43 protein-coding genes, 1 tRNA gene and 2 pseudogenes are annotated in these 43,903 nt (G+C 58.2%); 31 read left to right on the top strand and 15 right to left on the bottom strand.

The window, feature by feature from the left end; translation table 11 throughout:
• Positions 1 to 78 precede the first annotated feature (78 nt).
• A complete protein-coding gene (gene vapC, locus AC1RPZ_RS26590) occupies positions 79 to 486 on the top strand; it encodes a type II toxin-antitoxin system tRNA(fMet)-specific endonuclease VapC (protein WP_493140784.1) in 408 nt (135 codons plus the stop codon).
• A gap of 71 nt (positions 487 to 557) precedes the next feature.
• On the opposite strand, the gene gabP is transcribed toward vapC, so the two are convergent.
• Positions 558 to 1,949, bottom strand: a complete 1,392-nt coding sequence (gene gabP, locus AC1RPZ_RS26585; protein WP_493140782.1) for a GABA permease — start codon at positions 1,947 to 1,949, stop codon at positions 558 to 560.
• A gap of 555 nt (positions 1,950 to 2,504) precedes the next feature.
• Here gabP and AC1RPZ_RS26580 point away from each other — a divergent pair.
• From AC1RPZ_RS26580 to AC1RPZ_RS26535, 10 genes are all read left to right on the top strand, one after another.
• Positions 2,505 to 3,278, top strand: a complete 774-nt coding sequence (locus tag AC1RPZ_RS26580) for an ABC transporter ATP-binding protein (RefSeq protein WP_493140780.1) — start codon at positions 2,505 to 2,507, stop codon at positions 3,276 to 3,278.
• 13 nt (positions 3,279 to 3,291) lie between these two features.
• Positions 3,292 to 4,047: an ABC transporter substrate-binding protein gene (locus AC1RPZ_RS26575; RefSeq protein WP_493140778.1), complete on the top strand. Its 756-nt coding sequence runs from the start codon at positions 3,292 to 3,294 to the stop codon at positions 4,045 to 4,047.
• Positions 4,048 to 4,125: 78 nt separating this feature from the next.
• Positions 4,126 to 4,821 (top strand): ABC transporter permease, encoded by a 696-nt coding sequence (locus tag AC1RPZ_RS26570; RefSeq protein ID WP_493140776.1) that lies wholly within the window; start codon positions 4,126 to 4,128, stop codon positions 4,819 to 4,821.
• Positions 4,818 to 5,507, top strand: coding sequence for an ABC transporter permease (locus tag AC1RPZ_RS26565; protein WP_493140774.1), 690 nt, complete (start codon positions 4,818 to 4,820; stop codon positions 5,505 to 5,507). The genes AC1RPZ_RS26570 and AC1RPZ_RS26565 overlap by 4 nt, the downstream gene beginning before the upstream one ends.
• Positions 5,488 to 6,717 carry a methyltransferase gene (locus AC1RPZ_RS26560; RefSeq protein WP_493140772.1) on the top strand — a complete coding sequence of 410 codons (1,230 nt, stop codon included), beginning with the start codon at positions 5,488 to 5,490 and terminating at the stop codon, positions 6,715 to 6,717. Before AC1RPZ_RS26565 ends, AC1RPZ_RS26560 begins: the two co-directional genes overlap by 20 nt.
• Before the next feature lie 310 nt (positions 6,718 to 7,027).
• The gene (locus AC1RPZ_RS26555) at positions 7,028 to 8,269 is read left to right on the top strand and encodes a nucleoside deaminase (protein WP_493140770.1); all 1,242 of its coding nucleotides are present in this window, start codon (positions 7,028 to 7,030) and stop codon (positions 8,267 to 8,269) included.
• Between the two features lie 269 nt (positions 8,270 to 8,538).
• Positions 8,539 to 8,614, top strand: a tRNA-Thr gene (locus AC1RPZ_RS26550).
• A 164-nt stretch (positions 8,615 to 8,778) separates the two neighbouring features.
• Positions 8,779 to 10,107 carry a tyrosine-type recombinase/integrase gene (locus AC1RPZ_RS26545; protein WP_493140768.1) on the top strand — a complete coding sequence of 443 codons (1,329 nt, stop codon included), beginning with the start codon at positions 8,779 to 8,781 and terminating at the stop codon, positions 10,105 to 10,107.
• Positions 10,108 to 11,008: 901 nt separating this feature from the next.
• Positions 11,009 to 11,989, top strand: a complete 981-nt coding sequence (locus tag AC1RPZ_RS26540; protein ID WP_493140767.1) for an integrase domain-containing protein — start codon at positions 11,009 to 11,011, stop codon at positions 11,987 to 11,989.
• Positions 11,986 to 12,261 (top strand): hypothetical protein, encoded by a 276-nt coding sequence (locus AC1RPZ_RS26535; protein WP_493140765.1) that lies wholly within the window; start codon positions 11,986 to 11,988, stop codon positions 12,259 to 12,261. Before AC1RPZ_RS26540 ends, AC1RPZ_RS26535 begins: the two co-directional genes overlap by 4 nt.
• A gap of 154 nt (positions 12,262 to 12,415) precedes the next feature.
• On the opposite strand, the gene AC1RPZ_RS26530 is transcribed toward AC1RPZ_RS26535, so the two are convergent.
• Complete coding sequence (locus tag AC1RPZ_RS26530; protein ID WP_493140763.1) at positions 12,416 to 13,234, bottom strand: hypothetical protein; 819 nt, start codon at positions 13,232 to 13,234, stop codon at positions 12,416 to 12,418.
• 435 nt (positions 13,235 to 13,669) lie between these two features.
• On the opposite strand from AC1RPZ_RS26530, the gene AC1RPZ_RS26525 reads away from it, so the two are divergent.
• Positions 13,670 to 14,326, top strand: coding sequence for a hypothetical protein (locus tag AC1RPZ_RS26525; RefSeq protein WP_493140761.1), 657 nt, complete (start codon positions 13,670 to 13,672; stop codon positions 14,324 to 14,326).
• A 289-nt stretch (positions 14,327 to 14,615) separates the two neighbouring features.
• Here the strand turns inward: AC1RPZ_RS26525 and AC1RPZ_RS26520 are convergent, their stop codons facing one another.
• Together AC1RPZ_RS26520 and AC1RPZ_RS26515 are read right to left on the bottom strand one after the other, a co-directional pair.
• Positions 14,616 to 14,981 carry a hypothetical protein gene (locus AC1RPZ_RS26520; protein ID WP_493140759.1) on the bottom strand — a complete coding sequence of 122 codons (366 nt, stop codon included), beginning with the start codon at positions 14,979 to 14,981 and terminating at the stop codon, positions 14,616 to 14,618.
• Positions 14,982 to 15,046: 65 nt separating this feature from the next.
• On the bottom strand, positions 15,047 to 15,904 hold the full coding sequence (locus AC1RPZ_RS26515) for a hypothetical protein (RefSeq protein WP_493140757.1): 858 nt from the start codon (positions 15,902 to 15,904) through the stop codon (positions 15,047 to 15,049).
• 98 nt (positions 15,905 to 16,002) lie between these two features.
• Between AC1RPZ_RS26515 and AC1RPZ_RS26510 the strand changes: the two genes are divergently transcribed.
• Complete coding sequence (locus AC1RPZ_RS26510; RefSeq protein ID WP_493140755.1) at positions 16,003 to 17,124, top strand: helix-turn-helix transcriptional regulator; 1,122 nt, start codon at positions 16,003 to 16,005, stop codon at positions 17,122 to 17,124.
• A gap of 233 nt (positions 17,125 to 17,357) precedes the next feature.
• On the opposite strand, the gene AC1RPZ_RS26505 is transcribed toward AC1RPZ_RS26510, so the two are convergent.
• On the bottom strand, positions 17,358 to 17,603 hold the full coding sequence (locus AC1RPZ_RS26505; protein WP_493140754.1) for a hypothetical protein: 246 nt from the start codon (positions 17,601 to 17,603) through the stop codon (positions 17,358 to 17,360).
• Positions 17,604 to 17,646: 43 nt separating this feature from the next.
• Positions 17,647 to 18,045 (bottom strand): carboxymuconolactone decarboxylase family protein, encoded by a 399-nt coding sequence (locus AC1RPZ_RS26500; protein ID WP_123424036.1) that lies wholly within the window; start codon positions 18,043 to 18,045, stop codon positions 17,647 to 17,649.
• Between the two features lie 211 nt (positions 18,046 to 18,256).
• Between AC1RPZ_RS26500 and AC1RPZ_RS26495 the strand changes: the two are divergent.
• Positions 18,257 to 18,391 (top strand): annotated as a pseudogene (locus tag AC1RPZ_RS26495) (DUF3077 domain-containing protein); the annotation flags it as partial.
• A gap of 158 nt (positions 18,392 to 18,549) precedes the next feature.
• Here AC1RPZ_RS26495 and AC1RPZ_RS26490 read toward each other — a convergent pair.
• The 5 genes from AC1RPZ_RS26490 to AC1RPZ_RS26470 all read right to left on the bottom strand — a co-directional run bounded on the left by AC1RPZ_RS26490 (position 18,550) and on the right by AC1RPZ_RS26470 (position 25,139).
• The gene (locus AC1RPZ_RS26490) at positions 18,550 to 19,245 is read right to left on the bottom strand and encodes a DsbA family protein (protein ID WP_493140753.1); all 696 of its coding nucleotides are present in this window, start codon (positions 19,243 to 19,245) and stop codon (positions 18,550 to 18,552) included.
• Positions 19,246 to 19,460: 215 nt separating this feature from the next.
• Positions 19,461 to 19,673, bottom strand: a complete 213-nt coding sequence (locus tag AC1RPZ_RS26485) for a hypothetical protein (RefSeq protein WP_493140751.1) — start codon at positions 19,671 to 19,673, stop codon at positions 19,461 to 19,463.
• Between the two features lie 244 nt (positions 19,674 to 19,917).
• Positions 19,918 to 21,024, bottom strand: a complete 1,107-nt coding sequence (gene aguA / locus AC1RPZ_RS26480; protein ID WP_493140749.1) for an agmatine deiminase — start codon at positions 21,022 to 21,024, stop codon at positions 19,918 to 19,920.
• 5 nt (positions 21,025 to 21,029) lie between these two features.
• Positions 21,030 to 21,908 (bottom strand): N-carbamoylputrescine amidase, encoded by an 879-nt coding sequence (gene aguB, locus AC1RPZ_RS26475; RefSeq protein ID WP_493140747.1) that lies wholly within the window; start codon positions 21,906 to 21,908, stop codon positions 21,030 to 21,032.
• A gap of 318 nt (positions 21,909 to 22,226) precedes the next feature.
• Positions 22,227 to 25,139, bottom strand: coding sequence for an aminotransferase (locus AC1RPZ_RS26470; protein WP_493140746.1), 2,913 nt, complete (start codon positions 25,137 to 25,139; stop codon positions 22,227 to 22,229).
• Between the two features lie 217 nt (positions 25,140 to 25,356).
• Between AC1RPZ_RS26470 and AC1RPZ_RS26465 the strand changes: the two genes are divergently transcribed.
• The 7 genes from AC1RPZ_RS26465 to AC1RPZ_RS26435 all read left to right on the top strand — a co-directional run bounded on the left by AC1RPZ_RS26465 (position 25,357) and on the right by AC1RPZ_RS26435 (position 31,916).
• Positions 25,357 to 26,493, top strand: coding sequence for a colicin E3/pyocin S6 family cytotoxin (locus AC1RPZ_RS26465; RefSeq protein ID WP_493140744.1), 1,137 nt, complete (start codon positions 25,357 to 25,359; stop codon positions 26,491 to 26,493).
• Positions 26,490 to 26,714 (top strand): DUF7683 domain-containing protein, encoded by a 225-nt coding sequence (locus AC1RPZ_RS26460; protein WP_493140742.1) that lies wholly within the window; start codon positions 26,490 to 26,492, stop codon positions 26,712 to 26,714. The genes AC1RPZ_RS26465 and AC1RPZ_RS26460 overlap by 4 nt, the downstream gene beginning before the upstream one ends.
• Positions 26,715 to 26,783: 69 nt before the next feature.
• Positions 26,784 to 27,398 carry a DUF3916 domain-containing protein gene (locus AC1RPZ_RS26455; RefSeq protein ID WP_493140740.1) on the top strand — a complete coding sequence of 205 codons (615 nt, stop codon included), beginning with the start codon at positions 26,784 to 26,786 and terminating at the stop codon, positions 27,396 to 27,398.
• 171 nt (positions 27,399 to 27,569) lie between these two features.
• A complete protein-coding gene (gene rfbC, locus AC1RPZ_RS26450; RefSeq protein WP_493140738.1) occupies positions 27,570 to 28,115 on the top strand; it encodes a dTDP-4-dehydrorhamnose 3,5-epimerase in 546 nt (181 codons plus the stop codon).
• A gap of 92 nt (positions 28,116 to 28,207) precedes the next feature.
• A complete protein-coding gene (locus tag AC1RPZ_RS26445) occupies positions 28,208 to 30,016 on the top strand; it encodes a sensor histidine kinase (protein ID WP_493140737.1) in 1,809 nt (602 codons plus the stop codon).
• Entirely contained in the window at positions 30,013 to 31,410 is a 1,398-nt protein-coding gene (locus tag AC1RPZ_RS26440; protein ID WP_493140735.1) for a sigma-54-dependent transcriptional regulator, read from the top strand. Before AC1RPZ_RS26445 ends, AC1RPZ_RS26440 begins: the two co-directional genes overlap by 4 nt.
• Before the next feature lie 50 nt (positions 31,411 to 31,460).
• Positions 31,461 to 31,916 (top strand): YiiD C-terminal domain-containing protein, encoded by a 456-nt coding sequence (locus tag AC1RPZ_RS26435; protein ID WP_493140733.1) that lies wholly within the window; start codon positions 31,461 to 31,463, stop codon positions 31,914 to 31,916.
• 27 nt (positions 31,917 to 31,943) lie between these two features.
• Here the strand turns inward: AC1RPZ_RS26435 and cysQ are convergent, their stop codons facing one another.
• A complete protein-coding gene (gene cysQ, locus AC1RPZ_RS26430) occupies positions 31,944 to 32,780 on the bottom strand; it encodes a 3'(2'),5'-bisphosphate nucleotidase CysQ (RefSeq protein WP_493140731.1) in 837 nt (278 codons plus the stop codon).
• Positions 32,777 to 33,343: an ADP compounds hydrolase NudE gene (nudE, locus tag AC1RPZ_RS26425; protein WP_493140729.1), complete on the bottom strand. Its 567-nt coding sequence runs from the start codon at positions 33,341 to 33,343 to the stop codon at positions 32,777 to 32,779. The genes cysQ and nudE overlap by 4 nt, the downstream gene beginning before the upstream one ends.
• A gap of 88 nt (positions 33,344 to 33,431) precedes the next feature.
• On the opposite strand from nudE, the gene yrfG reads away from it, so the two are divergent.
• The 5 genes from yrfG to AC1RPZ_RS26400 all read left to right on the top strand — a co-directional run bounded on the left by yrfG (position 33,432) and on the right by AC1RPZ_RS26400 (position 39,120).
• Positions 33,432 to 34,100, top strand: a complete 669-nt coding sequence (gene yrfG, locus AC1RPZ_RS26420) for a GMP/IMP nucleotidase (protein WP_493140727.1) — start codon at positions 33,432 to 33,434, stop codon at positions 34,098 to 34,100.
• 2 nt (positions 34,101 to 34,102) lie between these two features.
• Positions 34,103 to 34,990, top strand: coding sequence for a LysR family transcriptional regulator (locus tag AC1RPZ_RS26415; protein ID WP_493140725.1), 888 nt, complete (start codon positions 34,103 to 34,105; stop codon positions 34,988 to 34,990).
• 95 nt (positions 34,991 to 35,085) lie between these two features.
• Positions 35,086 to 35,925 carry a formate dehydrogenase accessory sulfurtransferase FdhD gene (gene fdhD / locus AC1RPZ_RS26410; protein WP_493140724.1) on the top strand — a complete coding sequence of 280 codons (840 nt, stop codon included), beginning with the start codon at positions 35,086 to 35,088 and terminating at the stop codon, positions 35,923 to 35,925.
• Positions 35,922 to 38,270, top strand: coding sequence for an FdhF/YdeP family oxidoreductase (locus AC1RPZ_RS26405; RefSeq protein WP_493140723.1), 2,349 nt, complete (start codon positions 35,922 to 35,924; stop codon positions 38,268 to 38,270). The genes fdhD and AC1RPZ_RS26405 overlap by 4 nt, the downstream gene beginning before the upstream one ends.
• A 361-nt stretch (positions 38,271 to 38,631) precedes the next feature.
• Positions 38,632 to 39,120 (top strand): glycine zipper domain-containing protein, encoded by a 489-nt coding sequence (locus AC1RPZ_RS26400; RefSeq protein WP_493140721.1) that lies wholly within the window; start codon positions 38,632 to 38,634, stop codon positions 39,118 to 39,120.
• A gap of 64 nt (positions 39,121 to 39,184) precedes the next feature.
• Here the strand turns inward: AC1RPZ_RS26400 and AC1RPZ_RS26395 are convergent, their stop codons facing one another.
• Entirely contained in the window at positions 39,185 to 39,616 is a 432-nt protein-coding gene (locus tag AC1RPZ_RS26395) for an acyl-CoA thioesterase (RefSeq protein ID WP_493140720.1), read from the bottom strand.
• A gap of 92 nt (positions 39,617 to 39,708) precedes the next feature.
• Positions 39,709 to 41,643 (bottom strand): RecQ family ATP-dependent DNA helicase, encoded by a 1,935-nt coding sequence (locus AC1RPZ_RS26390; protein WP_493140719.1) that lies wholly within the window; start codon positions 41,641 to 41,643, stop codon positions 39,709 to 39,711.
• 433 nt (positions 41,644 to 42,076) lie between these two features.
• Here AC1RPZ_RS26390 and AC1RPZ_RS26385 point away from each other — a divergent pair, with 433 nt between their 5' ends.
• The 5 genes and pseudogenes from AC1RPZ_RS26385 to AC1RPZ_RS26365 all read left to right on the top strand — a co-directional run bounded on the left by AC1RPZ_RS26385 (position 42,077) and on the right by AC1RPZ_RS26365 (position 43,720).
• Complete coding sequence (locus tag AC1RPZ_RS26385) at positions 42,077 to 42,358, top strand: hypothetical protein (RefSeq protein WP_493140717.1); 282 nt, start codon at positions 42,077 to 42,079, stop codon at positions 42,356 to 42,358.
• Positions 42,359 to 42,363: 5 nt separating this feature from the next.
• The gene (locus tag AC1RPZ_RS26380) at positions 42,364 to 42,546 is read left to right on the top strand and encodes an antitoxin PaaA2 family protein (protein WP_493140716.1); all 183 of its coding nucleotides are present in this window, start codon (positions 42,364 to 42,366) and stop codon (positions 42,544 to 42,546) included.
• Positions 42,547 to 42,715: 169 nt separating this feature from the next.
• The gene (locus AC1RPZ_RS26375) at positions 42,716 to 43,012 is read left to right on the top strand and encodes a hypothetical protein (protein ID WP_493140715.1); all 297 of its coding nucleotides are present in this window, start codon (positions 42,716 to 42,718) and stop codon (positions 43,010 to 43,012) included.
• Positions 43,013 to 43,122: 110 nt separating this feature from the next.
• Positions 43,123 to 43,278 (top strand): annotated as a pseudogene (locus tag AC1RPZ_RS26370) (YhfG family protein); the annotation flags it as partial.
• An 88-nt stretch (positions 43,279 to 43,366) separates the two neighbouring features.
• Positions 43,367 to 43,720: a DUF1493 family protein gene (locus tag AC1RPZ_RS26365; protein WP_493140713.1), complete on the top strand. Its 354-nt coding sequence runs from the start codon at positions 43,367 to 43,369 to the stop codon at positions 43,718 to 43,720.
• Positions 43,721 to 43,903: the final 183 nt, after the last annotated feature.

Genomic DNA, 43,903 nt, shown 5'->3' with positions numbered 1-43,903 from the left:
GGCTGCGCATGCTCATGTGTCGACGGATCGGGTGCTTAAGGTCCATAAAGGGAAAAGACCTTGAAAGGGCTGGTTCTGATGATCAAATACATGCTCGATACCAACATCTGCATTTTTACCATCAAGAACAAACCGCAGGTCGTGCGCGACGCTTTCAATCGCCATCACGGCCAGCTGTGTATCAGCGCAGTCACGTTGATGGAATTGATTTACGGCGCTGAAAAATCGGCGGCACCGGAAAAGAACCTGGCCGTCATAGAGGGTTTTGCAGCTCGCCTTGAAGTCCTGCCCTTCGACTACGAAGCCGCTGCCCACACCGGGATGATTCGCTCGGAACTTGCAAAATCGGGCACACCGATAGGGCCTTACGACCACATGATTGCGGGTCATGCGCGCTCACAAGGGTTCATTGTGGTGACGAATAATCTACGAGAATTTGAGCGCGTTCCCGGACTGCGCGTAGAGGACTGGGTACACCTCGATTGAACCCGGCAGCGGAAACAAAAACGGCCGCTTGTCATCCCTGACAGCGGCCGTTTTGCATTACGCGGGGCGAATCAGCTCAACACTACCGCGCCACGCTGTTCCAGTTTGCGACGGCGAGCCACAAACAAACCGGCAGCCACCACCAAAAGGCTCAACAGCCCTGTGGCAAGGATTTCCACACGATGGGCCTCCTGAAACAGCATGATGGTCAGGGCCGCCACGATGAATACGATCACCGCGTAGGTCAGGCCCGGAAACAGCCACATGCTGAAGGCGATTTTTTCGCCACGTGCCATGCGCTGTTTGCGCATGCGCAGTTGCGAAATCGCGATCACCAGGTACACCAACAGCGCAATAGCGCCGGAGCTGGCCAGCAGGAAATCGAACACCGCAGCCGGGGCCACGTAGTTGGCGAACACCGCGAGGAACGCCGCGCAGGTAGACAACATGACGGCCCAGTACGGCGTGCCGCTCTTGTTGGTGCGCTGGGAAACGGCCGGTGCATCACCACGCTTGCCCAGGGAGAACATCATGCGGGATGCGGTGTACAGCGCCGAGTTCAGGCAACTGGTCACAGCAACCAATACCACGATGTCAACGATCAGCTTGGCATTCGGGATACCCATGCGCTCAAGCACCGTCTGGTAAGAACCAACGCTGGCCAGGATCGGGTCGTTCCATGGCACCAGGGCCACAACGATGAAGATCGACACGAGGTAGAACAAGCCAATCCGCCAGATCACCGAATTGGTGGCCTTGGAGATTTGCTGGCCCGGGTTCTTCGACTCCGCGGCCGCGATGGTCACGATCTCGGTGCCCATGAAGGAAAACATGGTGGTCAGGATGGCGCCCAGTACCGCGCCCATGCCGTTTGGCAGAAAGCCCTGGGTGTCGAACAGGTGCGAAACGCCGCTGACCTGGCTGCCTGGCAGGAAGCCGAAGATCGCCATAACACCGAGGACAATGAAACCAATGATCGCCACGACCTTGATCAGGGCGAACCAGAACTCGAACTCACCGTAGTTCTTCACGCTGAACAGGTTGGTCACCGTCAGCAGCAAAGTGATGATCAGGGTAAATGCCCAGATGGCCACGTTAGGGAACCAGGCATGCAGGATAGTCGCGGCGGCGTTGGCCTCCAGCGGGATTACCAGAACCCAGAACCACCAGTAGAGCCAGCCGATGGTGAAACCGGCCCAGTGACCGATGGCGCGATCGGCGTAGGTCGAGAAAGAGCCTGTGTCTGGAGAAGCAACGGCCATTTCGCCAAGCATGCGCATGACCAGCACTACCAGCATACCGGCGGCAGCGTAGGCCAACAGCACGGCCGGGCCTGCGGCAGCGATGGCGTGACCCGAACCAACGAACAGGCCGGCGCCGATAACACCGGCAATCGACAACATGGTCACATGGCGCGGTTTGAGCCCCTGTTCGAGGCCATTAGAGCTTTGGGTACTGCTCATTGAAACTACCTTTGTAAGGAAAAGCGATTGCGTCCATCCCGCTTGGCGTCTTTCTCGTAAAAAGAATCCAACGGGGCGTTCCTTATTCTGCACGCAATAAGTGCGCCAAAATGTTTCACGTCGCCGGTTTACGGGGCCTGTACGACGACTGAGCCGTCATCGCAAGCCATTGAAGTTAATGGCACTTAGCCAGAACGTTACCCTGCCACACACTTCATTAACGAATTGACGCACCAGAAACACACAGAAAAAATGGCTCACGCACAATAAAAGGGCAGATCAGAAACGTTTGTCCGGTTAGCGCTTCCAACACCCGGCCAAAGCTGGCACCATCGCGCCTTTTTTTACGCGACACCCGCGCATAAATGGCTTCAAACGGGGATCGGTGGTTGATGGCGCGACAGTCTGTTGCGCTGATGCGGCAACCCGTCACGCACTGCCCGTCTACGCCCCGTGGGGCTGTTGGTCGCCATTCGACCGCCATGCCAGCTTGGCGCCTCGCCAGGAAGGCCCGCCCAACAGCAGGAGCACAACAGAACACAATGAGGACCGCACATGGCTGAGGCCACGCCCGCGCTTGAAATCCGCAACTTGCACAAACGCTACGGCCAGTTGGAGGTGCTCAAAGGCGTCTCGCTGACCGCCCGCGACGGCGATGTGATCTCGATCCTGGGCTCCTCCGGTTCCGGCAAGTCCACCTTTCTTCGTTGCATCAATCTGTTGGAAAACCCGAATCAGGGCCAAATCCTGGTGGCCGGCGAAGAACTCAAGCTCAAACCGGCAAAAAACGGCGAACTGGTCGCCGCCGACGGCAAACAGATCAATCGTCTGCGCAGCGAAATCGGTTTTGTGTTTCAAAACTTTAACCTGTGGCCGCACATGAGCGTGCTCGACAACATCATCGAAGCACCGCGCCGCGTGCTCGGGCAAAGCAAGCGCGATGCCATCGAAGTGGCAGAAGCCTTGCTGGCCAAGGTCGGCATCGCCGACAAACGTCACGCCTACCCTGCAGAACTTTCCGGCGGCCAGCAACAACGCGCCGCGATCGCCCGCACCCTGGCGATGCAACCCAAAGTGATTCTGTTCGATGAGCCAACTTCCGCGCTTGACCCGGAAATGGTTCAGGAAGTACTTAATGTGATCCGCGCCCTGGCCGAAGAAGGCCGCACCATGCTGCTGGTCACCCACGAAATGGGCTTTGCCCGTCAGGTGTCCAGTGAGGTGGTGTTCCTTCACCAGGGGCTCATAGAAGAGCAAGGATCACCCCAGCAGGTGTTCGAAAACCCGCTTTCGGCGCGCTGCAAACAATTCATGTCCAGCAACCGCTAACGGAGCTACCCACATGCAGACTTACACAAAATTCCTCCTCGCCGTGGCCACCACACTGGTGTTTTCGGCCAACGCGATGGCCGACGAAAAACTGAAAATGGGCATCGAAGCGGCTTACCCACCGTTCAACAATAAAGATGCCAGCGGTCAGGTGGTCGGCTTCGACAAAGACATTGGCGACGCCCTGTGCGCCAAGATGAAAGTCGAGTGCGAAGTCGTCACCTCTGACTGGGACGGCATCATCCCGGCATTGAACGCCAAAAAGTTCGACTTCCTGGTCTCCTCGCTGTCGATCACTGACGAGCGCAAGCAGGCCGTTGATTTCACCGACCCGTACTACTCAAACAAGCTGCAGTTCATCGCGCCGAAAAATGTCGACTTCAAAACCGACAAGGCCTCGCTCAAAGGCAAGATCATCGGCACCCAGCGCGCTACCTTGGCCGGCACCTGGCTTGAGGATAACTTTGGCGACGACGTCACCATCAAACTGTACGACACTCAGGAAAACGCCTACCTGGACCTGACCTCCGGTCGCGTCGATGCGATCCTCGCCGACAAGTACGCCAACTACGATTGGCTGAAAAGCGACGCCGGCAAAAACTACGAGTTCAAAGGCGACGCCGTTGTAGAAAGCGACAAAATCGGCATTGCCGTGCGCAAGGGTCAGGACGAACTGCGTAACAAGCTCAATGCCGCGTTGAAAGAAATCGTCTCTGACGGCACCTACAAAAAGATCAACGACAAGTACTTCCCGTTCAGCATCTATTGATACTGACTGGCCTGACCGGCACCGCTCTCTGACGGTGCCGGTCCCTGGCAAAGCCTGCCGCGATTTGAAAAGAAATCCATGACTATCGATCTCTACGGATTCGGCCCGGCGCTCGCCGCTGGCGCGCTGATGACCGTCAAACTGGCTCTCACAGCGCTGTGCCTGGGGCTGGTACTTGGTCTGCTCGGCGCCCTGGCCAAGACTTCCCCGTACAAGCCGCTGCAATGGCTTGGCGGCACCTACTCGACACTGGTTCGTGGTATCCCGGAATTGCTCTGGGTGCTGTTGATCTACTTCGGCACGGTCAACCTGATGCGTGCCTTGGGCGAGTTTTTCGGCAATCCCGACCTCGCGCTCAATGCCTTCGCCGCCGGCGTGATCGCTCTGGGCCTGTGCTTCGGCGCCTATGCCACGGAAGTTTTCCGTGGCGCGATCCTGGCGATCCCCAAAGGCCACCGCGAAGCCGGCGTAGCCTTGGGCATGTCGAAATTACGGATTTTCACCCGGCTGATCCTGCCGCAGATGTGGCGCATCGCCCTGCCGGGGCTGGGCAACCTGTTCATGATTCTGATGAAGGACACTGCGCTGGTGTCGGTGATCGGCCTGGAAGAAATCATGCGTCACGCGCAAAACGGCGTGACCATGACCAAGCAGCCGTTCACTTTCTACATGGTCGCAGCCTTCATGTACCTGGGCCTGACGATTCTGGCCATGACCGGCATGCACCTGCTGGAAAAACGCGCCGCTCGCGGCTTTGCGAGGAGCACGCAATGAACTGGGAAGTCATCATCAAGTGGCTGCCGAAACTGGCGCAGGGCGCAACCCTGACCCTGGAACTGGTGGCCATCGCCGTCGTCCTCGGTTTGCTGCTGGCCATTCCGCTGGGCATCGCTCGCTCGTCGCGTCTGTGGTACGTGCGCGCACTGCCTTACGCGTACATTTTCTTCTTCCGTGGCACGCCGTTGCTGGTGCAACTGTTCCTGGTTTACTACGGCCTGGCGCAATTCGATGCCGTCCGCGCGAGCGCGATGTGGCCATACCTGCGCGATCCGTTCTGGTGCGCCACCGCCACCATGACCCTGCACACCGCCGCCTACATCGCCGAGATCCTGCGCGGGGCGATCCAGGCCATCCCGAAGGGCGAGATCGAAGCCGCTCGGGCGTTGGGCATGTCGCGCCCCACCGCGCTGTTCTACATCATCCTGCCGCGTGCCACGCGCATCGGCCTGCCGGCCTACAGCAACGAAGTGATCCTGATGCTCAAGGCCAGCGCCCTGGCCAGCACCGTGACCTTGCTGGAACTGACCGGCATGGCCCGCACCATCATTGCCCGGACCTACCTGCCGGTGGAGATATTCTTCGCGGCGGGTATGTTCTACCTGTTGATGGCCTACCTCCTGGTGCGTGGCTTCAAGCTGCTGGAGCGCTGGTTGCGCGTCGATGCCTGCCAGGGACGTTGACCGGCCAGTGCTGACGGGCGAGCAACTGCTCGCCCGCTTTCAGGCGCTGGATGAGTTTCTTACAGAGCATCAAGCACTCTGGCGACCGCGTCCATTTACCCATCGGCAACTACCATGGGAAGCGGCCTATCCCGAACTGGCGAATTGGCTACGCCAGCGTTCGCTGGAAGACGCGGTAAACAGCCACAACCATCCTGAACGTCTTCTGGCGCCCGCGCCCTTTTCAGAACTGGCAGCGCAGGCCGTTGCCCTCAGCGCTGTAGGCAACCTTCCCGTTCATCCGACCGAGCCTTCGACCCGACGGCTGAACGTCGACGTGCCCGGCCGAAAATGGCAGCAGATCGAAGCCTTCGCCGGCTGCCTGCAATTTTTTGCAAAGCCCCTGCATTGGCTCGACTGGTGTTCGGGTAAAGGTCATTTGGGACGACGCCTGCTGCAAGCCGGCCAACAACTGACGTGTCTTGAGTACGACCCCACTCTGATCGCCAGTGGTCAGGCGCTGAGTCAGCACCATCAGCTCGCAGTCAATCATCTCCAACAGGACGTGATGGCAGCCGATGCAGCTGCGCGCCTGAGCGCCGATCAGACACCCGTCGCCCTGCACGCCTGCGGCGATTTGCATGTACGGCTGATGCAACTGGCCAGCGCCGCCGGTTGCAAACAACTGGCCGTTGCGCCCTGCTGTTACAACCGCATCAGCGCCCGCCAGTACCAACCGCTGTCCGGCGCGGCTAAAGGCTCCGGCCTACAGCTTTCCCTCGACGATCTGGCCCTGCCGCTGAGCGAAACCGTCACCGCCGGCGCCCGCGTCCGACGCCAGCGCGATACGTCGATGGCCCGCCGCCTGGCCTTCGACCTGCTGCAACGGCAACTGCGCGGCTGTGACGACTACCTGCCAACACCCTCGCTGCCCAGCGCCTGGCTGGATAAACCCTTCGCCGATTACTGCCGCGACCTGGCGGCGCTGAAAGACTTATCCACAGTCGGCGAGCAGGACTGGCCAGCACTGGAAGCCGCCGGTTGGGAACGCCTGGCGCAGGTGCGCAATCTGGAGCTGCTGCGTGGCCTGTTCCGGCGCCCGCTGGAGCTGTGGCTGGTACTCGACCAAGCGCTGTTTCTCGAAGAGCAGGGTTATTCGGTTCACTTGGGATTATTCTGCGAAGCCCCACTGACACCGCGCAATCTGATGCTGCTTGCGGAACGTCGATAACCCCCCCATCGCGCTCAACAGCCTGTGGATAAGTCTGTTGATGAAACTTTCCGGAAGCCTTTGGATCCATGGCTTTTAGGCCATGAAAGCGCTTGGTCATTTTTTGTTCATGTTGAAAAACGAGCGAAAAAACAGCCAGTTGCGATTTATTGAGAACTGATCCACAAAATCAGCCGTAAACGCGGCGGAACAGCTTCCCGTTGTGCATAAGCGTTAAGCCGAATGGTCATAACCAACTTCCGTGGCCTGAACTATCGTTGCCATGCGTCAGAAATCTCTGGCATTTAGGACAGCAAGGAGCTGGGCAACAATGACCACACTGAAAAGTGCACAGGAAGCAGTCGATACCGTCGCCAACCAGGCCATTCTCGCGGCCATGCAAAAAACTTTCGCCGTCGGCGGGGCCATCATCAACAACGCCACGGGCGAAGTCATCGCAGCCCTTCATAACAATGTGTTAATGCCTTTTCCGGGGAAAGGCACCACCTACTTCCTCCCCCATGACCCAACCGCCCATGGCGAGCGACAACTGGTGGACTGGTACTACGAAAAAGCAGCAGAGCTGAAGCTTCCGCCGCCCAACCAATTGACCATCGTGACCACGCTGGACCCGTGCGCCATGTGCGCCGGCGCGCTGCTCACGGCCGGATTCAACGTCGCCGTGAGTGCGATCGATGATTACGCGGGGATCAACTACAACAGCCAGTTCACCTTCCCGTCGTTACCGCCGCACATTCGTCAGCAAGCACAAAAAACCTGGGCGTATTACGCGGTCGCAGCTCCTGTCAGCCGTGCTTATCAAGGCTCGATGACCCCGGTGTTTGGCGGCCAGACCATCGACTCGGCGGCGTATTACCTCACCAGCTCGATCTTCTCCGCCAGCGTCAACACGGTGCGCGAAGCGAGCAACAACAGCGGTCTCGAACCGTCGAAGCTGAAAAACCCGGCCACGCTGCCGGCGAACAGTCCGGTACGCCAGGCATTGACCAGATTGAGTCCGTACGCCTTGACCGTAACCTCCAGCAACCCGCGTGACCCCGGCGCGGAACTGGCGCCGCCCCTGCTGAAAACAGCCCAGCAAGCCAATGTCTTCAACTCTGTAGCCTTGCTTGATCCCTTCGGCAACCTGCTGGTGTGCCTGGGCGGCGTGGAAAACCAGTCGCCGATTCGCACGGCGTTCATGGAAACCACCCGCAGCTATGCGGTCATGCGCTGGACCCTGATGAACGACCCGGACCCGGCGGTACGTGCCCAGGCCGAGCAGTACCTGACGCATCCGAAATACGGCACCTTCGTCTTCCTCTACGCACCGGACCCCATCACCCCCCAAGCGGTGATGACCTTCGGCGCGTACGGCTCGACCATGGAAGGCCCGGTGCCGCAAAGCTACCCGTCGAACCTGCAATACGTATTGTTGCCGGGAAACACCACGGCCCAAGCGCTGTCACAATTGGCCCAAAACCTGCCGCCGTTCTATACCCAGAGCGTGCAAGTGGCGCCCGCCCAAGTCCTGAGCCAGGCCTTGATCAACGCCGTCAAAAGCGGCGTGTAACCGGCTGACACCACCCGCAAGACCAGGTCCGCCGAACCATGGCGGGCCTGCCGTGAAAACGTCACGATTGGAACCCTGTCATTCGTCAACAAAAGCCTCCCTGCGAGCGACACGTTTTACACCACGCGACAACCGTGAACTGATCAAGAACAGCCCTGGAACGCTCAAGCACACACAAGGACGAGAACCTTGCCAAAGGCATACTGAAAAATAGTCAGTAATCAGGGGTTTACAGAACCCAGCCAATCGCTATAATCGTCGCCCAACACGCCGGTATAGCTCAGTTGGTAGAGCAACTGACTTGTAATCAGTAGGTCCCGGGTTCGACTCCTGGTGCCGGCACCACATTAGGCTCCATTGCATTCCACCGAATGCTCTGGAAGCCCCGAAAACCCGCCCTTTGGCGGGTTTTTTCGTTCCAGGACCCTCTGTCGGGATCCAACAAAATCCCCCTTCCCCGAGGGTATGTTAGGGGTACTGCGATTTCCCGGTCAGGAGCGCGTACCCCTATGCCACGTCTAGCGATCCCCCTCAGCGACCTGCAATGCCGCACGGCAAAAACCCGCGAACGCGCCTACAAACTGTTCGACGGCGGCGGTATGTACCTTTTCGTCAAACCCAATGGCGTGAAGACCTGGCGCTTGAAGTACACCAAGCCCAGCGGCAAGGAAGGTACGCTCATCATCGGCAATTACCCCATCGTTACCCTTTCCGTCGCACGACGTAAGCGAGACGAAGCCAAGGCGTTGCTGCTCGACAACCTCGACCCAATGGAAGAAAAGAAGAAGGCCAAGATCGTAGCCCAGCGGGCGGCACTGCTTTTCGAAACCGTTGCTCTGGAGTGGCACGCCGACATGTCCCGTCGCTGGACCGAAGGACACGCAAAAACCGTGATGAGCCGACTGCGTACCCACGTCTTCCCGCTGATCGGCCAACGACCCATCGCTGAACTCGATACCCATGACCTGCTAGAGATCACCCAGCGCATCAAGGAACGCGGCACCATGGATGTGGCGTTACGGGTACAGAACTACTTATCCACCATCATGCGCGGGGCCAAAAGGGCTCGGCAGATCACCATGAATCCTGCACTGGATCTGGCAGGCTCGATTTACGCGCCGCGCACAGTCCATCGCCCGGCCCTCTCCCTCAACCGCCTACCCGAACTGCTACACCGGATCGACAACTACAACGGCCGCGAGCTGACGCGCCTCGCCGTCCTGTTGACGTTGCATGTATTCGTCCGCTCCAGCGAACTGCGCTTCGCTCGATGGAGTGAGTTCGACCTCCAACGCGCCATGTGGGAAATCCCCGATACGCGCGCACCGATTGAAGGGGTACGCAACTCCACACGAGGGACCAAGATGAATGGCGACATTCAAATGGTTCCTCTATCGCCGCAGGTCATCGAAATACTGGAGCGCCTGCGCAGCCTCAGTCGCTTTTCAGAGTTGGTGCTGCCGGGCGACCATAAGTACTGGAAGCCCATGTCCGAGAACACGGTGAACACCATGCTCCGCAACGTCGGCTATGACACCAGCAAGGACGTGTGCGGCCACGGCTTCAGAACCATGGCCTGTAGCGCTCTGCTGGAGTCCGGGTTATGGACCGACGCAGCCATCGAAAGACAAATGAGCCACAAGGAGCGCAACCGTGTGCGCGCGGCGTATATCCACAAAGCTGAATTTCTGGAGCAGCGCCGGCTGATCATGGCGTGGTGGAGCAACTACATTGATGCCAATCGCAGCGGCCATGTAACGCCTCACGAATTCGCTCACCCAGTCGGCAACAACATCACCGCCCTACAAAATAGCCGTGGCGCATCCAAACGTGGGTAAGCCAATGAGATCACCGCAGTCCGCCCTTCCACGCGGGTCCATCCAAGCGGGGCTGCAAAGCCGCCCTGCTTGGATGGACCTCACTTAAAAAATCTAAAGCCCACGCAACTGTCTGTGGAAAAACACTGATTTCCACCGGTGGATAATTTCATCCACAGCCGCAGAGTCCCCGAAAATTCGAGCCTTGACCCAAATTATCCACAGGCGTAGAAAAGATCGGGCAAGTGCTGTCGTTGGCAGCAACCCAGGTAGCCAGAACCTTTAAGGCTACGCCACACCGTGGTGGTTCTCCCAAAGTGCGATTAGCGTCCGGCGGCTCGCACGCTCACAGCGATGTGATGGATGCCTACTTTTACCAGTGTGCCCACTGCGGCAACTTTCCCCTTTCATAGCTGCCTTGCAGCAACCTATCCGCTTGGCCATTTCCTTGCGCCAACCTGCGCCCGTCTCTTTCTCCCGGATAGAGACGGGCGCTCCTACCGCTGCTGCAGCCCAACTCGTACAGGGCTTTGCGGTATTCCCCCTCGTGACAATCGGCGTGACAAACACCGAAGTCACCAGCAACAGCGATGCCGATGATGGTGCCGCAGCCCAAGGAATGGACTGCACCTGACTGACAGTCAGGCACGACCCGGTCATCGCATCACTGCCTTCACCCGACTCAGGATCTCGCGGCATTGGTCTCGTCAGCCAGTGCAGCCTCCACCCGCCCACCGGTAACGGTGTTCAGGAGGCCAGATCATGAGATGCCCAAGCTCCCGGTCGTAAAGAGCCGCCAGTCCCGCGTTAGTGGACAACCCTCACAGGTCGCAGGGGCCTTGATCCCTGATAACACTCAACATTCGTGGCGGGATGACGTGGGGAAAGTTTTAAAAGTTTTGGCTTCGAGAGGAGTTTGATCATGGCATTGGTAGGTAGGCGGGATGGGCGCAATTTTGGCTATGGCCGGCAACTGAGCTATGCCGGGCCGCAGGCATTGCGCGATCTATTTGGCGGCGGGCATTACGGCACCGTCAAGGCACACAGTGATCGCTGGCAGGCGTTTGTACGCTGGTGTCGGTCGGAGGAAGGACCGGGGTTTAACGATGCGCGGCAGATTAATTGGCAGACCTTGCTGGACTACGCCGGACATCTGCGCCAACAAGTTGAACAAGGTGAGCTGGCCATCGCCACTGCGCAAAACCGGTTGTCCAGTGTGAATCGGACCATGGCCGCGCTTCGCGGTGATCAGTATGTGAAAGTGCCGAGCCCGAGTAAGGCGCTGGGAATGCGGCGCACCAGTGTGCGTCGTTCAGCGCCGCAAGGCCAAGATCGCGAACAGGTGAAGCGGATCGTCGACGTACTTTACGAAAACCAGCAGCCGCGCGCCGCGGCCATCGCTCAGTTAGCGCGAGCCACCGGTATGCGCTTACGTGAGGCCGTTTTGGCCGACCTTCCGCGCTTAAAACGTGAGGCCGAACTATATGGCAAGATCAACATCCAGGATGGCACCAAGGGGGGCCGCTCAGGTGCCTCGGCACCTCGCTGGATCAGGGCGGATGATCATATTCGCGAGGCGCTGAGATTCGCCGAACAGGTCTCACCCGACGGTAGCCGCAACCTACTTGCACCGAACGAAACCTACCTCGATTTCCAACGGGGAATCGTCCGTCCTGCACGGGACATCCTCCATCAGTACAACCTCAAAGGCTTCCACGAGTTGCGGGCGGCCTATGCGTGCGAACGCTATGAGCAAATCACACACCATCCCGCCCCCATCAACGGTGGCCATTGCTATCAACTCGACCGTCGCCTAGATCAGGATGCCCGAGTACAAATCAGCTATGAGCTGGGGCACGACCGTATCGTCGTGGTGGCCGCTTACATTGGTGGTCGAGCATGAGCACGGTATTCGATATGGAGCTGTTCCTGGCGGGCGTCCTGACCGGGTCGCATACCACGCGCCAACGCCACCTGCGTCAGGCGAAGGCTATCCAAACAGCGATCGCTGAGCGCTGGCAACGCGACAATCCATGGACTTGGCGGAGAAAACACCTTGCGTGGTTTTTGAATCACCACCTAAACCAGCACACTGAATCGACGCGTTATTACTATTTGCTGACCATGCAATTACTCACTTATCGCTTAGGAAAACCCTGGCAGTTCAACCGCTAAACGAAGGTCAGAAAACGGCCAGAAGCGGCCTGTCAGATCAACCATTGGGGACTAGCAACCGCAAACGCTAGACCAGTGTTGGTTAGCGAAGCAGTCACTGAACACCCTGGTCTCGTGAGGGGTGGTATAGGTAACTTTGTTTCTTTCTCTTGGCTTACGGATTTTTCACATCGGTAGTGGCAGGTGCTATCTTTTTAGCGTCCTGGTACCACTCTTCAGATATTGGAACTATTACGCCTAGCCTCATTTTAGTCGGCTTGCCTCTTGAGTTTCGCTCTAGCACTTCTGTCGAGCTTGTAAAAAACACCATGGAATAGAATCCGTCTCTTGCAAAAACTGCATATGTAACGAATATCTCAGAAAAGGTAAATAAGGAAAGATTTAAAAAAGTTGGCTTTACTGTCCAGTACGATGATATTGGCGCCCAAGTTACCGCTGCAACTATTCCAGCAAGGTATAAGAATAACGTGGTCACGGTAGCCCACCCGAGAGCTTCCCCGGCCATAGCTGCGACCGATCTACGCTTTTTAAACTTGCCCACCAGCAAGGTTGCAGGGAAAATAAAGACATAGGAGATTATAGTCGTCGGGATGATGGCTACAAGCAGCAGAGCCCACGCCGCCAAGGTGTATGGGATTGTCTCAAAAGACCTATGCATCGCACTAGCGCCCAAAACTGCTAAAGATGCTAAAGTTGACCAAAATAAAATTTTGAAATCCATTTGTGCATACCGCCAGCGTCGGATCTCCACAGACTGCATCATGAACTCAACCGTGGTACGGAAGCAGTTATAAGTGATAATTGAAATCAAAATTAGAGGTATTGATGCGGTGGTTAGATCTAGGCTGCCAAAGATATCCGTCTGAATATTTTTGAATTCAAACTGCAGAGCAGACCAGCCAAGAGCCGCCGCACAAGTGGCTGTGGACAAATTTCGAGCAGACCTGTATCCGTCACTGATCTTGAAATCCAAAGATGTCTCCTGAAAATTGCCTCTGTTCCTACCAGTCCTCCACCGACGACGAATTCCTTTAGAGAACTCAGACTTTTCGCAAGTGATGGCTTTAGGAGCTAATCGCCAAAAAAGCTAGCAGATGGCCGCCTGGAAGTCTATGCCACCTTTTGCTCGATCCTGCCGGGCCTCACCGGCCCCGTTCGGCCATAAGCTGCTTTTGGTATATCGAAGTTGCGCATTCATGACTGGCAGCACCAGGCGTTCGTCATCACGCCGGAGCCACGACATCCTTGCCGTGATATCGGCTGTAACTGCATGCCTGTTGAGACATTAGTCCTGAGTCATCAAAACGATTTTTCTCATTGGAGCATTCACCAGGCCTAGAATGACCTCAAGGCGTGACCTTTTTGACAGGTTTGCCACCCTCGCAAAATGAGTATCAGGGAGAAGACCATGCCGCATTGCTTCGTTATGCAGCCTTTTGACGGAGGTGACTTTGACCATCGGTATGAAGATGTTTTTGCTCCGGCAATCAGGGCTGGAGGTCTAGAACCGTACCGTGTTGATCAAGATCCAAAGGTTAGTATCCCTATCCAAGATATCGAGAAGGGAATCCGAGATGCACGTATATGCCTCGCGGATATTAGCTTGGATAATCCAAACGTTTGGTTTGAGCTGGGATATGCAATCGCGTCAGGAAAAGAAGTGGTACTTGTATGTTCCGAGCAGCGCACAACTCGATTCCCATTTGATGTTCAACATCGAACAATAATTAAATACCAGACTGGTGCTCCGCGAAATTTCGAAACCTTGAAACAAAGTATCACATCTAAAATACAAGCTCTTATTCAAAAGACCGAAGCTCTCGAAACCGCTGCGGCCCCTTCTATGCTAAAACAGATCGAAGGCCTAGATCAGAATGAAATTGTTGCCCTCGCTGCAATTGGTGAAAACATTATGGCTCCTAGCGATAATGTATCCGTCTATCAGCTAAGACGTGACATGGAAAAAGCAGGCTTTACAAATTTAGCAGCCAGTATTGCGCTTCATACCTTGACTAAACGAGGTCTGGTGACTTCCGAACCCTGCACTGACTATCAGGGGGGATGAGTACACCGGCTGCTCGTTCACGACCGCCGGTTGGGAATGGTTATTAGAGAATAAACAGTTTTTTGAACTTAGAAAACAACCTAAGCCTCCGGTAAATTTTGACGACAATATTCCCTTCTGACGGATAATTTTTTCGTTAGTTCAAGTAAGGCTCTTAAGTTTTAAGGGCCTTTTCATTTGCTGCGTTTTTTCAGGCCGCTGCCATGTTTCTATCGAATAACTGGCCGTTTTTCGCTCTTCACGACGGACTATCTATATTGGGTCGATTTCTGCCGATACGGCATGAGACTCAAGACTGAGATTTTTTGACCCGGGCGTTTTTAATCATCACCTCGAGTTGGGCGATCATTTCATCAGGGTCAATTTCAGTCATTTCACCGCACGACGCAGCAATGATCATTTCAGCAAATTCAGGACTGTATTCCGACTGGTAAGCGGGAGCTGCATGATCGACGGTCGATACCACCCACTGGTCATTCACCTCCTGACCGATAATGTGATTTCTTTCCTGTAGAGCGAAGAGGGCAGTCTGGAACTGTTCGTCCGTCATTTCTGGGAGCCGTTGCGCCACCTCAGCCTGAAGGGCTCCAACGCAAACCCCATGACTTGCGAGACTCATGATCAAGACTTGCACATTACTCAATGATTCCATCATTCGATTTCCTAATCCGAAGGTGGTCCCCGGCGTTCCCGAGGACCAGTCAGGCGACAGCCATTAGGTCACTGCCCCAAATCGTAGCCAATCATGAACAACGCAGCTTCCAGTGCACGGAGAGAATCTTTAGGTTCGACGATCCCGTGGAAACCGCAGCCTGAGGCCTTGGGATGCGCCAGGACCGCGGCAAGCGTCCAGCTGGCGCGCATGTTCCAAAGGGCATGGTGTGAACCCGAGCGCAAGCGTTTGAACTTGTAAGGACCTGCACCTGGGTCCCGACGCTTTGGCGACACAGCTGATTGAGCCTCCTTCGCGGCCGCCCATGGGAAACAGAGAGAACTTGGAACGCTAGCCAGACTTTTCGCATCGCAGTATTTGACGATGAGCCATCCCAAGCTTGCCGCCACGCGGCTGTCATAGATCACGAAGTCATCGCACAGCAGAGAGTAAACCTTGGTCATTCCGGAGTTAAAACGCAGCTGGTCGCAGCGCAGCGCAGGGGCTTCAGGATCGCCGGCATTGATGGCGGCCTGAACATCTTGTAGCGATCGCGCCAACCCGGCCTGGTTCAGCTTTAACCATTCATTGTTTCGAGCAGTCACTCCGCCCCATGCCATGACACCCGACGCTGCTTCCACCACTTTCGAATCGTCGGTGCCGGCGGCGACCAAGTCCGCCTTCAATGCAGCCAATGCCTTTGCGTTACTTAAGAATGTCGATCCTGGGTTGAAGGCCAAACGTTGGTTGCCCGGGTGGTTCCACTGATACTTTTCGAAAGCGTTGAACAAGCTTGTGCAGTTCCATTCTTTCCCGCTACGGCGATCAATATAGGCATGCTGGAAAAGGGAAGTATCCAGCTCCGTGGCCATCCAATGGACGAAACCAGCGACATGGAAATCGGCAAGATAGGTTGAACGCTTCATGGACATGCTCCTGTGGGCTGACGGTTAAGTTCGTGTTTTCCTTGCCAGCCCGAGCATCATTCCACACACTTAGGACACTTTTTGTCCTGGGCGTAACCATGGTCTCTTTTTACGAGCGTCGAGATTATCTGCGTGACATCTTGCAGCGGCATGGCACCGCTTTACCGACGTCTCAAGTTCATGAAGCGATGTGTGCCTGCTTAGGTAACGTTGATCATCCATTCAAAACAACACAGCGCGACCTTCTAAAGCTCGAGGCCGATGGCTACATAAAATGCCAACGCCGAGGTGCTGCCAAGCACTTACTCTATTGGTCGTCGACCGGAGCCAATTTTAATTTGACGCTCTCACCAACGGAGGCGATGACACTGTCGACCATTTTCGATCATGCGGATCGGTTTGGTCTCAAGACACACACCGAAAAGCTTTCGCCACTGCGACGTCATGCACTTCGTGTCATGAACGACTACTCAAAACGACAGCTGGATTGGGAAAAGCGAATAACCACCGGGACTCGGTTTACGGTCCTCATCCCCGGGGAGTACGACTTAACCCATCTGACCAAAATCCAGGAGGCCATATTCGGAAACCAGCCGCTGGAAGTGACGTATCAGCCCCGGGATGTGGGTGACATCCAGTGTGTCTATCAACTCAAACCGTTGGGCCTATCTCACCAAGATTCAAACACCTATTTGTCTGCGCTAGTGCAGGAAGAGGAGTGGCCTCTTGGTCAAACTCCAGAGCCCGACGCCCCCCGTGGGAAGTACAGCAGCAATGGCCCCAACAAGCTGTGTGCGCTGATGCTTCATCGAATCTTAAAAGTGGAACCTGGTAAACGCGAAATCGCCGACCCTGATGGCTACGACATCAATTCGATCGATGCGCAACAGCACCTGATGACTATCCACTCACCGGTACCCGTAAATGTCAGCTTGCGCCTTAGTGACAACCTGCATAACCGGCTTTCTGAAAATCCGCTCTCACAGGACCAGATCCTGGTCGCCGAGGCCGGGAGCTGGATATTGAACTGCCGGATACTCGACACTCAGGGGCTGCGCCTTTTTTTGCTCAGCAATGCCGCCGACATCGAAGTCCTATCGCCCATCGAATTAAGAAATCACGTTCAGGGCGTCCTAGAGCGGGCAGTTGGTATGTACAAGGCCGGCCCGATTGAACCCGGCTCTGAATTACTTGCAGACCGACAACGTGCTGACATCTAAAAAATCCCGAGTTCGATTCCACAGAACGCCATAACTAGCTGATTTATTTATAGTTACTAGTTGGGGTACGCCGAATTTTCCAGCGAACTCCAGACACCCGAAAAACCTAGTCTCCCCGAAACATACCGTTCGTCTGGTGCCGGCACCATACAAAATAAAGCCCTCGCAGCAATGCGAGGGCTTTGTTGTTTCCGGGGATTGGAAAAGCAGGTCTTAGTGACCCGCGCTCCCGCCTAGGACCCTTTGCCAAGAAAAGGCGCGGTTTCCACCTCCAGCATCAGCAACACCATTTCCGTCAATTCGGCGTCGGACTTCTGTCCCCCATAGAGGTCGTGGAGTGCTTTGGCGAAGGGAATGCGCAGGTCCTGGTTTTCTTCGCGGGCGGTATCGCTGTAGTGCATGAGTTCGCTGATGGCTCGCAGCACAGCCGCTTGCCACCGAGCGGTGGTCCTAGGACCATCGCCGGTGATTGCAATCAACTTATCCTTCGTCAGCTGGCGAAGGGCAGGTTCGCGCAACGGCTTAAGCGGCTTTGGGTTGCGAGTGATCTTTGACATACCGGATGATACTCAGCGTTTCCTGCCGGAACTGCTCGTAGTCGATCTGCTGGGCGTTAATAAAGGTGCTGCCCATCATGGTCAGCGACCCCATAAAGCTGGCTTCGGAAATTTCCTCGTCGCTCGCGCCAAACAAGCGCGCGGCTTCTGTATGGAACAGGGCGCAATACTTACAACGGGTCGCCCCAGACACTGCCAGACCTATTAACTCCTTGTACTTATTAGGAATCTTGGTATCCGCCAGCCAGAAGTCCCGGGCCACGGCCCAGAATCCGCTCGCTCCGCCTTCCGGCATCTGCTTAATCCACTCCGGTACCTGACCCAGGGTCTGTTCAATTTCCCGATAGGTATCACGAATGGCCATTTGGCACCTCCTTACCTCTCTGGAGACATCTGCTTCAGAGGTACAACTAGTTTAGTTCGCTGGCAGCCATGCCAGAGCCAGCAGCAGGTCGACTCCAGCAATGAATTCTTAAACATCGTAGAAACAATAGGATGGGTTTAGATTTTTTTGGCGCAATGACGTGCCACTAAGTACCTGGAGTTATCAAACTTGGCGGGGGGGCTCATCACCCATTTCCAATGCCTCCTTCACCTGCTCCGACCAAGCCCTCTTCCGCGTCAACAGCGGCGTCCCGATCCGCGAAGCCTTGTCTCACGTTTCCGATTTGCTTCACCTCTTACCCCGGAATGGGAGAGCGGCATTTTTCTTGGATTTCGCCGTAGAACCGAAGTCAAAAGAATCCGGTCAATGGCTTGAGTAAACAGCATTGCGAACCAGTCGGTTTTTTTTCAGTGATTTAACCACTCAACCGATCATCAGAAAATGTTGATCGGGTAATCCACAAACACACGGACTTCGATGAGATTAGTGAGCGCAACCGTCCAGGCCACACGCCTGAACCGGGGAAGTGGATTCGCCCGGCTGGGTGACGACCGATTGGCTCAACCAGGCCGCAAACGCTTTGGGTTTGCCAAGCCATGGACCCATGTCGACCAGGGTGAATTGACCGTCCTGTTCCAGCGCCAGTGTCGGGAAGCCCTGGCCACCCACCTGCGCCAACAAGGCGCGACTTTTCTTGATGTGACCTTGGGTTGCGTTCGCCAATGCGTCCTTGAACTCGCGTTTGAAAGATTCTGCTTCCATGCCAATCGACACGGCGAGTTCCAGCAACACCGCTTCATCGGCAATCCGCCGACCTTCCACGTAGTGCGCGCTCTGCAAACACCCCAGCAGTTCCAACCCACGTCCGGCGAGTTGCTCAGCAGCCAGCACGGCAGCAATCGGCGGCGCCGAATCGAACACCGCAGTGTAATCGCGCAGCAAGCCTTCAAAATACGCCTCGCCAAACGGCTGCCCGGTGTACTCGGCGATGCGGCGGTCATGGGGTATCACGTAGTCGCGCAGTTGAGGCGAAACCGTCTGTCGGTTAGCACCGGCCATCATGCCGCCGCCATGGGCGATCACCGGTAAAACGGCCTGTGCCGCTTGCACCAAAGGCTTGGCACCGTAGCACCAGCCGCACAGTGGATCGTAGATGTAATGAAGGGTCGCGGTAGACATGGAAAGCTCCAGCAAAGTCGTAGGAATTCGATGCCGGCAGACTACTGCTCTGACGAAGAGGGAAAAACGCCGTTATGGTTTTTAGTCTGTTTCGCAGATCGGTCGAATGGGGGGCTGGGGTCACTGCTGGCTGGACGAAACCGGGATTTACCGTTTCTAAAGGCAAAAAAAAAGCGCTGCCATCCGGGCAGCGCTTTTACCAATCCTTTGTTTTCTTATCCTTCCATCACATCCCACAACGCTTCCAGTTCCGCCTCGCTGAATAAACCAGCGGGGTAGCGCTCGATCATCATCCGGCGCGGATCAGGTTCTCTGATCTGACGCGTTCCATTGGACTTCAACCAGTGCGCCAGAACCTGGAGCGATTCGCTATTCATTGCCAAGGGATGGGATGCCCGCTCGCTGACCACGTTCATTTCGGCGTTCATTTCAGCGCTCTCTCCCGGTACGTGAGCGGCTAACTTATCCAACGTTTATGACAGAACATCGCAGTTCTACACGTCCGTGAATGACCCCCGGACAGATACAAGAGCTGTGCCAATGTGTCGAATTGTTTGAACGTTAGTACAAAAAAGCCCGCAGTCCTGACGGGCTGCGGGCTTGATGCGGGTCTAGCGATTGGATCTATCGCCTCTGCCGACCTTCAGGTGACAACAGCTGTTACAACCTCACTCAACCTTTGTGCGGCGCCGGCTGTTGTTGGGTAAGGCAATGGATATTGCCACCCCCCAGTAACAGTTCACGCCCTGGCACCATCACCACTTCGTGCTGTGGAAACAGGTTCTGGAGGATTTCCCTGGCCTGAGCGTCCAGTGGATCGTCAAAGCTCGGCGCAATGATGCCGCCGTTGACGATCAGGAAGTTCACGTAGGAGCCGGCCAGGCGCACCGAAGGGTTACGCTCCTGCGTACCGTCCACAGGGTCGACACCGGCGCATTCTTCCTCGGTCGCGTAAAGCGGCCCCGGAATCGGCATTTTGTGCACCGTGAATGGGCGGCCCTTGGCGTCTTTGCTGCTTTGCAGCACGTTCATCGCCGCCTGGCAACGCGGGAAGTTCGGATCCTGCGGGTCGTCGGTCCAGGCCAACAACACTTCACCGGGACGGACATAGCAGCAGAAGTTATCCACATGGCCGTCTGTTTCGTCGTTGAACAAACCGTCCGGCAGCCAGATGATTTTATCCACAGCCAGCTGTGCGCTGAGCACCGCTTCGATATCGGCACGGTTCATGTGCGGATTGCGATTGCGGTTCAACAGGCACTCTTCGGTAGTGATCAGCGTGCCTTCGCCATCGACGTGAATCGAACCGCCTTCGAGCACGAAGCCCTCGGTGCGGTAACGCGGACTGCGCTCGATCTCGAGGATCTTGCCGGCCACCTGCGAGTCACGATTCCACGGCGAATACAGACCGCCATCGAAGCCGCCCCAGGCGTTGAAGTCCCAGTCGACACCACGGACGTCGCCGCTGTTGTCGATGACGAACGTCGGGCCGGTATCACGGACCCAGGCGTCGTCGCTGGACATCTCGACGAGGCGAATATTCGGCACGTCCAGACGTGCCCGGGCGTTTTCGTACTGGGCCGCCGATACGGCAACGGTCACCGGTTCAAAACGCGCGATGGCCTTGGCCACCGCAACGTGAGCGGCCTGCGCCGGCTTGCCACCCAGGCGCCAGTTGTCCGGGCGCTCCGGCCAGACCATCCAGGTCTGGGTCTGAGTCGCCCACTCGGCGGGCATGTAAAAACTATCGGCGCGAGGGGTGCTGTGCAAAGTGGTCATGGCGATCAGGACTCCAGGGAACCGTCGAGGGTTTTGATTGCGCCGTACAGGTTCGGGCGACGGTCACGGAACGAACCCCAGGCACTGCGGATGTGCTCCAGTTCGTCGAGGTCGAAGCTCTGAACCAGTACGCCTTCTTCGGTTTCGTTGAGTTCCTGAACCTTTTCGCCAAACTGGTTGGCGATGAACGACGAGCCGTAGAAGGTGATGTCGTAGCCGTCCTGTTCTTCATTGCCAATGCGGTTGCTGGCGATCAGCGGCATCAGGTTGGCGCCGGCATGGCCTTGTTGAACGCGCTGCCAGTGGTCGCGGGACGAAATGGTCTTGTCGTGCGGTTCGCTGCCGATGGCGGTTGGGTAGAACAGGATTTCCGCGCCTTGCAACGCCATGCTGCGGGCGCACTCCGGGAACCACTGATCCCAGCAGATGCCTACGCCGATTTTCGCGTAACGGGTGTTCCAGACTTTGAAGCCGGTATCGCCTGGGTTGAAGTAGTACTTTTCGTGGTAGCCAGGACCGTCCGGGATGTGGCTTTTACGATAAATTCCGAGGTTGCTGCCATCGGCATCGATGATTGCGATGCTGTTGAAACGTGCGCGGCCTGCCAGTTCAAAGAAGCTGATTGGCAGAACGACTTGCAATTCTTTGGCGACTTTCTGGAAGTGCTTGATGGCCACGTTTTCGGAAGCGGTGGTGGCCAGTTGCAGGTAGTCCGGGTTCGGTTTCTGGCAGAAGTACGGGGTCTCGAACAGCTCCTGAATCAGGATGATCTGTGCGCCTTTGGCTGCCGCCTCACGGACCAGCTTCTCAGCGGTCTCGATGTTGGCTTCAAGGTCCCAGGAACAGGCCATCTGGGTAGCGGCGACAGTAACGATACGGCTCATGAATCATCTCCCGGGCGGGTGCAGTGGGTCGATTGTGGCATCGACCGATGACAGAAATGGGAACGGCCAGGCGTGGCGATTCGCACCGTGGCGTTAGACGACTTTATAACCGATAAAAATCGACTTTAAAAGCTATAAAACATCAACCAATCGAAAATACTTCATCCAAACCCGATATCAATCGAATTTAAACGCAATCCCTGTGGGAGCGAGCTTGCTCCGGGCGGCGTTCCGACGATGGCGGTCTGACGGTCAACATTAATGTTGGATGTACCAGCCTCATCGCGAGCGAGCTCGCTCCCACAAGGGGGGATGTGTTTAGAGCCCCTCGTCCAGCACCTTCGACAGGGTATCGACAAAGAAATCCACGCTGTGTCGCGAGGTCACCATTGGCGGTTTGATCTTGAGGATGTTCAGGTAATCGCCGGTCGGCTGCATGAAAATCCCCAACTCGCGCAAGCGGTCGCACAACGCCGTGGTTTCTTCCGTGGCCGGCTCCAGGGTTTCGCGGTTGCGAATCAGCTCTACCCCCAGATAGAAACCTGAGCCATGCACCGCGCCCACCAATGGATGGCGGTCGATCAACGCCTCAAGCCGCTCCTTGAAATACCCGCCAACAACCTGGGCGTTTTCCCAGAGTTTCTCTTCCTTCATCACATCCAGCACCGCCATGCCGATGCGGCAACTGACCGGGCTACCACCCGCCGAGGAGAAGAAATAACCTTCGGCTTCCAGCGCTTCGGCGATTTCACGCCGGGTAATGACCGCGCCCAATGGCTGGCCGTTGCCCATGCCTTTGGCCATGGTGATGATGTCCGGCACCACGCCTTGCTCTTCGAAGCCCCAGAAGAACTTGCCCATGCGGCCGTAACCCACCTGCACTTCGTCGGCGATGCACACGCCACCCTGGGCGCGGACCCGCGCGTAAACCTGTTTCAGATATCCCGGTGGCAACGAGATCCCACCGGCGTTGCCATACACCGGCTCGCAGATAAAACCCGCCAATTGCCGCTTCTGCCCGGCAATTTTCGCCAGATTATGTTCGACGCTGCGCACGTAGTCCGCTGTACTGTCGAGACCACGGAACTCACCGCGATAGGTATTCGGCGCAGTCACCGGATGCACCCAGTCCGGGCGGCTACTGAGGGCTTTGGGGTTATCGGCGATCGAGGTCGACACCGCGTCGGCAGCCACCGACCAGCCGTGATAGGCCTCAAGCACGCTGAGCATGTCACGACCGCCGCTGTAGGCCCACGCCAGGCGAATCGCCAGGTCATTGGCCTCGGTGCCGCTGTTGACCAGGAACACCCGATCCATCGAGTCCGGTGCCAGCGCCAGCAAACGCTCGGAAAACTCGGCGATGGCCGCGTAGTGGAAACGCGAGTTGGTGTTGAGCAACGACCACTGACGGCTGGCCTCGGCCGCCATGCGCGGGTGACCGTGACCGAGCACCGCAACGTTGTTGAGCATGTCCAGGTAGGAGCGGCCCTGCATGTCGATCAAGTGATTGCGCCAGCCACGCTCAATGCGTGGCGGGTCGACGTAATAGTGTTTTTGCGAACGGGCAAAACTCGCTTCACGCCGAGCCAGCAACGTTTGCGGATCGAGTTCAGCCTCCGCGTCGCAGGCCAGCCCCAACAGCGCCGCTGGCGATGGGCACAATGCCTGCCAGGCCGGTGCGCGGGACGGCGTGCAAAACAGCGGCGGATTCAATTCGGCACCACGGCTGAGTTGAACCCGCAACGCGCCGCTGACTTCACCCAGCACCTGCCCTTTGAGCACGGCCGCACCGGCGTGAAGCGATGGGGTAACGCCCCACAGACGCACGCTCAATTGTGCACTGTCGAGTTGCAAACGACCGTCCGTGGCGAGGTGCACGACACCGGCAAAGGGCGCCTCCACTGTCGTTCCGTGTGGCACCCGCAAGTCGACGTGCAGCGGACAAGTGTCCGGCTCGACGGCGCTGTCTGGACGTGTCCGCGATAAACGGTATTGCCCATAACGACTGGCCGCCAAACCATGGGTTGCCGCTGCTTCAACCAACAGACGTTGGTCAATGCCGTCCTGCTCCCAATTACCCGCTTCGAAATGCGGACTCAGGGTACCCAGGTCGATCAAGGCAAACTCGCGGCCCACCAGGCTCGGCAACAATGGCGCAAAACCCTGACTGGCAATCGCCGGCAGTGACTGGCCGACGGCCACAAGAATGGCCGCTTCCATCAGCTCAAACGGCACCGAGGTCGCGACGCGGAAGATCTCCCACTCGTGGTTCAGATTGTCGCGGCTGTACTGATTCTGCGGATCGATGCTGACCTGCTGCTCACCGCTGAGCACCAGCACCGCCGCACGCGCGACGATCATCGGCCACAGCGCCTGCAACTCTTCGTGCTTCAGCGGATTGACCGCGTGGTAAGCCTGCACCGCTGGCAGAATGCACAGCGGATCGCCATCGGCATGGTGCAACAGCGCGGCGCAGGTGACCGACAAATCAGTAATGCGCCAGGTACGAATCAGATCGCCAAAATCGATGACGCCCTGCAACTGCCAGTGACGTTGCTGATCCCGTTGCCAAACCACGTTGTCGTCAGTGATGTCCATGTGAATGGCTTGCACCGGCAACTTCGCCGCCAGTGGCTGCAAACGTCGTTCGGCCTGTTGCGCAACCTCGGCGATCAACGCTCGCTGCCGCTCGTCGGCAATCACTGGCAGCAGGTGGTTGATCAATGCATTGGCGTGCCGGGCGTTCCACTGCAACGTGCGCTCAAGCCCCGGATGCTCGAACCCGGCCAGCGCCAGGTCCATTTCGCCACAGAGCTGGCCGAGGCCGGCGACCAGTTCATGGCCAAGGTGTTTGAGGTGGGTCAGCGATTGACCTTCGATGTAGTCGAGCAAGCGCACGTGAAGTGATTGACCGGCAAGTTCCAGGGTCAGCAGGTCTTCACCGTTTTTCGCCGGGATCACCCGTGGCACATGCAGCCCTGGCTGGGCGCCCAGGTGCTTGAGTGCCGCGTGTTGGGCTTGCAGTTCCAGCGCGGCATAGTCACCACGGCAGATCTTCAGAACGAAACGACCCTGATCGCTGTCGAGCCGATAGTTGAGATCCTGCTGGCTGCCCAACGACTGCAGCGTCCCGCCCAGGCCGTAATGCTCGCGCAGCAGCTCCAGCGCCTGCTGCGCGGTGACTTGCGGGCCGGACAGACTGGCGCGGTGAATCAACGTGGCGAGCAACATACAACGACCCCTGGAATTTTTATAAGGCGTCTATATCGCCACTGCTGACTGCGATACGCAACCCCCCTTAGACCGGTCAGTGATCGATAGGGGTGGGTGCTTTCAAGCTACGCCACACGGCGGCGAACTTTCCCACGCAGCGTGGCGAACTCGAGGAATGTTAAGCGCTTTCTCACGCCACTAGGCTGCCCTCCTTGGACAGGGAAGCCCGCCGCACATGCCAGAACGCTCATACCCACTGACGTACAAAGAACAGCTGCGCCGCCGTATTTTGCAGCCGCCGCCATCGCCAAACCTGTATCCGCCCATCGTTGATCTGCCCGATATCCCGTCGCCCAAAACTACGCCGGGCACGCCGCTCGGTTGCGTCTTCGCCAAGTCCTGCAAATTGCCGGACGGCATCATCAACTACGCCAACCCGTCCGGTTTCGTGCCGCTGGATTCGTTGAAGGATTACGGTCACTACGCGCTATTGGGTGGCCGAGAGGCCAACAGCTCCGGCGCCGTACCGTTGAAGAAAATCAGCGGCAGCGCATTGCCGGCGGGTATGGGTGCCATGGCGCTGGCAGGTTCTTCCATCAGCGCAACTACGGCGGTGGTCGGTGGGACGGTAACGGCCGGTCTGCTGACCGGCATCGTGGCGCTCATCTGGCCGTCCGAACTCGGCGACAGCGCGCTCTATACCGACGAACAACTGCGTTCACTCGAACACGCCAACTCACGGGTTCGCCTGAACATCGAGCAACAGGCTGACGGCACCCTCAAGGGCTACGGCTTCTACACCGGCAAAAACGCCGACTGGCAACGAATCCCGGTTATCCAGTTCCAGGCACGCGGAACCCAACAGGTCGCCGTATTCGGCGAAGGTCTGGAACTGATCTGGACCCCGGCCATCGACCCCGCCGACACCCTCGGCATCCCCGCCCTGGAAGCCGCCCCGCAAGCACCGACCCTCTGGGTCCACCCGCCCACCGAGGCGAGCAACAGCATTCTGGTAAACCCGATTTACCCACCGGAGTATCAGGATTTCATCCTGGTGTTCCCGGCGGACTCGGGGGTGCGGCCGCTTTATGTGGTGGTTAGTGTTCGGCCTGGTGATCACCAATACCATCCAAAACCTACATTTCTACCTGCATTCCCTGACGCAGTTCGTGCCCCACCTAAAACATCGATTCGAGGGGGCGGCGGGCTTCGACCACGCTGGAAGGAGCCTCATAGCTATATCTACGAGTGGGACTTCGAACGGGGCAAAGTAGAGAAATACACCAAACGTGGAAAACATCTTGGCGAGTTCGACCCGATTACCGGGGAACGTACCAAAGACGCTGACCCAAAAAGATGGATAGAGCCATGAAACATTTAATTCTAGTGGTGCCGTACGGTAGCGACTCAATTTCGGCAGAGATCGAACTCAACGTGACCGCAGCTGAACTCCAGTCTGTTATGGATTGGGAAAATGAGAGCGACTGCATCTATGACTACAAACTCACTGCTCAACAAATAAGCAGCATTGAGAGGCTGATTTCACAATCCCTGCCAAAGAATGTTGAGCTCTATCTATCTTGTGACGCGTAAAGACCGCTTACCGGACCTTGGTTGAAACGCTTCGCACCTAATAAACACTACGTTTGGTAATAACTACTCATGCGCCGAATTGCATTCTCAGACAAAAAAGTCCGCAACATCCCACGCCGCCTTCGCGCCCTTGCTGCCTGGGCGGCCAGCTACGAAGGTTACTTCCCGGACGAACTTCCCGTGGAACAAGGCTACACAAACCGGAAAATTCCGGTCCTGGAAACCTTGGTTGAAGGTAAACAAACCACTTTCGCCATTCAAAGGGAATGCGCTCAACAACTCATCAATGCAGCCCATCACCTGCTCCAGGCCAGACCCGAAGACACCATCAACTGCCGAATAGTCGCGTCAATCATCACACCTGACATGTTTTCCAGCGAAATCTGCATTTTCACCGACATGAGTCGTTATCGCGGTCATGTATTACCGTTCGACTACGACCAGTTTTGCCAAACCCGCATCACCGACAGAAGCCTGGCCGTCGAATGGGACTTACTACTCCCTGCCGGAATGAACGAGGCCGGCTTCCACTTCATCCACGAAGATGAAGACGGACAAAAGTTTGAGTCCGAGCATTGGTACTTCGGCGAAGTCGATGAAGCGGATGATGGCTCCGAGAAAGAGCGCTGGAGATACAAAACCTTTAAAACTTTCCGCGCAGAAAACCCTGGGCTTTTCAGCTAGGACATTTCATTTTTGGGCGAATGTTCGGCCGCAGGCAGCTATCAAAGCCAGCGACTGGCCAACAGCGATCTCAAGGATCTGACCGCCTGACGTGGAACTGCTCGCGCCGACCACTGCTTTGAGCAAGAATGTCGTCCATCACCACAAATTCACGATTGCTGGAGAAACCCCATGAATGTAGTCACTACCGACCTGCCCGGTGTTCTGATCATCGAGCCGAAGGTATTTGGTGACGAGCGCGGCTTCTTTTACGAAAGCTTCAACGCCAAGGCTTTCGAGGCCGCGACGGGTCTGAATACAACGTTCGTGCAAGACAACCATTCCCGCTCGCAAAAAGGTGTACTGCGCGGTTTGCATTACCAACTGGAAAATACCCAGGGGAAACTGGTGCGTGTCATCGCCGGTGAAGTGCTCGACGTGGCAGTGGACATCCGCCGCAGTTCGCCTCACTTTGGAAAGTCGATCGCCGTACGCCTTTCGGCTGAGAACAACCGTCAACTCTGGATACCGGAAGGTTTCGCCCACGGTTTTGTAGTGCTGAGTGACTTCGCCGAGTTCCTCTACAAAACCACCGACTACTACACCCCATCGGCCGAGCGCTGCATTCGCTGGGACGACCCGGCATTGGCCATCGACTGGCAACTCAGCGAAGCGCCGCAGCTGTCGGCCAAGGACCAGGCAGGCAAACTGCTCAAGGACGCCGACGTTTTCGCCTGAGCCAATCAGCGGCTGATGCCTCGCATCGCCTGAGTGTCTTGCCCTACAAGCCTAGGCATAATGCGCCTGTACCTTTCAGGCGCCCAATGCTCATGACTCCACCTCTCCCCCGCAGACCCCGCTGGCGCAGCCTGGCCCTGCTCGCTCTGTGCCTGGCGCCATTGTTGTGGCCACTGCAGCACTTGGCCGAGCGTTATTACCGTAGTGAGCTGGCGGGGCAAAACCGCCAGACACTGGACCTCTACGTCGCCAACCTGCTGGGGACGCTGCACCGTTATGAAGTCTTGCCGCAGATCCTCGGTGATCTGCCGGCCCTGCGTGCCGTTCTCGCCGCGCCACAGCAGCCGCTGGCCACCGACAACGCCAATCGCCTGCTCAAGGACATCCGCGCCCAGACTGGCGCCGAAGTCATGTACCTGATGGACACCCACGGCAAGACCCTGGCGGCCTCCAACTGGGACAAACACGACAGTTTTGTCGGGCGCGACTTTGCCTTCCGGCCGTATTTCAGCGAAGCCATGCAAGGTCGTCTCGGGCGCTTTTTCGGCCTGGGCACGACGTCGGCCAAACGCGGCTATTTCTTTGCCGCCGCCGTGCGCGACGGCGAACAAATCATCGGTGTGCTGGTGATCAAGGTCGACCTCGACCACACCGAAAGCCTTTGGGGCAAAACGCCGGAGCAACTACTGCTGACCGACCACAACGGCGTGGTCATCATTACCTCACGCGCAGATTGGCGCTTCAAGGCGACCCGCCCGCTGAGTGACGAAGAACGCCAGGCGATCACCGCCGTCCAGCCCTACCCGACTCGTGATCCGCAACCCCTGAACCTCAATCCAGACGCGTGGCTGACCCAGACTCAGCAAATCGAAGAAACCGGCTGGAGCGTCAGCATCCTCGCCCCCAGAACCCTGATCGACCGCCCGGTGCGCACGGTGGTGGCCATCGGCGGGGCCGCGTTGTTGGTGTTGATGTTGCTGCTGGGGCTGCTGATGCAACGCCGTCGTCACTACCTGCAGCGCATCGCCTTCGAGGCCAAAACCCGCCACGAACTGGAAGCGCGCGTCGCCGAAAGAACCAGCGATCTCGAAGGCCTCAACCGTCGCCTCAAGCAGGAAGTGCTGGAACGCGAACAGGCGCAACAGGAACTGGTGCGCGCCCAGGATGATCTGGTCCAGGCCGGCAAACTCTCGGCGCTGGGCACTATGTCAGCGAGCATCAGCCACGAGCTCAATCAACCGCTGGCGGCCATTCGCAGCTATGCGGAAAACGCCGAAGTGCTGCTCGACCATCAGCGCACCGACGATGCACGCGGTAACCTGAAACTGATCAGCGAACTGACCGGGCGCATGGCCTCGATCATCGCCCACCTGCGCGCCTTCGCCCGTCGCGACCGTCACGCGCCGGAAAGTGTCGCGCTGCAACCGGCACTGGACGATGCACTGGCGTTGCTGGCCAAGCGCAGGCGGGCAATGGAAGTCGAACTGATCCGTGATCTACCGGCCGCCACGCTGTGGGTCGAGGCCGGCGAAACCCGACTGCGCCAGGTGCTCGGCAACCTGCTGGCCAACGCCCTCGACGCCCTGACCGAAAAAGGCCCGCCACGTAAACTCTGGTTGAGTGCCGAATCCACCGCCGACGGCGTCAACCTGTACATTCGCGATAACGGCCCGGGGTTCTGCATGGAAGCCCTCGGCCGCGCCGGCGAACCCTTCTACACCACCAAGACCCGCACTCAGGGCCTTGGGCTGGGGTTGGCCATCTGCGACACCCTGATGCGCGCCTTCGGCGGTGAACTGTCGTTCGCCAACCACAAGGAAGGCGGCGCCCTGATCACCCTGCGGCTGCGCGCGGGCGCACCCGGTGTCAGTCTGCAACCGTCCGAGGACCGCAGTGAATGAGCATCGACAATCGGATTCAAGTGGTGTTGATCGACGACGATCCGCATCTGCGTCAGGCCCTGAGCCAGACGCTGGACCTCGCGGGTCTGAAAATCCTCCCATTGGCCGAAGCCAAGGGCCTGGCCTCGCGCCTTGAGCGCGACTGGCCGGGTGTGGTGGTCAGCGACATCCGTATGCCGGGCATGGATGGCCTCGAACTGTTAAGCGAACTGCAAGCCCAGGACCCAGAGCTGCCGGTGTTGCTGATCACCGGTCACGGCGACGTGCCGCTGGCGGTGCAGGCGATGCGTGCCGGCGCTTATGACTTCCTCGAAAAACCGTTCGCCAGCGATGCGTTGCTCGACAGCGTGCGCCGCGCCCTGGCCCTGCGCCAGTTGGTACTGGATAACCGCAGCCTGCGCCTGGCCTTGAGTGATCGTAATCAACTCAGCACGCGACTGGTCGGACAATCGGCGCCGATGCTGCGCCTGCGCGAACAGATCGGCGCCTTGGCGCCGACCAAGGCCGACGTGCTGATCCTCGGTGAAACCGGTGCCGGCAAGGAAGTGGTGGCCCGCGCCCTGCACGACCTGTCGAACCGCCGCAATGGCCCGTTTGTGGCAATCAACGCCGGGGCGCTGGCCGAATCGGTGGTCGAAAGCGAACTGTTCGGCCACGAACCCGGCGCCTTCACCGGTGCGCAAAAACGCCGCATCGGCAAATTCGAATTCGCCAACGGTGGCACGCTGTTCCTCGATGAAATCGAAAGCATGAGCCTGGACGTGCAGGTAAAACTGCTGCGCTTGCTGCAAGAGCGAGTGGTCGAGCGTTTGGGCGGCAATCAACTGATCCCGCTGGATATCCGGATCATCGCCGCGACCAAGGAAGACCTGCGCCAATCGGCGGATCAGGGGCGCTTCCGCGCTGACTTGTACTACCGCCTGAACGTCGCCCCGCTGCGCATTCCACCGTTGCGCGAACGGGGCGAAGACGCGCTGATGCTGTTCCAGCACTTCGCCAACGAAGCCAGCGAACGCCACGGCCTGCCGCCCCACGAACTGCAACCCGGACAACGGGCCCTGCTGCTGCGCCATACCTGGCCGGGTAATGTCCGTGAACTGCAAAACGCCGCCGAACGTTTCGCGCTGGGCCTGGAACTGGCGCTGGACAACAGCGCTCCAGATGGCAGTCCTGTGCCACTCACTGCAGAGTTCAGCGGTAATCTGAGTGAGCAGGTGGAGAACTTCGAAAAGAACCTGATCGCCGCCGAACTGGCGCGCTCTCACAGCTCACTGCGCAGCGTCGCTGAAGCGCTGGGCGTTCCACGCAAAACCCTGCATGACAAACTGCGCAAACACGGCTTGAGCTTTGCCGATGGCGCTGGCGCCAATAGCCATGCCGACGAGCTCGATTGAGCCGTGCCGACTAACCTTCACATAAGCGTTCAAAATCCCGAGGCCCGTACATGAACCGCGACAGTCGTCATCTGGAATCCGTCCTCCACCGCGACATTCCCCTCACGCGGGACATGGGCCTCAAGGTGCTCGACTGGCACGACCAGCAATTGCGCCTGCACCTGCCGCTGGAGGCCAACGTCAATCACAAGAGCACCATGTTTGGCGGCAGCCTTTACTGTGGCGCGGTGTTGGCAGGTTGGGGCTGGCTGCATTTGCGCCTGCGCGAAGAAGGCGTCGAGGACGGGCACATCGTGATTCAAGAAGGCCGGATCAGCTATCCGCTGCCGGTCACCCGCGATGCGGTCGCCCTTTGCGCAGCGCCGAGTGCGGCGGTGTGGAAGAAGTTTCTGACCATGTACCAGCGTTACGGCCGGGCGCGGTTGACATTGCATACGCAGGTCGTGAATGCCGACAGCGATGAGGATGCGGTGACGTTTACCGGGCAGTATGTGTTGCACCGGTAAACTCTGTAGAGCGTGGGAACAATCAGCTCAGGAGCGAGCGAGTTCCAATAGTTTCTCGCGCCACGCGGCTTTGGCCGGCAGCGCCAGGAAGAACGAATTCAGCAACGACTCGCGCGCTGGATAGCTGAACGGCTCACCGCTTAACTCCAGCACCTCACCACCCGCACCTTCGAGTACACCTTGCGCAGCGGCGGTGTCCCATTGCGACGTCGGCGCCAAGCGTGGATAACAATCCGCCGCGCCTTCCGCCAACAAACAGAACTTCAGCGAACTGCCGATATTGGCCAGTTGCAGTTCACCCAGACTGTCACTCAACCCGGCCAGCAACCGCTCCTGCTCAGGGCTTGAATGTCGACGGCTGGCAACGACGGTGAACGCTTCACCCGCAGGTGGCACGTCACGGACCTGAATCGGCAGCGGCGCAGCATCCTTGTCAGCACGCCAGGCACCCAGCCCGGCACCACCGAAGTAGCAGCGGCCGTTGGTCGGCATCGACACCACGCCGAACACCACACGCCCTTGTTCGATCAACGCGATGTTGACGGTGAACTCCTCACTGCCGGAAATGAACTCCTTGGTGCCATCCAGCGGGTCGACCAGCCACCAGCGCTGCCAACCGGCACGTACGGCCTGCGGGATGTTGGCGTCTTCTTCCGAGAGCACCGGGATGCTCGGATCAAGGGCCGTCAGCCCTGCCAGAATCAGATGATGAGCGGCCAGATCGGCCGCGGTGACCGGAGAGTCGTCAGCCTTGGTGGTCACATCCGTGCCTGTGCGCCAGAACGGCAGGATGACCTCTCCGGCCTTCAGCGCCAGCTCAACCACGGGCGCCAGCAAAGGATGAACCTGGGGAAAGTCACTCACGGTTGAAACACTCCACGCTGGATCAATAGATCACGGGCCAGATACAACGCCGCCAAGGCGCGGCCTTCGGTGAACTGCGGGTTCTGCGCCAGCGCTGCCAACTCTCGCAGATTGACCCGATCCACCCGCATCGGCTCCGGCTCGTCACCTTCAAGGCGTTCTTCGTACAAGTCAGTCGCCAACACCACCTGAATCTTCTGGCTCATGTAACCGGGCGACAACGACAGCTCGGTCAGATGTTCCAGTTGCCGCGCGCCAAAACCGGCCTCTTCCTTGAGCTCGCGCTCGGCCGCCGCCAACACATCCTCGCCAGGTTCGATCAGGCCCTTGGGCAGCGACATTTCATAGGCATCGGTTCCGCCGCAGTATTCTTCGACCAGCACCGCGTGGTCGGAGTCGAGCATCGCCACGATCATCACCGCGCCATACCCGGCACCCTTGCCGACCAATCGCTCATAGGTGCGCTCGACGCCATTGGAGAAGCGCAGTTGCACCTCTTCAACGCAGAACAAGCGGCTGGTGGCGACGATCTCGCGGGCTAATACTTCGGGTTTCTGGCGCATGGCGGCTCCTTGGCATGAACGCGTTACTATACCCGGCCTTTCTTGATTGTTTATGTCGGATATCTTTTTACCGCTGGAGAAGTTTTCAATGCCATCACTGCCCTGGCGCGACATCGATACCGTTCTGCTGGATATGGACGGCACGCTGCTGGACCTGCACTACGACAACCATTTCTGGATGGAGCACCTGCCCCAGCGCTATGCCGAGCTGCACGGTGTCAGCCGGGCCATGGCGGAGCTGGAATTGCAGCCGCTGTTCGAGCGTAACGCCGGTCAGTTGCAGTGGTATTGCCTGGACTTCTGGAGCGCCGAGCTGAAGCTGCCGGTGCGCGAGTTGAAACTCGAAACCGCTCATCTGATTGCACTGCGCCCGGACGCCGATACCTTTCTGGCGGCGATCAAACAGGCCGGTAAACGCGTGGTATTGATCACCAACGCCCACCGCGACTCGTTGTCACTGAAGCTGGAAAGAGTCGAGCTTGCGCCCTATTTCGAACGATTGATCAGCTCCCACGATTACGGTTTCGCCAAGGAAAACCCGCAATTCTGGGATGCCTTGCGCGCAGACATCGACTTCGACCCACGCCGCTGCCTGTTTATCGACGACACCTTGCCGATCCTGCGCAGCGCACGGGACTTTGGCGTGGCGCATCTGTTGGCCGTGAGCCAACCGGACAGCCGCAAAGCACCGAAAGATACGGCCGAGTTTATGGCGGTAGGGGATTATCAGGAGTTGATTGAAGGGCTGACGGGGTAAATATGGACATTAAACAGCTGAAATTCCTCATCGCCCTCGACGAAACCCGGCACTTCGGCCAGGCCGCTGCGCGTTGCCACATCACTCAGCCAACCCTGTCGATGCGCTTGCGCAGCCTTGAAGAAGAACTCGACCTGCCGTTGGTCAATCGCGGCCAGCGCTTCGAAGGGTTCACCGCGCCGGGCGAGCGGGTGCTGGCCTGGGCGCGCACCGTGCTGGCGGCCTGTGACGGTTTGCAGGCCGAGGCTGCGGCCTGTCGTGGCAACCTGGTCGGCACCTTGCGTCTGGGTGTGGTCCCGCTGTCGAGTTTCGACCCACTGCCGCTGATGCAGCAGCTGCATCGCGAACACCCGAACCTGCGCTTCGAACTGTCGGCCTTGAGTTCCGAGCAGATCCTCGAACAACTGGCGAACAATCGCCTGGACCTCGGCGTGTCCTACCTTGAGCGCCTCGACAGCGAACGCTTCGACTCACTGACCTTCAGCGAAACCCGCATGGGCTTGCTCTACGACCAGCGCTTTTTCAGCTTTGGTGAAAAACCCTTGAGCTGGGAGGCACTGATCGAGCTGCCCCTGGGCATGCTCACCAGCGGCATGCACTTTCGCCAGTCCATCGACCACAACTTCCACAGCCGTGGCCTCAGCCCGCAGCCACTGTTGCAGACCGATGCAGTCCATCAATTGTTACAAGCCGTGCACGGTGGCCTGTGCTGCGCGGTAATGCCACTGGAAGGCGGACTCGAAGCGCTGACCGAAGACTTGCGCCTGCAACCGATTGAAAATGCGCAAACCCTTGGCCGACTGGGGCTGATCATGCGCCGCAGTGCGCCGCGCTCGGCATTGGCTGAGGCCTGTTTCGCGGTCTATCAGAAATCACTGAAGGACGCTTGATCGACGCCATCTATCGGCAGATCAGTATTAGCGATTAGACGTGACACATTGACGCGCCTAGGCTTAAGGCTGGATAAACCGCCGGTATTGCCCCCATGAAAGCCAAGCGTCCGGTTTGCGGGACGCCCGCCCTAGAAACGCCCGCGCCCGCCGCCAGTCAGAACTATCAGTATTGCAACCTCGACCACAGCGAATCAGCCAGCACCGCGCTCGCCGAGGAAGTGGCGTTGGCGATTGCCTACAACGGCATCAGCCAGGCGGTGATGCTGGTCACCCCGAGCGACCTGGAAGACTTCATCGTCGGCTTCAGCCTCGGTAGCGGCATCATCGAGTCTGCTTCGGACATTTACGACTTGCAACTCAGCGGATCCGGCTCGGCGCAGTACGCGCAGGTGAACATTGCCAGCCGCGCATTCTGGAACCTCAAGCAGCAACGCCGGCAACTGGCCGGCACCAGCGGTTGCGGGCTGTGTGGCGTCGAAGCGGTCGAGCAAGCCTTGCCGCAACTCAACGTATTACCCGGCGCGCCATTACCTCCCGCGCAATGGCTTGAAGGCCTGCGCCAGCGCATCAGTGAATTTCAGCCGTTGGGTCAGCATAGCGGCGCAGTGCATGCCGCTGTGTTCATGAACGACCAGGGTGAGTTGCTGCTGGGCCGTGAAGACATCGGCCGACACAACGCGCTCGACAAGCTGATTGGCGCGCTGATCCGCCAGAACATCCCGACGACGGGCGGACTGGTGATTGTCACCAGCCGTTGCAGCCTCGAACTGATCCAGAAAGTGTTGCGCGCCGGCATCCAGACTTTGGTTAGCCTGTCGTCGCCCACCGGCCTGGCCCTGCAATGGGCGCGCCGGCACAACCTCAATCTCATTCACCTGCCGCAAAAAAGTGCGCCGCGGGTCTACAGCCCTGCGACGGAGAACCAAGCGTGAGTCAACATCGTCAAGCCGACCAGAAACCCGTCCCCCGCTACAAGCCCTACAAAGGCCCAGCCGGTGGCTGGGGCGCGCTGATCAGCGTCGCCCAGGCCTGGTTGACCAGCGATAACGCGCTGAAAAACCTCCGCATAATGCTCAAGACCAACCAGAACGGCGGCTTCGACTGCCCCGGTTGCGCCTGGGGCGATTCACCGGAAAAGGGCATGGTGATGTTCTGCGAGAACGGCGCCAAGGCGGTCAACTGGGAAGCTACCAAGCGCCGGGTCGATGCCGCGTTCTTCGCCAAACACAGCGTCAACTCGCTGCTGAAACAAAGCGACTACTGGCTCGAGTACCAAGGCCGGCTGACCGAGCCGATGAGCTACGACGCCGAGACCGACCGTTACACTCCCATCAGCTGGGAAGCGGCCTTCACGCTGATCGGCACACACCTGCGGAACCTGTCGAGCCCGGATCAGGCCGAGTTCTACACCTCGGGCCGCGCCAGCAACGAAGCGGCGTATCTCTATCAATTGTTCGTCCGCGCGTTCGGCACCAACAACTTCCCTGACTGCTCGAACATGTGCCACGAGGCCAGCGGTGTGGCCATGGCGCAAAGTATTGGCGTCGGCAAAGGCACCGTGACCTTCGACGACTTCGAACACGCCGACGCGATTTTCGTCTGGGGCCAGAACCCCGGCACCAACCATCCAAGGATGCTCGAACCGCTGCGCGAAGCAGTGAAACGCGGCGCTCAGGTGGTGTGCATCAACCCGCTTAAAGAACGCGGCCTGGAACGTTTCCAGCACCCGCAGCACCCGATCGAAATGCTCACCAACGGTGACAAGCCGACCAACACCGCGTACTTCCGTCCAGCGTTGGGCGGTGACATGGCGCTGCTGCGCGGCATGGCCAAGTTCCTGCTGCAATGGGAGCGTGAGGCGCAGCAAACCGACGCGCCATCGGTGTTCGACCACGACTTCCTCAACGAACACACCGCCAGCGTGCTTGACTACCTGGGCGAGATCGACGACACCTCGTGGGAGCAGATCGTCGAGCAGTCCGGGCTGACCCTGGAAGAGATCGAGCAAGCCGCGCGCATGTACGCCAAAGGCAAGAACGTGATCATGTGCTGGGCCATGGGCATTACCCAGCACCGGCACTCGGTGCCGACCATCCAGGAAATCGCCAACCTGATGCTGCTGCGCGGCAACATCGGCCGGCCGGGCGCGGGCCTGTGCCCGGTGCGCGGGCACAGCAACGTGCAAGGCGACCGGACCATGGGCATCAACGAACGCCCACCGGCGTTCTTCCTCGATGCCTTGGAACGCCGCTTCCAGTTCAAGGTGCCGCGAGCGAATGGTCACAACGTGGTCGAAGCCATCCACGCGATGCTCGACGGCCGCTCGAAGGTCTTCATCGGTCTGGGCGGAAACTTCGCCCAAGCCACGCCGGACAGCCCACGAACCTTCCAGGCCCTGAGCAATTGCGACCTCACCGTGCAGATCAGCACCAAGCTCAACCGCAGCCATCTGGCGCACGGTAAAGAAGCGCTGATCCTGCCGTGCCTGGGCCGCACCGACATCGACTTGCAAACCGAAGGCGCGCAAGCGGTGACCGTGGAAGACTCGTTCAGCATGGTTCACGCCTCTAACGGCCAACTGCAGCCGCTGTCGAAACAGATGCGCTCGGAGCCGTCGATCATCGCCGGTATCGCTGCAGCGACCCTGGGTTCCAGGCCTGTCGACTGGAACTGGCTGGTGGCCGACTACCGCCGCATTCGCGAGCTGATTGCCGACACCGTTCCAGGCTTCAAGGACTTCAACCAGAAAATCGAGAACCCGGGCGGCTTCTACCTGGGCAACAGCGCAGGGGCTCGCCACTGGAACACTTCGACCGGCCGCGCCAATTTCCGCCCGAACATCCTGCCGGCCGATCTGGTGCATGAACGCACCCGCGCCACTGGGCAGATACCGGACCTGATCATGCAATCGATGCGCTCTCACGATCAGTACAACACCACCATTTATGGTCTCGACGACCGCTATCGTGGGGTCAAGGGCCAGCGTGACGTGCTGTTCGTCAACGAAGCCGACATCATTCGCCTGGGCTTCAAACCAGGGCAGAAGGCCGATATCGTGTCGATCTGGGATGACAGCCGTGAGCGCCGCGTCAAAGGCTTCACCTTGCTGGCGTTCGACATTCCCGCCGGACAAGCCGCCGCGTATTACCCGGAAGTGAACCCGCTGGTGCCGCTGGAAAGCACCGGTGACGGCAGCCACACACCGACCTCGAAGTTCGTTGCAATCCGTTTGGAAGCGGCGAGCGAGACCGGGTTGATCATGGCCAGGTCGGCTTAAGGCGGCGTCTGGTCCGGCCTCATCGCGAGCAGTCGAACGTCGACCGGCTGCTCCCACATTTGATCTTCAGTGAGCACAGCCTTTGTGTTCGGCAAAGACCCCCTGTGGGAGCGAGCCTGCTCGCGATGACGTCCGACCATGCAACACAGGTATCGGCATTTCAAACGCCCACAAAAAAGGCCGCTTTTGCATAAAAGCGGCCTGTCCGAAGTAGCTAAAGACCAGCGAAAATCCATTAAGTTCCGTCTATAAAACAATAACTTAGCAAATTATGCACAAGTCGTGTTACTCGTCGGATTTCGATTGTAACCATCACGACACAGCCTCAGGATCGCGCCGTCATCCCTTTGAGGCTCCTCTCATGAAGTTCTCCTCGATTCTCTTGTTGTCCCTTGGCCTGATCAGTGGCGCCGCGTCTGCCGGTGGCACCGCCGAGGCAGGTGTTGGCGGCGCATTGGGCGGGGTACTTGGCTCAGTGGTTGGTCAATCGCTGGGCGGCAATACCGGTTCGACCATTGGTGCGGCCCTGGGCGGCGCCGGTGGTAGTGCCGTAGGTGCCGACAGACGCAGCCGTGGCGAAGCGGCCATCGGTGGTGCGCTCGGCGCAGCGGGCGGTAACGTGGTCGGCCGCAGCATGGGCGGCACCACAGGCAGCCTGATCGGCTCGGCAGCCGGCGGTGGCGTGGGCGGCGCGCTGGGTAACCATATGGGCAACAGCAGCTATGACGACGACCGTCGCGGGCATGATGGCCGCCGTTACTACCGCGATGATGACGATGATGACCACCGCGGTCGTGGCCATGCTTATGGCCATCGCAAGCATCACCACTACTATCGTGATCGCGACTAATCGCTGATTGGCATCACGAAAGAGATTCCAAAAAATCGCAGCCCTCGGGCTGCGATTTTTCGTTTCACACCAGCAACCGCTCCAACGCCCCGCGCAACCCGCCAGGAATCGCCACGGGTTGATTCGAGGCCCGATCCACAAACACATGCACAAAGCGTCCTGCCGCGCAGGCGTCTTCTTCCCCGCCCTTGAACACCGCCAGTTCGTACTGAACCGAGCTGTTGCCCAACTTGCCCACCCGCAAACCGATTTCAATACGCTCGGGAAAAGCGATCGAGGCGAAGTAATCGCACGCCGAACTCACCACGAACCCCACTACCTCACCGTCGTGAATATCCAAACCGCCGACTTCGATCAGGTAGGTGTTCACCGCCGTGTCGAAGAAGCTGTAGTAGGTCACGTTATTCACATGCCCGTAGACATCGTTGTCGTGCCAGCGGGTGATGATCGGCTGGAAGTGGCGGTAGTCGGAGCGCTGGGACATCGGATTGGACATCAGTGTCGGTTCCTGGAATTGAACAGCCAGTCTAAGGCGAAAACCGCGTTATCGTACTTCGCGAGCAAGCCCGCTCCCACACGAGTGACAGTTCAGTCAGTCAGATTCGCCCCGGCCCACTCACGCACCTCGGCATACGGATAATCCTCCAGCGCCGCAAACCCCGGAATCGCCCGAGCCTTGAGCTTGGTAAACAGCGGCACGCTGATACCGCACAAGAACCGTGTCAGCCGTTCCGCACCCGGTACATTGCCGTTATGCGCCTTGTGCCTGTGGATAAAGTCGCCACACAGCGCCTCGAAGTTTTTATCCACAAGCGCTGGCAGCTCTGGCGGTTCCGGCAGACGGGCAACCTGCCCATGACACACCGAGCAATGCCCACACTGCTGTGGCGCGTTTTCGTCGCCGAAGTACTGCGCCAATCGATACCCCAGGCAGCGCTCAGTGGCGAACAAATCGAGCATCGCGTGGATCCGCGCGATTTCGGTGCGTTCATGTTGCGTGAAATAGCCATGCAACTGGGCGCTCAACACCTGGGCATCGAAGTCCGTCATCAGCAGGCTGTAGACCTCGGTCATCTGCTTGCTTTCAAGTTCGACCCAGCCCTTCTCCTGGAAGTAATCCAGCGCCTTGACCACCCGGTTGCGCTCGGCCTGATGTTGTTGATACAGCACCTCGAAATTCACCGTCGCCCAGGTTCGCGCACGGCTGGAGGTCTGGATGATCGCCGCGACGAAATCCCGTCGCTCACCCTCGAAACGCGCCAGCAAGGCCTCAGGTTCCAGCAGGAACTTGAAACGGTATTCGGCAAAGTAGGCGTAACGCGGTGCGATCAACCCTTTGAGTTCAAGCTGCACCAGCAAGGTCTTGAGCGGCAGTTGGCGAATATTGCTCTGGTCGGCCAGTGGCCCCAACAAAAACTCCCATTGTCCATCCGACGCGGCCGCTTGCAGTTCGTCGAGCACACAGCGGATGCCATCCAGCTCCGGCGTGTCGCCGTAAACGAAGTTTTCCAACACATTGAGGCTGTCGCGGTTGGCCAACACCAAACAGTCGGAAGGTTGCCCGTCACGTCCGGCGCGACCGATCTCCTGACTGTAGTTTTCGATGGATTTCGGCAAGTCGAAATGCACCACGTTGCGGATATCGCTCTTGTCGATGCCCATGCCGAAGGCGATGGTGGCGACAATGCAATTGGACTGCCCGCCCATGAACCGGCGCTGAATCGCTTCCCGTTGTTCGTGGGGCAAACCGGCGTGATAGGCCTCGGCCTGAAGACCGTTTTGACTCAGGTGCTGGGCAATCTGCTCGGCGGTTTTCTGCAAGGTCACGTAGACAATGCTCGGCTGCCCGGCACGCTGGCCCATCCACGCCACCAGACGCCGGCGCTTGTCCTGCCCCCGCACCGGCTCAACCAGCAAATTCAGGTTGGGCCGATAGAAACCGGTAGTCACCACATCTTCCGCGGCGATGGCGAATTTCGCCTGCATGTCGGCGATCACCTTGGGCGTTGCGGTGGCCGTCAGCAGCAAGGTTTGCGGGATGTTGAACTGGCGCTGGTAGTCCGGCAGTTTCAAATAGTCCGGCCTGAAGTTGTGGCCCCATTCGGAGATACAGTGCGCCTCGTCCACCACCAGCAACGAGATCGGCACCTGCTGCAAAAAGTTGCGAAAGCGCTCGTTCTTCAGGCGCTCCACGGAAATCATCAGGATCTTCAACTCGCCGGACCTGGCCCGCGCCATCACCGCGTTGGCGTCATCGCGGCTCTGCGCCGAATCGATACTCGCCGCCGCAATGCCATGGCGCTGCAAGAACGCCAATTGGTCCTGCATCAGCGCCAGCAAGGGCGACACCACCAGCGTCAGGTGCGGCAGCAACAAGGCCGGCAACTGATAGCACAAGGACTTGCCGGAGCCGGTCGGAAAAATAGCCGCCGCCGAGCGCCCGGCCAACACCGCACTGACCGCCACCTCCTGGCCGGGCCGGAACTGTGGATAACCAAAGACCTGTTCGAGGGTGTTGTGCATAAGCTGTCACTCCGTTGACGGCTGCCATGCCGAAAGCCTAGCCGGCTAAAGCAACGCGTCGAGAAAAGGTCGGGCGCAAAAAGGATACGGGATGATACAGGGAGAACGGTGCACGGCCCGTGACGCAATTCCGTGGTTGATGGCGTTCAAATGTGGGTCGAAGATCACGAAATGCCCTACACAGTCTGGCGCACGTACTACTACGGCTCTATCCACCACGCCTGACAAGCGCGTGGGAAATTCGACCTATTTGGACAGCCGCTGAAAAAACCTCGCAAACCTTGTAGGCCAAAGGCTCAACGGCCAGTAAACGCCCTACACAACCTGTCCATTCGGGCTGTCTTGCGAGGCTTTGGAGTGGGGTTCTATAGTTTGCGGCGCGGCTAAACCCGTGTGTCGGCTAGCTGGAGCGACTTCCTAAAGGATCCCCTCAATGAACCCGCCCGATCCATCAAACAACCGTTATCACCCGCTCAAAACCAGCTACAGCGACACGCCGGTTCTGGTCATCGACACCGAGGCCAATCCTCACGCCATTCTGGACGCCGCCCGACAACGCATCCGCGCCTCCAGCGACCTGCTCGAAACGCTTTATTGCCTGTGCTTCAAACAAGCGGATGTGAAAGACATTCCGAATATCGTCAATGCGCTTTATCTGCTGACTCAGGATGGGAGTGATTTGCTTGAGGTGGCTCGGCAGCGGATGACAAGGTGAAAAACATGGTCAATCCCAGCAAGCCCATAGAGACACAAATCACCATCGACCATGCTGCCTACGACGCATGGTTCAGGGAAAAAGTCCAAGCCAGCATCGACGACCCTCGGCCCAGCATTGAAGATGACGAAGCCAAGCGTTTTATGGCTGAAAAACGAGACGTCCTACGTCGGCGAACAGACCGATAGCCACGGCCTTACCAATCTTCGTCCCCGTCCTACAATCTCGTGCTCTTTGTCGCCTTTCGCCAGCCTGCGCAGCGCACCTATAGTCGTGACTGTCGCTGCCAAATCAGCGGCTCGGGCTTGGTCACCCGGAAGAGAGGCACATATTTCCCTTAAATAGAGGCGCTCCTCAATGACCACATTAAATCCGTTTGTAGATCGCTACCGCCCATTAAAAACCAACTTCACCGACACCCCGGTTCTGATCATCGACACAGAAGCCGACCCGCAAGACATCCTCGAAGCCGCCCTGCAACGCATCCGCGCCTCCAGCGACCTGCTCGAAACCTTGCACTGCCAATGCTTCAAACACGGCGACGTCAAAGATATCCCGCATATCACCCACGCCCTGTACCTGCTGACTCAAGACGGCCGCGACCTGCTCCAGGTCGCCCAGCAACGCATGCTGAACTGGAAAGCACCCACCTGACACACCCCACTCGCAGGCACGCCACGTTCCTGTGGGGCTGGCTTGCCTGCGAAGAAGACACCGCGTGCTTTCAGGCATAAGTGAGAAACAGCAGCATCGAGACCACCGTCATGAGCAAATTAACCTTCAAACAAAAACAAGCGCATTACGAAAAAGTCCGCCGCTCCAACTACTTGGCCAGCCTACGCCTCGCCGGATTCGACACGTCACAGGCAGACCTCGACAAACCACTTCCTACACGACAAGAAATGCTCGCAAAGTATCGACAATACGAACCTCCAACCTCTGTTTCCGCCCTTCCCCCCAAGCCCGACGGCCAATAAGATCCGCCTAAGCCCAACCGGACGCCCCGCAATGAACCTCGCCCCCAACTTCCCCGACGACCACGCCATGCACCTGCTCATGCAGCTACTGCACGAAGAACTCGGCCTGCCCGAACGCAAAACCATCAGCCTCACCACCTCGATCAATTTCGACCTCGGCTGCGACGGATCAGACGCTCGGCACCTGATGGAAACCCTGGAAGAACAGTTCGCCATCGACTTCATCGACTACGACGCCTATCGCTACTTCCAACCGGAAGGCTTTGACGTGTTCCTCAAGCGTCGAGCGAAGGGACGTGGCGACAAAGTCCCGCTGACCATCGGCATGCTCTACCAAGCCATCAAGGTGCAGCAGTGGAATACACAGGATTTGGAAGGCATCTAGCCGACACCACAAGTGCCATTATTCTGGCCGTTTAGCGCCTTTTCAGCTGGAATATTGGTAGTTCTGTCTCCGCTGGCCTGAATTGCGCTCACAAAAAAGCCGCCCCTAAGGGCCAGCCCTTTCAAGGTCTTCGTTTAAAATCCCCCAAAACTCCAGTCAAGGTGACTAAAGCGATGTGGGCAG

The sequence above is a fragment of the Pseudomonas sp. GW822-FHT02D10 genome (assembly GCF_058802345.1).
Note: the sequence above shows the minus strand (reverse complement) of the source record. Positions and strands in the feature narration are given on the sequence as shown.

Coding starts and splice junctions, on each gene's coding strand:
- vapC (WP_493140784.1), top strand. CDS start 79: ATGATCAAATACATGCTCGATACCAACATCTGCATTTTTACCATCAAG.
- gabP (WP_493140782.1), bottom strand. CDS start 1,949: ATGAGCAGTACCCAAAGCTCTAATGGCCTCGAACAGGGGCTCAAACCG.
- AC1RPZ_RS26580 (WP_493140780.1), top strand. CDS start 2,505: ATGGCTGAGGCCACGCCCGCGCTTGAAATCCGCAACTTGCACAAACGC.
- AC1RPZ_RS26575 (WP_493140778.1), top strand. CDS start 3,292: ATGCAGACTTACACAAAATTCCTCCTCGCCGTGGCCACCACACTGGTG.
- AC1RPZ_RS26570 (WP_493140776.1), top strand. CDS start 4,126: ATGACTATCGATCTCTACGGATTCGGCCCGGCGCTCGCCGCTGGCGCG.
- AC1RPZ_RS26565 (WP_493140774.1), top strand. CDS start 4,818: ATGAACTGGGAAGTCATCATCAAGTGGCTGCCGAAACTGGCGCAGGGC.
- AC1RPZ_RS26560 (WP_493140772.1), top strand. CDS start 5,488: ATGCCTGCCAGGGACGTTGACCGGCCAGTGCTGACGGGCGAGCAACTG.
- AC1RPZ_RS26555 (WP_493140770.1), top strand. CDS start 7,028: ATGACCACACTGAAAAGTGCACAGGAAGCAGTCGATACCGTCGCCAAC.
- AC1RPZ_RS26545 (WP_493140768.1), top strand. CDS start 8,779: ATGCCACGTCTAGCGATCCCCCTCAGCGACCTGCAATGCCGCACGGCA.
- AC1RPZ_RS26540 (WP_493140767.1), top strand. CDS start 11,009: ATGGCATTGGTAGGTAGGCGGGATGGGCGCAATTTTGGCTATGGCCGG.
- AC1RPZ_RS26535 (WP_493140765.1), top strand. CDS start 11,986: ATGAGCACGGTATTCGATATGGAGCTGTTCCTGGCGGGCGTCCTGACC.
- AC1RPZ_RS26525 (WP_493140761.1), top strand. CDS start 13,670: ATGCCGCATTGCTTCGTTATGCAGCCTTTTGACGGAGGTGACTTTGAC.
- AC1RPZ_RS26520 (WP_493140759.1), bottom strand. CDS start 14,981: ATGATGGAATCATTGAGTAATGTGCAAGTCTTGATCATGAGTCTCGCA.
- AC1RPZ_RS26515 (WP_493140757.1), bottom strand. CDS start 15,904: ATGAAGCGTTCAACCTATCTTGCCGATTTCCATGTCGCTGGTTTCGTC.
- AC1RPZ_RS26510 (WP_493140755.1), top strand. CDS start 16,003: ATGGTCTCTTTTTACGAGCGTCGAGATTATCTGCGTGACATCTTGCAG.
- AC1RPZ_RS26500 (WP_123424036.1), bottom strand. CDS start 18,045: ATGGCCATTCGTGATACCTATCGGGAAATTGAACAGACCCTGGGTCAG.
- AC1RPZ_RS26490 (WP_493140753.1), bottom strand. CDS start 19,245: ATGTCTACCGCGACCCTTCATTACATCTACGATCCACTGTGCGGCTGG.
- AC1RPZ_RS26485 (WP_493140751.1), bottom strand. CDS start 19,673: ATGAACGCCGAAATGAACGTGGTCAGCGAGCGGGCATCCCATCCCTTG.
- aguA (WP_493140749.1), bottom strand. CDS start 21,024: ATGACCACTTTGCACAGCACCCCTCGCGCCGATAGTTTTTACATGCCC.
- aguB (WP_493140747.1), bottom strand. CDS start 21,908: ATGAGCCGTATCGTTACTGTCGCCGCTACCCAGATGGCCTGTTCCTGG.
- AC1RPZ_RS26470 (WP_493140746.1), bottom strand. CDS start 25,139: ATGTTGCTCGCCACGTTGATTCACCGCGCCAGTCTGTCCGGCCCGCAA.
- AC1RPZ_RS26465 (WP_493140744.1), top strand. CDS start 25,357: ATGCCAGAACGCTCATACCCACTGACGTACAAAGAACAGCTGCGCCGC.
- AC1RPZ_RS26460 (WP_493140742.1), top strand. CDS start 26,490: ATGAAACATTTAATTCTAGTGGTGCCGTACGGTAGCGACTCAATTTCG.
- AC1RPZ_RS26455 (WP_493140740.1), top strand. CDS start 26,784: ATGCGCCGAATTGCATTCTCAGACAAAAAAGTCCGCAACATCCCACGC.
- rfbC (WP_493140738.1), top strand. CDS start 27,570: ATGAATGTAGTCACTACCGACCTGCCCGGTGTTCTGATCATCGAGCCG.
- AC1RPZ_RS26445 (WP_493140737.1), top strand. CDS start 28,208: ATGACTCCACCTCTCCCCCGCAGACCCCGCTGGCGCAGCCTGGCCCTG.
- AC1RPZ_RS26440 (WP_493140735.1), top strand. CDS start 30,013: ATGAGCATCGACAATCGGATTCAAGTGGTGTTGATCGACGACGATCCG.
- AC1RPZ_RS26435 (WP_493140733.1), top strand. CDS start 31,461: ATGAACCGCGACAGTCGTCATCTGGAATCCGTCCTCCACCGCGACATT.
- nudE (WP_493140729.1), bottom strand. CDS start 33,343: ATGCGCCAGAAACCCGAAGTATTAGCCCGCGAGATCGTCGCCACCAGC.
- yrfG (WP_493140727.1), top strand. CDS start 33,432: ATGCCATCACTGCCCTGGCGCGACATCGATACCGTTCTGCTGGATATG.
- AC1RPZ_RS26415 (WP_493140725.1), top strand. CDS start 34,103: ATGGACATTAAACAGCTGAAATTCCTCATCGCCCTCGACGAAACCCGG.
- fdhD (WP_493140724.1), top strand. CDS start 35,086: ATGAAAGCCAAGCGTCCGGTTTGCGGGACGCCCGCCCTAGAAACGCCC.
- AC1RPZ_RS26400 (WP_493140721.1), top strand. CDS start 38,632: ATGAAGTTCTCCTCGATTCTCTTGTTGTCCCTTGGCCTGATCAGTGGC.
- AC1RPZ_RS26395 (WP_493140720.1), bottom strand. CDS start 39,616: ATGTCCAATCCGATGTCCCAGCGCTCCGACTACCGCCACTTCCAGCCG.
- AC1RPZ_RS26390 (WP_493140719.1), bottom strand. CDS start 41,643: ATGCACAACACCCTCGAACAGGTCTTTGGTTATCCACAGTTCCGGCCC.
- AC1RPZ_RS26385 (WP_493140717.1), top strand. CDS start 42,077: ATGAACCCGCCCGATCCATCAAACAACCGTTATCACCCGCTCAAAACC.
- AC1RPZ_RS26380 (WP_493140716.1), top strand. CDS start 42,364: ATGGTCAATCCCAGCAAGCCCATAGAGACACAAATCACCATCGACCAT.
- AC1RPZ_RS26375 (WP_493140715.1), top strand. CDS start 42,716: ATGACCACATTAAATCCGTTTGTAGATCGCTACCGCCCATTAAAAACC.
- AC1RPZ_RS26365 (WP_493140713.1), top strand. CDS start 43,367: ATGAACCTCGCCCCCAACTTCCCCGACGACCACGCCATGCACCTGCTC.